This is a genomic window from Streptomyces sp. NPDC087215, from assembly GCF_044744885.1.
In the GTDB taxonomy this organism is placed as follows: Bacteria; Actinomycetota; Actinomycetes; order Streptomycetales; family Streptomycetaceae; genus Streptomyces.
On the sequence record NZ_JBIUZD010000003.1, the window covers coordinates 594847 to 652517 of the forward strand.

Consider the following 57671-nt stretch of genomic DNA (forward strand, 5'->3'; position numbering starts at 1 on the left):
ACCGTGGGCACGGGCCGGAGGACGGCGACAGCGGTCCGTAGGGGCCGAACGGAGGGCGTGGCGGCCGAGGCGGCCCGGAAGACGGGCACGGCGGAGGTCGCGCCGAAGACGACGGGCACGCCGAAGACGACGGGCACGGCGGAGGTCGCGCCGAAGACGACGGGCACGACGGAGGCGACGGGTGCGGCGGAGGTCGGTCCGGGTGGGGCGGGTCCGGTGGGCGCGGCGCGTCGGGCGGGGCCCGGTGGCTGGTGGCGGGCGCGGCTGGGGGCGGTGCGCGGGGACGCGGGGATGACCACGTCCGAGTACGCGGTGGGGACGATCGCCGCGGCAGGGTTCGCCGCGGTGCTCTACAAGATCGTGACGAGCGGGGCGGTCTCGGGGGCGCTGGAGTCGGTGATCGGGAAGGCCCTCGATGCGCCGTTCTGACCGGGGTTTCGTGACGGTGGAGGCGGCGCTGGTGCTGCCCCTCCTCGCGCTGTTCACGGTGACCCTGCTCTGGGCACTGGCGGCGGCCGCCGCGCAGATCCGCTGCGTGGACGCGGCGAGGGCGGGCGCCCGGTCGGCGGCCCGCTCCGAGCCGGTGGCGACGGCGGAGGCGGTCGCGCGGGCCGCCGCGCCCGAGGGCGCCCGGGTGGCGGTGACGCGGTCGGGGGAGCTGTGGCGGGTGACGGTGGAGGCGGCGGCCCCGGGCCCCGGCGGCATGGGGCTCACCCTGCGGGCGGACGCTGCGGCGCTCGCTGAGCACGGAGGCACACCGTGACGGCCGGGCCCCGGCACCGTGGAAGCGGCGGCGACCGGGGTGCGGCGACGGTGTGGGCGGCGTTCGCGGCCTGTGCGCTGTGCGTGGTGTTCGGGGCGGTGCTCGCGCTCGGGCAGGCGGTGGCAGCCCGGCACCGGGCCGGTGGGGCTGCCGATATGGCCGCGCTCGCCGCCGCCGACCGGGCGCTGTGGGGCGAGGCCGAGGCGTGTGCGACGGCCGCCCGGGTGGCTGCCGCGCAGGGTGCCGAAGTGGTCCGGTGCGGGCTGCGCGGCGAGATCGCCGAGGTCACGGTCCGGGCGGCCTTCGGCCCCTACCGCCCGGAGCTCAGGTCCCGCGCGGGGCCGCCGAGTCCGTCGGGTCCGTTCGGGATGCCAGGGATGCCGGGGACGTCGGGTCCACCGGGGAAGCCGGGTCCCGTGGACGCGGCGGGGGCGTCCGGGACACCAGCGATACCGGGGGGTCCGGGGCCGTCCGGGGAGGAGTCCGGGCCGGGGAAGGCGCCGGGATCTTCGGGTCCTGCCGGGTAGGAGCGGGAGTCTCCGGGCCTGCCTGAGGGGAGTCCGGAGAGTCCGGGGCCGTCCGGGGAGGTGTCCGGGTCTCCGGGGCCTCCTGAGGGGTCTCCGGTGTCTCCGGGGCCGGTCGAGGAGGTTCCGGGGCCTCCCGGAGGAGTTCCGTGAGGAGGCGTACCGCGCCTCGCTTGTGGAGCGGATCGTTGCCGTTGCCGCACTTGGGGGACTGGACGCAGGAGGGGCAGCCCGCCTCGCACTCGCAGGAGGCGATGGCCTCTCGGGTGGCGGTCAGCCAGGCACGGGCCGTGTGGAAGGCGCGCTCGGCGAAGCCCGCGCCGCCCGGGTGCCCGTCGTAGACGAAGACGGTGGGCAGCAGGGTGTCCGGGTGGAGCGGCACGGAGACGCCGCCGATGTCCCAGCGGTCGCAGGTGGCGAAGAGCGGCAGCATCCCGATGGAGGCGTGCTCGGCGGCGTGCAGGGCGCCCCCGAGGATCTCCGGGGTGATCCGGGCGGCGTCGAGCTGGTCCTCGGTGACCGTCCACCACACGGCGCGGGTCCGCAGGGTGCGGGGCGGCAGATCGAGCTTGGTCTCACCGAGGACCTCGCCCGTGATCAGCCTGCGGCGCAGGAAGGAGACGACCTGGTGGGTGACCTCGACGGAGCCGTAGCAGAGACGGCCGGTTCCCCAGGGGATCTCGGTCTCGGTGTCCAGGACGGTGAGGGAGGTGGTGTCGCGGGCGGTGGTCGAGTACGGCGGGACGGCTTCCTCGACGAGGGCCACGGAGTCCTCCAGGTCCAGCTTCCGCACCAGATAGGTGCGGCCCTGGTGGAGGTGGACGGCACCCTCGTGGACGGAGGTGTGGGAGGCGGCCTCGTCGACGGTGCCGAGGAGGCGGCCGGTGCCCTCCTCGACGATCCGGACGGGGCTGCCGCCGCCGCCCCGGATGTCGGCCAGGTCGGCGGCCCGTTCGCGGCGGGTCCAGTACCAGCCGGTGGAGCGGCGGCGCAGCAGTCCCGCGCCCTCCAACTGGGGCAGCAGTCCGGGGACGGCCGGGCCGAAGAGCGCCAGGTCCGGTTCGGTCAGCGGCAGCTCCGCGGCGGCGGCGCAGAGATGGGGGGCGAGGACATAGGGGTTGTCGGGGTCCAGGACGGTCGACTCGACGGGCTGGTCGAAGATCGCCTCGGGGTGGTGGACCAGGAAGGTGTCCAGCGGGTCGTCGCGGGCGACCATGACGGCGAGGGCGCCCTCGCCGGACCGGCCGGCGCGGCCCGCCTGCTGCCAGAGGGAGGCCCGGGTGCCGGGGTAGCCGGCGATCAGGACGGCGTCCAGGCCCGAGACGTCCACGCCCAGCTCCAGGGCGGTCGTGGCGGCCAGACCGAGGAGCTCGCCGGAGTGCAGGGCCCGCTCCAGGGCGCGGCGCTCCTCGGGCAGGTAGCCGCCCCGGTAGGCGGCGACCCGGCGGGCGAGGGCGCGGTCGGTCTCCGCGAGCCGCTCCTGCGCGATCACCGAGATCAGCTCGGCGCCGCGCCGGGAACGGACGAAGGCGACCGAGCGGACGCCCTGGCGGGTCAGGGCGGTCAGGAGGTCGGCGGTCTCGGCGGTGGCCGTGCGGCGCACGGGCGCGCCGTGCTCGCCGTGCAGCTCGGTCAGCGGCGGCTCCCACAGGGCGAAGACCAGTTCGCCGCGCGGTGAGGCGTCGTCGGAGACCTCGACGACCGGGAGACCGGTGAGGCGGCGGGCGGCGACGGAGGGCTCGGCGGAGGTGGCGGAGGCGAGGAGGAAGACCGGCTCGGAGCCGTACCGGGCGCAGATCCGGCGCAGTCGCCGCAGGACCTGGGCGACGTGGGAGCCGAAGACGCCCCGGTAGGTGTGGCACTCGTCGATCACGACGTACCGCAGGGAGCGGAGGAAGGAGGACCATCTGGGGTGGGACGGGAGGATGCCCCGGTGCAGCATGTCGGGATTGGTCAGCACGTAGTTCGCGTACTGGCGGACCCACTCGCGTTCCTCGACGGGGGTGTCGCCGTCGTAGACGGCGGGGCGGATCCGGGTGCCGAGCGGGGTGGTCAGCTCTCGCACGGCGCGCCGCTGGTCGGCGGCGAGGGCCTTGGTGGGGGAGAGGTACAGGGCGGTGGCCCCGCGACCGTTGGGGGCCTCGGAGCCGTCCAGGAGGGTGCTCAGGACGGGGGCGAGGTAGGCGAGCGACTTGCCCGAGGCGGTTCCTGTGGCGATCACCACGGACGTGCCGTCGAGGGCGTGCTCGGCGGCCTCCGCCTGGTGGGCCCAGGGGTGCTCGATCCCGGCGCCCTCGATCGCGGCGATCACCTCCGGGCGGATCCGGTGCGGCCAGACGGCATGACGGCCCTCCCGGGCGGGCATGTGCTCCGTATGGGTGATGCGCGCGGCTCGGCTCTCGCCCGAGGAGAGCAGGTCCAGGACCTCGCCGGGAGAGGGGCGGCTGCCCGTGTCCCCGGCCGGACGACGGGGGCGGTGATTCTTGGCCATCGGCATCGAGTGTGTCACTGCCATGACGGACAATGCTTCCAAGGCGTCGTGCATGGCTGCTGGTAAGTGATTGAATGCCATCGCGGCTGGCGATCGGTTCCCCGACTCCGTTCCGGAGATCCGAGGGGGCGATCGTTCCATAGCAAGGTGCTGGAGGATCCGTGGACCTGTCCCTGTCGACTCGCAATGTGTCCGGCGCTGGTGGTGACCGTACGGTCGTCGAGGTCGGTGGCGAGATTGATGTGTATACCGCGCCCAAGCTGCGCGAGCAGTTGGTCGAGTTGGTGAACGACGGCAGCTACCACCTGGTCGTCGACATGGAGGGCGTGGACTTCCTCGACTCCACCGGACTCGGCGTGCTGGTCGGTGGCCTGAAGCGTGTGCGTGCCCATGAGGGCTCGCTGCGTCTGGTCTGCAACCAGGAGCGCATTCTCAAGATTTTCCGGATCACGGGTCTCACCAAGGTGTTCCCGATCCACACCTCGGTCGACGAGGCCGTCAACGCCGTCGACTGAGCCCAGGGGGTTCGCATGGCCACCGTTGAACTCCGCTTCAGCGCTCAGCCCGAGCACGTCCGCACGGCCCGCCTGGTGGCTGCCGCGGTCGCCCGTCGGGCCGGGGTGGACGAGGCGGTCCTCGACGAGGTGCGTCTCGCCGTCGGCGAGGCGTGTTCCCGTGCCGTCGGGCTGCACCGCGGCAACGGCGTCACGACCCCCATCCGCGTCGTGCTGACCGAGGACGAGAAGACGTTCTCCATCGCGGTCGGCGACGAGGTGCCGGGCGCGGGGGTGGCGGCGGCCGATGCCGCCGGTGTCCCCGGCGCGCGTTCCTCGGCTCCGGCCGAGGAATTCGACGACGCCGACGGCGAGGACGAGATGGGGCTCGCGGTGATCCGCGGGCTCGTCGACGACGTCGAGGTGAGCGCCGGGGAGGCAGGCGGCACCATCCGCATGACCTGGCCGGTGAGCGCGGCGGACATCCTGTCCTGAGGACGTACGGGAAGAGGCCCTGCCCAGGCGGCGGGGCCTCTTCCCGTGTGCGCGGAAACTCCCTGTGGGGAAGGCGGTGCGCCTTCGGCACGGGTGTCCGGTGACCCGGACCCGTACATCGGCGGCCCCGGGCGCGTACGCCGGTGGGGGAGCAGCCCCGGCCGCTCGTGACGTCCGCGTCCCCGACCGCGTCCGTGAGCCCGTCCCGCGTCCCCTGGCCCCAGCCCGCGGTCCATCGCCCCGAGGCTGTCCGTCCGGGCCCCGGCGTACCCGTCGTCCCGCCCGGTCCCAGCTGTCTCGGGCTCGGCGGGTGGTTGGTGCATCCGCGCGGAGGTCCCTGCGGGGTCCCCGTCTGTCCGGTTATGGCTCCCTATGATCCGTCCCCATGTATCCCACTTCTCTCGCCGCGGCGGTGCTCACCAGCGGGAACCGGACGATCGTGGCCGTGGTCGGGGCCGTCGCCCTGCTCGCGCTCCTGGTCGCGCGGCTCCTCCTCCGGCAGGTGCTCGCGGCGGGTGAGGGCACCGAGCGGATGCGGGAGATCGCCGCCGCCGTGCAGGAGGGAGCCAACGCCTATCTCGCCCGGCAGCTGCGGACCGTCGCCATCTTCGCGGGAGTCGTGTTCCTGCTGCTGATGGCGTTGCCCGCGGACAGTTGGGCGCAGCGGGCGGGGCGCTCGCTGTTCTTCCTGGTCGGGGCGTTGTTCTCGGCGCTCACCGGCTACATCGGGATGCGGCTCGCCGTACGGGCGAACGTGCGGGTCGCGGCGGCGGCGCGGGACGCCACGCCGGGCCCCGGCGAACCGGCGAGGGACCCGGCCGAGGTCGCGCACCGGGCCATGCGGATCGCGTTCCGTACCGGCGGAGTGGTCGGCATGTGCACCGTGGGACTCGGCCTGCTCGGCACGGTCTGCGTCGTCCTGGTCTACGCCGCCGACGCGCCCAAGGTCCTGGAGGGCTTCGGCCTCGGTGCCGCGCTGATCGCCATGTTCATGCGGGTGGGCGGCGGCATCTTCACCAAGGCCGCCGACGTCGGCGCCGACCTGGTCGGCAAGGTCGAGCAGGGCATCCCCGAGGACGACCCGCGCAACGCGGCCACCATCGCCGACAACGTGGGTGACAACGTCGGCGACTGCGCGGGCATGGCGGCCGACCTCTTCGAGTCGTACGCCGTGACCCTCGTCGCCGCGCTCATCCTGGGCATGGCGGCCTTCGGCGACCACGGTCTGGCGTTTCCCCTGATGATCCCGGCGGTCGGTGTGGTCACCGCGGTCGTCGGGGTCCTCGCGGTCGTGCCGCGCCGCGCCGACCGGAGCGGGACGAGCGCGATCAACCGGGGATTCCTCGTCTCCGCCGTCCTCTCGCTCGCCGGGGTCGCCGCCGTCGCCTTCACCTATCTGCCGTCGTCCTACGCCGGACTCCGGGGCGTCACGGATCCCGGCATCCACGACCACGGCGGCGACCCCCGGGTCCTCGCGCTCGTCGCGGTCGCCCTCGGCATCGTCCTCGCCGCGCTGATCCAGCAGCTCACCGGCTACTTCACGGAGACGGACCGGCGTCCGGTCAGGGACATCGGCAGATCCTCGCTCACCGGCCCGGCGACGGTGGTCCTCGCGGGCGTGGCGCTCGGCATGGAGTCCGCCGTCTACACGGCGCTCCTCATCGGGCTCACCGTCTACGGGGCGTTCCTGCTGGGCGGTGCCTCGATCACGCTGGCGCTGTTCGCGGTCGCGCTGGCCGGTACGGGGCTGCTGACCACGGTCGGGGTGATCGTCGCCATGGACACCTTCGGTCCCGTCGCCGACAACGCCCAGGGCATCGCGGAGATGTCCGGGGACGTCACGGGCGCGGGCGCGCGGGTCCTCACCGAACTGGACGCCGTCGGCAACACCACGAAGGCCGTCACCAAGGGCATCGCCATCGCCACCGCCGTCCTGGCGGCCTCGGCGCTGTTCGGCTCCTACCGGGACGCCATCGCGACCTCCGTCGCCGATGTCGGCGCGAGGGCGGCCGGGCCGGGCCTCTCGATGGACGTGTCACGGCCCGACAACCTCTTCGGTCTGATCCTGGGCGCGGCCGTCGTCTTCCTCTTCTCCGGACTGGCGATCAACGCCGTCTCCCGGTCGGCGGGTTCGGTGGTGTACGAGGTGCGGAGGCAGTTCCGCGAGCATCCCGGGATCATGAGCGGCACCGAGCGGCCCGAGTACGGACGGGTCGTCGACATCTGCACCAGGGACGCGCTGCGCGAACTCGTCACACCGGGCCTGCTCGCGGTGACCGCCCCGATCGCTGTCGGTTTCGCGCTCGGGGTCGGGCCGCTCGGCGCGTACCTCGCCGGGGCGATCGGGACGGGCGCCCTGATGGCGGTCTTCCTCGCCAACTCCGGTGGCGCCTGGGACAACGCGAAGAAGCTGGTCGAGGACGGCCACTACGGCGGCAGGGGCAGCGCGGCGCACGAGGCGACCGTCATCGGGGACACGGTCGGAGACCCGTTCAAGGACACGGCGGGCCCCGCGATCAACCCGCTCCTGAAGGTCATGAACCTGGTCGCGCTGCTCATCGCCCCGGCGGTCGTCCACTTCGGATACGGGAAGGACGCCGACCCCCTCGTACGGGCGGTGGTCGCGGTGGTCGCCGCCCTCGTCCTCGTGGTCGCCGTAAGCGCTTCCAAGAGGCGCGCGGTGAGCGTCTCCTGACAGGGTGCCATCCGGGGCTTCCGCGCGTGTCGTGTGTCTCATTCCCGGGTGATTCCGGGGCGGGCACGAGGGTCTCCCTTGGTTCTAAAGGCTGCAATCCGGGGCGAATCACTCGGACGGAAGGTGGAACTCGCCCGTTCGGCGTGTATGTTCCGGGGCCGAGAGCCTTGGAAGGGACCGATCCGGTGAACAAGAAGCTTGCGGCCGCACTGTCCGGCGGCGCGGTACTGGTGCTCGCGCTGTCGGGTTGCAGCGATGACGAGGGCGACAAGGTGGGCGACTGGGCCAAGACGTTCTGCGACCAGGCGAAGCCCCAGATCCAGAAGCGCGCCGACGCCCATCAGATCATCATCTCGACGGCCGCCGACAGCAAGCCCGCCGAGATCCAGGCCGCCGACTCGAAGGCGTTCCAGGACATCGCCGACGCCGACCGGGCCCTGGCCAAGGCCGTGGAGAGCGCCGGTGCGCCGCCGGTCGAGAACGGCGAGAAGGTCAAGCAGGACGCCATCAAGGAGCTCAACGCCACCGCTGCGGCCTACGAGGGCCTGAAGAAGCAGGTCGACGCGCTGGACCCGTCGAACCAGCAGAAGTTCGCCGACGGCCTCCAGGGCGTCGCCGACGGTCTCACCAAGATCGAGAAGATGGACCAGGCCGCGCTGTCCAAGCTGGAGGAGGGCGAGCTGGGCCAGGCGATGGCGAAGCAGCCCGGCTGCCAGAAGCCCAAGGCGTCCGTCCCGAACGGTACGGGCTCCGCCCCCCCGAAGGCCGGTGGCACCGCCGAGGGTTCCGGCGACGCCGCCGCCAAGCCGTCGGCGAAGTCCGAGGACAAGTCGTCCGACGAGTCGTCGGAGAAGGCGCCGGAGAAGGCGCCGGAGAAGCCCGCCGCGACCAAGAGCCAGGAGTAGCGGGCCGGAGCCGGACCCGCGCCCCCTGGCTCCGCCCCGGTCCAGCGGCCTCCGGTCCAGCGGCCTCCGGTCCGCCTCCGATCCGTCCGCTTCCGGCCGGATCGGGGCCGTACCAAAGGCTGATCGGAGCCGGATCGGAGCCGGATCGGAGCTTGATCAGGGCCGGATCGGAGTCGGATCAGGGGCGGCCCGCCGGGTCGCCCGCCCGGATGTCGGTGGCGGCGGTCACAATGGGGTCCGTGAGTACGACCAGCCTGACCCCCAGCCTCCCGGTGCCCGCGCACGCCGCCCGTCTGCGCGAGGCCCTGCTCGCCGCCGACTTCACCGCCGACGGACTGCTCGACCTGCTCGGCGCCCCGGCCTACGCGGCGCTCGCCCGCAGCGAGACCGTGCCCGCCCTGCGCGCCACCCGTGGCGACTCGCCGCTGGAGACCCTCGTCCGGCTGTTCCTGCTCCAGGAGTCCGTGGGGCACGAGCGGGCCGCCGCCGCGCTGCCGTTCGCCGAAGCCCTCGCCGACGGCTGGCTGGTCCGCACGGACGACACCGTGGCCGCCACGGTCGACGTCCGGCCGTACGGCGGACCGGACGGCGAGGACTGGTTCATCGTCTCCGACCTGGGCTGCGCGGTCGGCGGCGCCGGAGGCATCGGGCAGAAGGACGAAGGGGTCGTCCTCGGCGTCGGCGGCGCCTCCACCACCCTCGCGGGCATCACCGTCCGCACACCGGTCTCCTCCGCGCTCGACCTGGGCACCGGCTCCGGCATCCAGGCACTGCACGCGGCGCAGCACGCGACCCGGGTCACCGCCACCGATCTCAACCCGCGCGCCCTCGACTTCACCCGGCTCACGCTCGCCCTCTCCGGCGCCCACGAGGCCGAACTGCTCACCGGCTCGCTGTTCGAGCCGGTCGACGGGGACACGTACGACCTGATCGTCTCCAACCCGCCGTTCGTGATCTCGCCCGGTGCCCGGCTCACCTACCGGGACGGCGGGATGGGCGGCGACGAGCTGTGCCGGACGCTCGTACAGCAGGCGGGCGAGCGGCTCAACGACGGCGGGTACGCCCAGTTCCTCGCCAACTGGCAGCACGTCGAGGGAGAGGAGTGGCAGGACCGGCTGCGGTCCTGGGTGCCCGCGGGCTGCGACGCCTGGATCGTGCAGCGCGAGGTGCAGGACGTCACCCAGTACGCCGAGCTGTGGCTGCGGGACAGCGGCGACCACCGGGGGGACCCGGAGGCGTACCGGCGGGCGTACGAGGGCTGGCTCGACGAGTTCGAGGCCCGGAAGACGCGCGCGGTGGGCTTCGGCTGGATCACCCTGCGCCGCAACGGGGCCGTGGCCTCAGGCGCCGTCGATCCGTCGATCCTCGTCGAGGAGTGGCCGCACCCCGTCGAGCAGCCCCTCGGGCCCACCGTCCGCGCCCACTTCGAGCGCCAGGACCATCTGCGCGCCCACGACGACGCGGCCCTGCTCGCCGCCCGGTTCACGCTCGCGCCCGAGGTGGTGCAGGAGCAGGTCGGACTGCCCGGCGCGGAGGACCCGGAGCACGTGGTGCTCCGGCAGAACCGGGGGATGCGCCGCGCGACCCGGGTCGACCACGTCGGCGCGGGCTTCGCCGGGGTCTGCGACGGCACGCTCAGCGCGGGCCGCATCCTCGACGCGATCGGCCGGCTGACCGGCGAGGACCCGGTGCTGCTGCGGGACCGTACCCCGCAGGCGATCCGGCTGCTCGTCGAGGAGGGCTTCCTGCTCCCCGTCGCGGACGGGGACGACACCCCCGTCTGACCCTCCCCGCGACGGCCGCCGTCCGCCCCTTCCCGGCCCTGCCCGCGGACAGGACCCGGGAGGTGGACGGCCGCCGTCCGCCCCTCCCCGGCCCTGCCCCTGACCGAGCCGACTGCCGTCCACCTCCCGGGTCCTGTCCGCGACGGACTCCTTCCGGCGCTCCCCGCGACGGCTTCCGTACGCCCTCGCCCGTGGCCGGGAAAGTCGCTCCCGAGGGGTTCCGGTCCTCGGGTGGGCGGCCGTCCGGGATGTTCCGCTTATCCGGCGACGAGTGGTTCGTCGCCGGTTCCGCGGTGCCCGGACACCAGGTCCTCCCCTCGGGATGGAGCCGCCCGAGCCATGACGGAACCCGCTGGTCGGACGCTCGGGACCCGGCCCGCCCGCCGTCCCCGCGGGCGGGCCGCCGGGCGTCGCCGACACCCGCTCCCGCCTTGGGGGAAACGTCCCGCCCACCCCTTCCGCCTGCCGCCCGCCGGGACCGGACGGGCCGGACGGAGCGGGTGACTACCGGCCATCCTCGTGAAACCGTGGGGACCGCTCCGCGTCGTTCACCCGGAATTCGCGCCCACGACGTCCGGAGGTGTCAGCCTCGGGCCCGGGGGACGACGTCCCACGGGAACGGAACGGGGTACGGGCATGGAGAGCGGGCCGGCGATCTTCGCGGGGGCTGCGTTCACGCTGTTCGGCGGGGCGCTGCTGCTGTGGACCACCGTGCGGACGCTGCACCGCGAGCCCGTCGCGTACGGGGTCGCCCCGCGCACCGCCGTCGCTCTGACCGGGCTCTCCGGCACGGTGTTCCTCCTCCTCGGCGTCTGGTGCTTCGGCCGCCTCTGACCTCTCCCCGGCACCCCCGCGCACACGCCCCGCCCCGCCCGACCGGGAGTCCGGGCGGCAGGAATGGCAGGACTCGGGTTACCGTTCGAGTGGCCGTTGCGGGCTTTCGCCGTTTGACACGGGGGCGGGTTGTACCGTCACACTCCGCAGCGACGGGAGCGTCACCGTCCGTGCCGCTGCCGTGCGTGCCAGTGCCGTACGTGCCCGAGAGTGTCGATCCGGAGAGAAGAGCGAAGTTGTCCCCGACCAGCGAGACCGCACACGGCGGCCGCCGACTCGTCATCGTCGAGTCGCCTGCCAAGGCGAAGACGATCAAGGGCTACCTCGGCCCCGGCTACGTGGTCGAGGCGAGCGTCGGGCACATCCGTGACCTCCCCAGCGGCGCCGCCGAGGTGCCCGAGAAGTACACGGGTGAGGTGCGCCGCCTCGGCGTCGACGTGGAGCATGACTTCCAGCCCATCTACGTCGTCAACGCCGACAAGAAGGCTCAGGTCAGGAAGCTCAAGGAGCTGCTCGCCGAGTCCGACGAGCTCTACCTCGCCACCGATGAGGACCGCGAGGGCGAGGCCATCGCGTGGCACCTCCAGGAAGTCCTGAAGCCCAAGGTCCCGGTCCACCGGATGGTCTTCCACGAGATCACCAAGGACGCGATCCGGGAGGCCGTCGCCAACCCGCGCGAGCTGAACCAGCGGATGGTCGACGCCCAGGAGACCCGCCGCATCCTCGACCGGCTGTACGGCTACGAGGTCTCGCCGGTCCTGTGGAAGAAGGTCATGCCCCGGCTGTCCGCCGGGCGCGTGCAGTCCGTCGCCACCCGGCTCGTCGTCGAGCGGGAGCGCGAGCGCATCGCCTTCCGTTCCGCCGAGTACTGGGACCTCACCGGCACCTTCGGCACCGGCCGCACCGGTGACGCCTCCGACCCGTCCCAGCTGGTCGCCCGGCTCGCGTCGGTCGACGGCAGGCGGGTCGCGCAGGGCCGTGACTTCGGTGCCGACGGGCGTCTGAAGAGCGCGAACGTCCTGCACCTCGACGAGTCGAACGCGCGTTCCCTGGCTGCCGCCCTCGCCGACACCGCCTTCTCGGTGCGCTCGGTCGAGTCGAAGCCGTACCGCCGCTCGCCGTACGCCCCCTTCCGCACCACCACCCTCCAGCAGGAGGCGAGCCGCAAGCTGGGCTTCGGCGCGAAGGCGACCATGCAGGTGGCGCAGAAGCTGTACGAGAACGGCTTCATCACCTACATGCGTACGGACTCCACGACCCTGTCCGACACCGCCGTCTCGGCGGCGCGGGCCCAGGTCACCCAGCTGTACGGCGCCGACTACCTGCCGGAGAAGCCGCGTGTCTACGCGGGCAAGGTCAAGAACGCCCAGGAGGCGCACGAGGCGATTCGCCCTTCGGGTGATCGTTTCCGCACTCCGGCGGAGACCGGTCTGACCGGCGACCAGTTCCGGCTGTACGAGCTGATCTGGAAGCGGACCGTCGCCTCCCAGATGAAGGACGCCACCGGCAACTCGGTCACCGTGAAGATCGGTGGCCGCGCGGCCGACGGCCGGGACGCCGAGTTCAGCGCCTCCGGCAAGACGATCACCTTCCACGGCTTCATGAAGGCGTACGTCGAAGGCGCCGACGACCCGAACGCGGAGCTGGACGACCGCGAGCGGCGGCTGCCGCAGGTCGCCGAGGGCGACGCGCTGACCGCCGACGGGATCACCGTCGACGGCCACGCGACCAAGCCCCCGGCCCGCTACACCGAGGCCTCGCTCGTCAAGGAGCTGGAGGAGCGCGAGATCGGCCGCCCGTCGACGTACGCGTCGATCATCGGCACGATCCTCGACCGCGGCTACGTCTTCAAGAAGGGCACGGCGCTCGTCCCGTCCTTCCTGAGCTTCGCCGTCGTCAACCTCCTGGAGAAGCACTTCGGGCGGCTCGTCGACTACGACTTCACCGCCCGGATGGAGGACGACCTCGACCGCATCGCACGCGGCGAGGCCCAGGCCGTGCCGTGGCTGAGGCGCTTCTACTTCGGTGAGGGCGCGAGCGGTACGGGCGCCTCCGGCGGCGCGGCGGACGCGGGCAACGGCGACGGCGACCACCTCGGCGGCCTCAAGGAACTGGTCACCGACCTCGGCGCGATCGACGCCCGCGAGATCTCCTCCTTCCCCGTCGGCGACGGCATCGTGCTCCGCGTCGGCCGCTACGGCCCGTACGTCGAGCGCGGCGAGAAGGACGCCGAGGGCCACCAGCGCGCCGACGTCCCCGAGGAGCTCGCGCCCGACGAGCTGACCGTCGAACTCGCCGAGGAGCTGCTCGCCAAGCCGAGCGGCGACTTCGAGCTGGGCACCGACCCGGTCAGCGGCCACCAGATCGTCGCCAAGGACGGCCGGTACGGCCCGTACGTCACCGAGATCCTGCCCGAGGGCACCCCGAAGACCGGCAAGAACGCGGTCAAGCCGCGCACCGCCTCGCTCTTCAAGTCGATGACCCTCGACACCGTCACCCTCGACGACGCGCTCCGGCTGATGTCCCTGCCCCGGGTCGTCGGTACGGACGCCGAGGGCGTCGAGATCACCGCGCAGAACGGCCGCTACGGCCCGTACCTGAAGAAGGGCACGGACTCGCGTTCGCTCACCGAGGAGGACCAGCTCTTCACGGTCACCCTCGAAGAGGCGCTCGCGATCTACGCCCAGCCGAAGCAGCGCGGCCGGGCCGCGGCCAAGCCGCCGCTGAAGGAGTTGGGCACCGACCCGGTCAGCGAGCGGCCCGTGGTCGTCAAGGACGGGCGCTTCGGCCCGTACGTGACGGACGGCGAGACCAACGCCACCCTGCGGACCGACGACAGCGTCGAGACGATCACGCCGGAGCGCGGCTACGAGCTGCTCGCCGAGAAGCGCGCCAAGGCACCGGCGAAGAAGACCGCCAAGAAGGCCCCGGCCAAGAAGGCGACCACGGCGAAGAAGACGGCCACGAAGACGGCGGCGAAGAAGACCACCACCGCCGCCAAGAAGACCGCCGCGAAGACGACGACGGCCAAGAAGACGACGGCCGCGAAGAAGACGGCGGCGGCGAAGCCGGAATAGGTACCGCTGGTATCCGTACGGAGTCGGGGTATCGGATACCGCGGGTATCTGTACGGAGGCCCGCTGTACGGATACGGGTATGGATACCGCCGGTCTCCATACGGCCCCGGGCGTTCAGATACCGCCGGTATCCACGCCGAGGTCTGGGCGTATGGGTACCGCCGGTATCTGCCCGGAGCGTCGGGCCGTGGATACCGGCGGTATCTGTACGGAGCCGAGGTGTCGGATACCGCCGGTATCCATACCTGGCCCGGGTGTCAGATACCGAACCTGGCCCCGGTGTCGTCAGATACCGCCGGTATCCATACCAATCCATACCAACGCCCCAGCATCAGACACCGCCGGTATCCATCCGACCACCGGCAGTGCCACTCTCCGCACCAGCGGCCGGACGCCCATCGGGCCGGTCCGCGACAACGCCCAGCGGGGGCGCGGACGGACCGTCCCCGCCCCCGCCGTGCCTTGTCACAGGCTCGTCCGGATGTTCGGTCGTGGGCCGCGGGGAGCAAGGCCGTCCGGATAGGGTGGACGGATGCGAGCAGAGCAGCCAGACCGCCTCGGTGATTCCGACGCCGCACTCGTCGCGGACTCCCGGGAGCGTGCCGTACGGGCGCTCCTGCGCCATCAGCCGCTGCGCCGGCTGTGGAGCGCCCATCTGGTCGGCAGCGTCGGTGACGCCCTCGCCCTCCTGGTCCTCGTCGTGCTCGGCCTCCAGGCCGCGGTCACCGAGGGCGCGCTCGGCGGGGGGTACCGGGGTGCCGCGTTCGCCGTGGCCGCCGTCGTCGGCGCCCGTCTGCTGGCCTCGGTCCTCTTCGGGGCCGTCCTGCTCGGTCCGCTGACCGCGCTCACCGGACCCGGCGGGTTCCTCGACCGGCGCTGGACCATGCTCGGCGCCGACGGCGTCCGGGTCGCCCTGCTCGTCGTCGCCCCCCTGTGGATCGACTGGACCCCCGGCGACGCCCTCTGGTACCTGCTCGGCACCGTCTTCGTCGCCGGTGCGGCCGAACGGCTCTGGACGATCAGCCGCGAGGGCGCCGCGCCCGCGCTGCTGCCCGCCCCGCCCATAGAGGGCCCGGCCGTGCGCCCGCTCCCCGACCACCTCGGAGCCCTGCGCCGCCTCACCCAGCGCACCGGTTTCCTCGCCGTGCCGATCGCCGCCGCGGTCCTGCTCGTCGCCACCCTGGCCGGTGAACTGCTCGGTCTCGGCATCGACTGGTTCGCCCAGCACCAGGCAGCTCTCGGCGCGTACGTCGCCGCGGGTCTCCTCGCCGCCTCCGCCGCCATCCTGTACGCGATGGCGCTGCCCGGCGACGCGACCCCCCGGCCCCGCTCGCCGCTGGAGGGCCTGCGCCGCCCGGCCGGTACGAAGGGCCGCACGGGAGCCCTCCAGATCCTGGTCCTGACCTGCGCCCTCGTCGCCGGGGCCATCGCGGCGGCGGCGTCGGTCGCCGTGCTGCACGCCCGTGACCTGGGCGGTGGCCCCGTCACGTACGCCCTGCTGATCCTGGCGCTCAGCGGCGCCACCGCCGTCGGCATCCGCACCGCGCGTTCCGTCCTGCCCGTGCTGTCCCGGCGCAGGCTGCTCGCCCTGGCCACCGCCGTCACCGGCGTCGCCCTGATCGCGACGGGCCTGGTCCCCGACACGGCGACCGTGCTCCTCCTCGCCGTCCTCGCCGGATACGCGGCCGGAGTCGCCGCCAACACCGGCCACGTCCTGATCGACCAGGAGAGCGAGGAGCCCCGCCGGGCCCGCGCCACCGAGCACCTCCAGGCCGCCGCCCGGGTCGGCATGGGCCTCGGCGCGCTCCTCGCGCCGCTGGTCGCCGGCGCGATCGGCCAGCGCCGTCTGGGCTCCGCCGACTCCGTCCTCGGGCACGGCGGCGCCGCCTTCACGCTCGCCCTCGTCGGCGCCCTGCTCCTTCCGGTCGCCGCCGTCGTCCTCGCCAGGACCGACGACCGCGCGGGCGTCCCGCTCCGCCGTGACCTGCGCGACGCGCTGCGCGGCTCCGACCCGGCCCAGGCGCCCTCCCCGACCGGCTTCTTCATCGCCCTGGAGGGCGGCGACGGAGCGGGCAAGTCCACCCAGGTCCAGGCGCTCGCCGAATGGATCCGGGCCAAGGGCCACGAGGTCGTGGTCACCCGCGAGCCCGGCGCCACCCCCATCGGCAAGCGGCTCCGCTCGATCCTGCTCGACGTGTCGTCGGCGGGCCTCTCGAACCGCGCCGAGGCCCTGCTGTACGCGGCCGACCGCGCCGAACACGTCGACTCCCTGGTCCGGCCCGCCCTGGAGCGGGGCGCGATCGTCCTCTCCGACCGTTACATCGACTCGTCCGTGGCCTACCAGGGCGCCGGACGCGATCTGTCGCCGACCGAGATCGCCCGTATCTCCCGCTGGGCCACCGACGGTCTCGTCCCGCACCTGACCGTCGTCCTGGACGTCTCCCCGGAGACCGCCCGGGAGCGCTTCACCGAGGCGCCCGACCGGCTGGAGTCCGAGCCGCCGGAGTTCCACGCGCGCGTACGGGCGGGATTCCTCGCCCTCGCCGCCGCCGACCCCGGCCGCTACCTCGTCGTCGACGCGGGTCAGGAGCCCGAGGCCGTCACCACCACCGTCCGCCACCGGCTCGACCGGATGCTCCCGCTCTCCCGGGCCGAGGTGAAGGCCGTCGAGGAGGCCCGCCGCAAGGCCGAGGAGGAGCGCAAGCGGCGCGAGGAGGAGGAAGCGGCCCGCAAGGCCGAGGAGGAGCGGCTGGAGCGCGAGCGGCAGGAGCAGCTCGCCCGGCTGCGCGCCGAGGAGGAGGAGCGCAAGCGCCGCGAGGAGGAGGAAGCCCGCCGCCTGGAGGCCGAACGGCAAGCGGAGGAGGCCCGCCGCAAGGCCGAGGAGGCCCGGCTCGCCGCCGAGGCCGCGGCCGAGGAGGAGCGCCGTCGCCTCGCTGCCGAGGAGAAGGCCCGCCAGGAGGAGCAGGAGCGGCTCCGCAAGGCCGCCGAGGAGGAGGCCCGGCTGCGGGCCGAGGCCGAGGAGCGACGCCTGGAGAAGCAGCGCAAGGCCGAGGAGGCGCTGCTGCGCGCCGAGGAGGCCCGCAGGATGGCCGAGGCCGCCGCCGCCGCGAAGGCGGCGGAGGAGGCAGCGGCGAAGGCAGCCGCCGCGAAGATCGCGGCCGAGGCCGCCGCCAAGGCCGCCGCCGAGCGCGCGGCGGCCGAACGGGCCGCCGCGGAGCTGGCCGCCGCCGAGCGGGCCGAGGCGGCGAAGGCGGCCCGGCGGAAGGCCGAGGCCGAGAAGCGGGCCGCCGAGAAGAGGGCGGCGGAGCGGACGGCCGCGGCCGAGCAGGCGGCCGCCGACCGCGAGGCGAAGAACGCCCGGAAGCCCGCCGGGAGGACCGCCCGGTCCGTCGAGGAGTCGGCGAACGAGATCACCGTCCCGACCCCGGTCGTGAAGCCGGGCGGGACCCCCGAGGAGTCCGCGAACGAGGTCACCGTCCCGAACCCCGTGGTGAAGCCGGGCGGGCCCACCGGCGCCGACCCGCGCACGGCCCTCAGCCGCGAGACCGGCTCCCGGGGCGGCTCCCGGTCCGGCCGGTCGCCCCGGGGACGCGGGGCCGACGGCCCGGCCGTCCCGCCCGAGGAGATCACCGTCGCCACCCCGGTCGTCCGGCTCGGGCAGCCGGACGACGAGACGGCCGTCCTGCCGCAGATCCGCGACCGGGAGGCCCGCGCTTCCGACGAGACCGCCGTGCTGCCCGTCGTACGGGACGTCGAGGAGACGGCCGTACTGCCGCCGGTACGGGACACCCGGGCGTCCGACCCGGCCGACCGGGTGCCGCCGGGCATCTTCCGGGACGAGCACGAGGCGCCGCACGGGGCGAACGACCGGACCCGTGAGCTGCCCCAGCTCGACGAGAACGGCCGCCCGCGCCGCCCCGACTGGGCCGAGGAGACTCCGCTCGACGACCTCCCGACCCTCGCCGACGAACTGTTCGGCCCGCACGACGAAGAGGGACCGCGCCGCCGCAGCTGATCCGCCGGTGGGGGGTGTAGCCAGCTCCACCCCCCACTGGGCAGCTCGCCCCATACCGGCCTGACCTGCGTTTTCCTAGCGTTGTCGGTATGACGACGACCGCAGTGACGCCGGGTGGACCCACCCCCGCTCCCGACTCCGCCGCCCTCTCCCTCGACGGGGTGTGCCGGGCCTACGGGCGCGGCGCCCCCGCACTCGACGGGGTGAGCCTCGTGGTGCCGCGCGGCCGGTTCACGGCCGTGATGGGCCCCTCGGGCTCCGGCAAGTCCACCCTGCTGCGGTGCGCGGCCGGACTCGAACGGCCGACGGCCGGGACGGTACGGATCGGGGGCACCGACCTCGCCGCCCTGAAGGCCGCCGCCCTCACCCGGCTCCGCCGCGACCGGGTCGGTTTCGTCTTCCAGTCCCTGAACCTCGTCTCCGCGCTGAACGTGCGCGAGAACGTCACCCTTCCGCTGCTCCTCGCCGGGGCCCGGGAGGGCCGGGCCCTCGACGCCCGTGCCCTGACCGGACTCGCCGCGGTCGGGCTCGCCGACCGCGCGGAGGACTCCCCCGAGCACCTCTCCGGGGGCCAGCGCCAGCGGGTCGCCATCGCCCGCGCCCTGGTCAACGAGCCCGAGGTGGTCTTCGCCGACGAGCCGACCGCCGCCCTCGACCCGGTCACGGCGGCCGGGGTCCTCGCGCTGCTGCGGCGCGCGGTGGACGAGCGGGGCACCACGGTCGTCCTCGTCACCCACGACCCGGTGGCCGCGGCCTGGACGGACGAGGCGGTGTTCCTCGACCGGGGCCGTCTGATCGCCCGCCTCGACCGGCCGGACGAGAAGGGGGTACGGGACGTGCTGGGGGCCCCGCGCGCGCGTACGGCGGTGTCCCGGTGAGCCCGCGCGGGAACGCCGCCGTCCGGCTGCTCGCGGCCCGGTCCCTGCGGACGCACCGGCGGGCCTGGGCCGCGGTCTTCGCGGCCGTCGCCGTCACCTCCGCGCTGCTCGGCGCCCTGGCCCTCGCCCTGGGGTCGACCGCCCTCGGCCACGCGCGCGTGGAGCGGTACGCGGCCACCGCCGTCGTCGTCGCCGGTGACCAGGAGGTCCGCTGGACGACGAAGCCGTGGGGGAGCGAACCCACCACGGAACGGGCGGACCTCACCGAACGGGTCCGGGTCCCCGAGGCGGCCGTCGCCGTGCTGCGCGCGGTGCCGGGCGTCCGGGCGGCGGTCCCGGACCACACCTTCGCCGTACGGGAGGGTTCCCCGGCGGACCGCGTCCACGAGGGGCGTTCCTGGGACGCGGCACGGCTGGCCCCGTACCGGCTGACCGAGGGCCGGGAACCCCGCACCGGCTCCGAGACGGTCCTCGGCGGCGGCGCGGAGGCCTGGCCGGGCTCCGGCCCGCGAACGGGCGCGGGAACGGGCCCCGGCACCGGGTCGTCCGCCACGCCCCGGATCGGTGACACCGTCGCCGGGCGGACGGTCGTCGGGATCGCCGACGGGCCTGCCGCGCTGTACGTCACGGCGGCGGAGGCCGGGAAGCGCGCCGGACACCCCGGCACCGTCGGCGCCGTCGGGGTCCTCGCCGAGCCCGGCGTCCCGGTGGACACCCTCCACGCGCGCGTACGGGCAGCCCTGGACGGGGCGGGACTCGAGGACACCGCCTCCGGCCAGCCGCTCCGGGCCCTCACCGGCGACGGCCGGGGCGGCGCCGAACACCTCGCCGCGCCGCCCGCCCGCACCGAACTCCTCATGGTCCTCGCCGCCGTCTCCGGCACCGTCGTCCTCGTCGCCCTCCTCGTCCTCGCCTCGCTCGTCGCACAGGCCCTCGGACAGCGCGCAGCCGAACGGGAACTGCTGCTCTCGATCGGCGCGACACCCCGCCAGACACGGGCCGCGGCGGGACGGGAGGTGATCCGGGTGGCCGGTCCCGCCGCGCTGCTCGGCGCCCTCCTGGGCGCACCGGCGTTCCTGGCCCTCTGGTCCGCGCTGCGCGGCCGTACCGGAGTCGTCCCCGAAGGGCTCGAACTGCCCTCCCCGCCCTGGCTGTTCGCCGCCGTCCTCGTGACCGCCGCCCTGGTGACGGGGCTCGCGAGGGCCGTCGTCCCGTTCGCCGCCCGACAGCCGGGCCGGGCCGGGAAGGGCACCGCCCGGCGGGTCGGCGGGATCGCACTGCTCCTCGCCGGCGTGATGTCCGCGGGGGCGGGCGCGGCCCAGGGCGGCGCCGCTGCCGCCGCCGCTGCCGGGGCTGCCACGGTGACGCTGGTCGCCGGGTGCGCCCTGCTCGGGCCGTGGCTCGCGCGGGCCGCCTCGGTGGTCCTCGACCGGCCGCTGCGGTGGTGCGGCGGCGCCCCCGGACGGCTCGTGGCCGCCGGGGCGAACACCCACTCGCGCCGCCTCGGGGCCGCCCTCGCCCCCGTGGTCCTGGTCACCGCCTTCGCGCTGGTGCAGCTGTCTGCGGGAGCCACCATGGGACGTGCGGCCGACGCGCAGGCTCGGGCGGCGACCACGGCGGACCTGGCGTTCACCGGGACGACGGCGGAACACGTCCGGGGGCTGCCCGGGATCGCCTCGGCGACGGACGTGCTGCGGTCGTCGGTGGTCCTGGCCCGTACGGAGCTCGGCACGCCCCGCCTGGAACGGCTCCCCGTCCTCGGCGTCGACGCGGCCGGTCTGACGGGCACGCTCGACCCCGGCGTCGTCGCCGGAGACCTCGCGGGACTCGCCCGTACGGGCACGGTCGCGGTCGGCTCCGACACGGCCGACTCCCTGGACGTGCGCCCCGGTTCGACGGTCGAGCTGCGGCTCGGCGACGGCACGCCCCGGCGGCTCCGGGTGGTCGCGGTCTACGAACGCTCCCTCGCGCTCGGCGAGTTCCTGCTCCCGAAGGCCGAACTCGCCCCGCACATGAGCGATCCGTATCCGTCGAGGGTGCTGGCGGCGCGGGAGGGGAGCGGTACGGATGCCACCGCCTGGGCCGATGCCACCGCCGGGGCCGGGCAGGCCGCCGTCGACGGAGCCGGTCCCGGTCCCGGTCCTGGCACCGGCACCGGGCCGGTCACCCGCCCCCTTCCCGGTCCCGTCGTGCCCGAGCGGGTCGCCCTGCCCGGGGCCGAGCTGAACGGGATCGTCTCGGCGGCGGTCGTCTCCGCGATCGGCGGCCTCACCCTCCTCTCCGTACTCAGCACCCTCACCCTGATCGGCGCCGGGCGGCGCGGTGAACTCCGGCTGCTCGGCCGGGTGGGCGCCTCGGCGGGCCAACTGCGCCGGACGCTGGGCCTGGAGGCGGGCTTCCTCGTCGTCACGGGCCTGCTCGTCGGCGCCGTGGTCGCCGCCCTGCCGCTGACCTCCTTCGCCTGGACGCTCACCGGCGGGCCGCCGTACCTCCCGCCGGTGCACCTGGGCCTGATCGCGGGGGCGGTGGTGGTCACGGTGGTGGCGGGCGTGTTCCTGCCGGGCACGGGACGGCGCCCGCGCGGGTGAGGTCCTGAGCGGGGAGGTCCTGAGCGGGTGAGGTTCTGAGCGGGTCCGGGGCGGTGCGCCCCGGGCCCGCTCAGGCGTTGAGGAAGGCGAGCACGGCGAGGACCCGGCGGTGGCCGCCGCTGTCGCTCGGCGGCAGGCCCAGCTTCAGGAAGACGTTGCCGATGTGCTTGTGCACGGCCCGCTCGGTCACCACCATCGAGCGGGCGATCGTCGCGTTGTCGTGGCCCTGCGCCATCAGTTCCAGGACCTCGCGCTCGCGGGGAGTGAGGGCGTCCAGCGGGTCGCTGCGGCGGGCGAGCAGCTCGGTGACGACCTCCGGGTCCAGGGCCGTACCCCCGGCGGCGACCCGTTCCAGGGCGTCGAGGAACTCGTCCACCCGGCCCACCCGGTCCTTCAGGAGGTAGCCGACACCCCGGGCGCCGCCGCCCAGGAGCTCGGCGGCGTACGTCTCCTCCACGTACTGCGAGAGGACGAGGACGGGCAGGTCCGGCAGCCGCTCACGGGCCGCGAGCGCCGCCCGCAGCCCCTCGTCGCGGAAGCCGGGCGGCATCCGCACATCGAGGACGGCCACGTCCGGGCGGTGCTCCAGGAGCAGCGGCAGGACTTCGGGACCGGTGGCCGCGACCCCGGCGACCTCATGGCCGGAGGAGGTCAGCAACAGCACCAGACCCTCCCGCAGGAGGGCGTTGTCCTCGGCTATCACCACACGCACGGCAGCTCCACTTCGATCATGGTCGGGCCCCCCGGGGGGCTGGTCAGGCGGACGGAGCCGTCGAGCGCGGCGACCCGGCGGCGCATCCCGGTGAGCCCGGAGCCGGTCCGCTCGCCCGCCTCCGCGCCGCCCCGGCCCTCGTCCGCCACGCGCACGTGGAGGGCGGCCGGTTCACGGGAGAGGGCGACGGAGGCGCGGTCGGCACCGCTGTGCTTGGCGGCGTTGGTGAGGGCCTCGGCTACGACGAAGTAGGCGGCGGCCTCGACGGCGGCGGGGGCGCGGGGGTGCGGGGCGGCCGGGGGGCCGTCCCCGTGCGCGGGCCGGTCGTGGCGGGCGGGCCGGTCGTCGTGCGCGGGCCCTGTTCCGGCCGGGGGCTCGTCGAGACCCGTCACCGAGACCCGCACCTCCAGGCCGCTGCTCGCCGCGAGCGCCCGTACCGCCCCCGTCAGGCCACGGTCGGTGAGGATCGGCGGATGGATGCCGCGCACCACGTGCCGCAGCTCGGCGAGCGCCTCCTCGGCCTGGGTCTGGGCGTCGTCGAGGAGCCTGCGCGCGGCCACGGGATTGGAGTCGTACGCGCGCTTGGCCAGGCCGATCCGCATGGACAGCGCCACCAGACGGGCCTGCGCGCCGTCGTGCAGATCGCGCTCGATCCGGCGCAGTTCGGCGCCGTGCGCGGCGATCGCGCCCGCCCGGGTCGCCGTCAGCTGTTCGATACGGGCGGCGAGCGCGGCGTCCCGGACGGCCGAGGGCGCGGGCGTGAGGAGCGTCCGGGACCAGTCGGCCGCGAGCCCGGCGAGCCTGCCGTGCAGCGGCAGGGCCACCGGTGGCCGCCCCGCGAGTCCGGTCACGACGCCGTCGACCAGCAGCGCGGGCGCCCACAGGACGAGGGAGGCGTACCAGAGGACCATGCCGTAGAGGAGCTGCGCACCGGCCCAGATCAGGTCACGGCCGGTGCCGGGATCGCTGACGGCGGTCCGCACGCGCGCGGGGAGCGGCCCTTCGAGCGGAAAGTACGCCTCCGGTACGGCCGTCCCGGTCCAGGCCGCGACCCGGCGCCGCTCCCAGCCGGCGAGACGGCGCAGCAGCAGCACGCTCTCGGGCAGGACGCCCGCGCCGATGACGGTGACGGTGAGGAAGGCGGTGAAGAGGGCGACCCCGATCATCAGATAACAGAGGATCGAGACCGCCGCCCCCACCAGGAGCTGGAGGGACGCCCGGCCCGCATCCCTGATCGCGTCGCGCATGACGACAGGCTATGCGGGATGCCGGGGGGTCCGCGGTGGTGCAGGCTCCACCACCGGTCCGGGGGCGGGCACCGCTGTGCCGGGAGCGGATCGGGAAGAAGATCGAACAGTGCCGGGCGGTCCGGCCTCTTCTCCTCCTCTCCCTTCCTGGAGTTCCCATGCGGTCCCTGTTCTGGTCGGCACTGGTCCTGAGCGTCCTCGCCAACGCCTACGTCAACACCTTCGCGGGCTGGAACGGCGCCACCCACATCGTCGCCAGCGCCTGCACGGGCACGGCGGTGCTCGGCTCCGCCGTCGCGCTGTGGCTGACGCGCCCCCGAGCCGGGAACTGACCGGGAGCCGCCCCGCCGCTCCCCCTCCGCCGGGCCGGGACTGTCGGAGGTCTGCCCCACAATGGGAGGCGTACCTGAGGAGGGGCAGACATGGCCGTATGGGACGACCTGGTCGGACAGTCGAAGGTGGAGGAGCAGCTCTCCGCCGCCGCGCGGGACGCCGACACGTTCGTGACCGCCCATGCCGCGGGGCAGCCCGTTCCCGAGGCCTCGAAGATGACCCACGCCTGGCTGTTCACCGGCCCGCCGGGGTCCGGGCGGGCGACGGCGGCGCGGGCGTTCGCCGCCGCGCTCCAGTGCGTGAGCCCCGACCGGGCCCTCGGCGGCGCCCCGGGCTGCGGTTTCTGCGACGGCTGCCACACGACTCTGATCGGCACCCACGCGGACGTCGAGATCATCCGCACCGACCTGCTGTCGATCGGCGTGAAGGAGACCCGCGCCCTGGTCCGGCGCGCCCAGCTCTCCCCGGCGGGCGGCCGTTGGCAGGTCATCGTCCTGGAGGACGCCGACCGGCTCACCGAAGGCGCGGGCAACGTCCTCCTGAAGGCCGTCGAGGAGCCCGCGCCCCGCACAGTCTGGCTGCTCTGCGCGCCCTCCCTGGAGGACGTGCTGCCCACGATCCGCTCCCGCTGCCGTCACCTGACCCTGCGCACCCCGCCCGTGGACGCCGTCGCCGACGTGCTCGTACGGCGCGACGGCATCGAGCCGGAGGCGGCGCACGCGGCCGCGCGCGCCACCCAGGGGCACATCGACCGGGCCCGCAGACTTGCCACCGACGAGCGGGCCCGCGCCCGCAGGTCCGTGGTCCTCAAGCTGCCGCTGCGGGTCGGTGACGTCGGCGGCTGTCTGAAGGCCGCGCAGGAACTGGTGGACGCGGCGGCCGAGGACGCGAAGCAGGCCGCCGAGGAGGTCGACGTCAAGGAGACCGAGGAACTGAAGGCGGCCCTCGGCGCGACGCAGGGCGGACGGATGCCGCGCGGCACGGCCGGGGCGATGAAGGAGCTCGAAGACCGGCAGAAGCGCCGCAGGACGCGCACGCAGCGCGACAGCCTGGACCTGGCGCTCACGGACCTGACCGGCTTCTACCGCGATGTGCTCGTGCTCCAGCTGCGTTCGACGACCCCCCTGGCCAACACGGACGTACGGGACGCGATCGAACGGATCGCGGCCGACACCACCCCGGAGCGCACCCTGCGCCGCATCGAGGCCGTCCTCGCCTGCCGCGAAGCCCTCGACCGCAACGTGGCACCGCTGCTGGCGGTGGAGGCGATGACGATGTCGCTGAGGGGCTGAGGGGCTGAGGGGCTGAGGGGGACTGTTGGGGTCGGCCGGGCGGCCAGGGGCTTCTGGTCGGGCACCCGGCCACGGACTCCCGGCATCCCCGGCCACCGGGCGGCGATTGGACACGTTCCGTACTGGTCCGGATACGCTCCGGGAATGGACTCCAGGCGTTTGCTCCGTACGTCCGCCACCGCCCTCGCGGCGGCCGGGCTGATCCTCTCCGGCTGCTCCGGCGGAAGCGACGCGGCGGCGTCCCGCAGCACGTCGGCGGCGGCGCCCCCCGGGTCCGCGACGCCCGACGCGCTGAAGAAGCACTACGCGCAGAAGCTGAAGTGGCGCGACTGCGGCGTCGCCGGCTTCCAGTGCGCGACCCTGCGGGTCCCGCTGGACTACGCGAAGCCGGAGGCGGGCGACATCGACCTCGCGGTGTCCCGGGCGCGGGCCACCGGCCCGGGGAAGCGGCTCGGTTCGCTCCTGGTCAACCCGGGCGGCCCCGGCGGCTCGGCCGTCGGCTACCTCCAGGGGTACGCGGGCATCGGCTACCCGGCACCGGTCCGCGCCCGGTACGACATGGTGGCGGTCGACCCGCGCGGGGTCGCCCGCAGCGAGCCGGTCGAATGCCTCACGGGCCCGCGGATGGACGCGTACACGCAGACCGACCAGACACCGGACGACGCGGCGGAGGTCACCGCGCTGACGACGGCGTTCAAGGAGTTCGCGGCGGGCTGCGAGCAGAAGTCGGGGAAGATCCTGCCGCATGTCTCCACGGTGGAGACGGCCCGGGACATGGACGTCCTGCGGGCGGCGCTGGGGGACCCGAAGCTCAGCTATGTGGGGGCGTCGTACGGCACGTTCCTGGGCGCGACCTACGCCGAGCTGTTCCCCGCGCGGGTGGGCAGGCTGGTCCTGGACGGGGCGATGGACCCGTCGCTCCCGTCGCTGGACCTCAACCGCGACCAGACGGCCGGCTTCGAGACGGCCTTCCGCGCCTTCGCCGCCGACTGCGTCAAGAAGAAGGACTGCCCGCTCGGCACGGGGTCGGTGGACGCGGCGGGCGAGGCGCTGAAGAAGTTCTTCCGCGACGTGGACGCGAAGCCGGTGCCGACGGGCGAGGACCGTGCGCTCGGCGAGTCCCTCGCGACGACCGGGGTGATCGCGGCGATGTACGACGAGGGGGCGTGGCCGCAGCTGCGGGAGGCGCTGACCCGGGCGATCGGCGGCGAGGGCTCGGGGCTGCTCGCACTGGCCGACGGCTACTACGAGCGGGAGGCGGACGGCACGTACGCGAACCTCATGTTCGCCAACGCGGCCGTGAACTGCCTCGACCAGCCGCCGTCCTACACGGGCCCGGCGGACGTCGACAAGGCCGTCGCGTCCTTCGAGAAGGCGTCGCCGGTCTTCGGCAAGGCCCTGGCCTGGTCGGCGCTCAACTGTACGTACTGGCCGACCCCGGCCACCGGCCGCCCGCACCGCATCACCGCCGAGGGCGCCGCCCCGATCCTCGTCGTCGGCACCACCCGAGACCCGGCCACCCCGTACCGCTGGGCCCGCTCCCTGTCCGACCAGCTCTCCTCGGGCACCCTCCTCACCTACGAGGGCGACGGCCACACGGCGTACGGCCGGGGCAGCGACTGCATCGACTCGGCGATCAACGCGTACCTCCTGGAAGGCACCCCGCCGACCGACGGAAAGCGCTGCTCATAGGCCCTGCCCGGGGGCGGTCGGAGCACCCCCGGAAACTGTGTAGACTTGGCGACGCTGCTGCACCCACCATGGGTTCAGAAAGTGTGCCGCCTTAGCTCAGCTGGCCAGAGCAACGCACTCGTAATGCGTAGGTCTCGGGTTCGAATCCCGAAGGCGGCTCGGAATTACCCCAGGACTCACTCGCCGTGACCTGGGGTTTTTTCATGCCCTTCAGGTGATGTACGCCGGTTGATCGGCGGTCCGTGGGCCCGGTCAGTGGCCCGTGGCGACGAAGCGGAGGTAGCGCAGCAGGCCGAAAGCGCGGCGATGGTCCGTGCCGGCTGTGGCGAGCTGGGCGGCCAGTCGCTCGTGTGTGGTGCGCGCGTCGGCCAGTTGGGCGTGGCGCTGGAGCAGGGCCGCGCGCTGCTGCTGCTCCAGCGCGAGGTGCTGCTGCTTTTCTCTGCTGACCTGCTGCTGACGGGCGGCGATGCGCTGCTGGACCTGCTCACGCTTCTGTCGGGCCGTGCTCTCGGCCTTCGCGATCTCTGCTTCGAGCTGTTTCTTCCTCGCGGCGAACTGCTGCCGGATCGCCGTCCGCTCCTGGGCACTCAAGCTGGTCGGTGCCGACTTCAGAGCCTCCTTCTCCCGCGACGTCCGCCAGCCTTCGAGGGCGGTTGCCCGGACCTCGCCGACTCCCGAGATCTTGACCTGTTGGCCGCCGGGCCGGATGAGGTACGCGTCGCGGTTCGCGTACCGGCCGCTCTGCACGTAACGAACTCCGGTGAAGTCGGCGGCCGTGTGGATGCCGGCGGCGACCAGGGCCGCGACCGTCCCGGCGCCCATGTTGGAGAGCCTCTTGACGTCGTGGATGGCGACGCGGCGGAGTCTGTCCTGAACGTGTGCCCTGGCTGCCTTGGCCAGCGCGGTTTCGCGTTGCTTCCGTTCCTGGTCGCCCAGTGCGTTCAGCGTGCCACTGAGGCTGTTGGTCGTCTTGTTGAGCGCGGTGGTGATCCGCGCCTGTTCGTCGCGCAGTTCGACCTGGAGGCTCTTTATCTGCTGGTTGAGCTGGGTGCCCCGGTTCGCGCCGGACAGGGCCAGGGCTTCGATCTCCTGCTGGATCTTCGCCGCCGCCGCCTCGGGGTTCTCCAGGGCGCGCACCTGCTGCCGGAGCGTCTGCAGCCGGGCCTTCGATGCCTTGGCCTCGGGGCGGGAGCGGCAGATGACGTGAAGGGCGCCGCCGGAGACGAGCAGGGCGCTCGCCTGCGCGGTCGAGTAGCCGACCGGCAACGCGCTGACGGCGCTCAGTACGCCGGGTGCGGCCGTCCCGGCCAGGGCGAGGATCCCGGTGAGGACGTCCACGGCGCGTCGGCGGGCGAAGCCCCCGCCGGGGGCTGCGGAGGACGACGCGGGGGCGCTCCCACTGCTTCCCCCGGGGGTGCTCCGGGGCGGCGGGATGTGGCCCGCGAGCCAGGAGGGGGTGCCGCCCACCGGAGCCGCGGCCGGGGCCTGCCGCTGGACAGGGATCGCCCCGGCCGTGGACAGCGCGGGCACGGCATGGGGAGCGGTGGAGAGCAGCCCGTGGGTCTGAGCGGCCAGCGCCTGGAGGGTGGGATCGGGATGGGTCAGCAGCAGACTCCAGGCCAGTGAGGACTGCGGCTCCTTGAAGTCGTCCTCCTTCAGAATCAGGAACTCTCCCTCGTCATCGTGCAGCTGGTCCCAGATGCCGGGATCGGTGGCGATCGCGACCAGGGCCAGATGGATGATCCAGGAGGAGAACCGGTCCATGCCGGGGCCGAAGTCCGCGCTCGTGCGCGCGGGGGACTGGTAGTTGCGATGGCCGTTCTCGGTGGCGCCCTGCCCCTTGAGCGCGGGTACGTACATGCCGTCGTAGTCGACGAGGCGGAGCGTGCCGTCGGCCGCGACCAGGAGGTTGCCGTGCTGGAGGTCGCCGTGGCCGATGCCGAGCTTCTCCATGTCGGCGATCAGCGCCGTGAAACGCTCGGCGGTCCGCAGGACCGCGGCCGTGTTCCGGACGTTCCGCTCGATCCACGAGATCAGGTTGGTGCCCTCGGCCCAGGCCATTTTCAGTGCCGGGTACCACTGACCGGCGACGAGGACGCCACGCGCCAGGTAATCGAAGCTGACCGGCCACGGCTGGGACAGCGACGCGGATCCGAGGCCGGTGAGCTGTGTGCTGATGGCTCGGTAGCGTGTTTCCAAGGTGCTGCTGTCGCGCGTGAAGCACTTCAGCGCGTACCGCTGTCCGCCGGGGGCGGTGACGGAGAAGACGCTGGCGAAGTTCCCGGAGATCGCCTTCGGGCCGAGTACGGGGCTCTGCTGCACCGAACCGTGCTTGAGGTCCGGGTCCTCGAAACAGAGCGCGGGGTTCTGGAGGACTTCCACGTAGTTCGCGCCGGTCGGGAACTTGCGTCCGGTGGCGGGTCCACCCGCGCGGGAGGCCGCCATCACCTCTCCGCCCTCACCCGCAGGCGAAGGAGAGCCACGTCGTCGTTGCGCATCCGGGACTTGTCGCGTTCGCTCTCGACCCAGTCGGCGAAGTCCTCGTCGCCCAGGTCGGCGAGGCTGCCGAGCTGCCGTCCCGCTCCGCCCGAATCGACGTCGGGGTGGGACAGCAGCCATGCGGCCAGTGCGTCGGTTGCCAACAGCAGCTCGTCACCGGCGTGGAGTTCACCGCTCGCGGTCGACGCCCGGTCGGCGATCAGCGTGGCATCGCGGTTGCGGCTGCCGAGGAGCTGTGGGGTGATGCCGAAGCCGTCGCCGTCCGTGAGGGGGAACGAGGTGACGAGCCCGCCGTCGCGGAGGTGGAAGAGGCACGTGTCGCCGAGCGCGAAGGCCCGCCAGGTCCAGTGCCGTATGTCCTTGCGGGCTGCCGGTTCGGCGGAATCCGCCGTTAGGTGGACGGCCATCAGCGTGGCAAAGGCCCCCTTGTCGAGGCCGGGTTGCTCGTACCAGGCGATGGGACGGCCGCGGGCCGCCCGCTCCGCCTGGTACTCCGCGACGTAGCCATCCCACTGGTCGACGGTGTGGGAGAGGAGGTTCTCGACGAAGGAGCCGGAGGGGCGGCCCCGGCCGTCCTGTCCGTCTCCTCGTTCGTCGGTGGCAACAGCCATCGACGCGACGGCACCGCGTACCAGCCGCCGGGCCCAGGCTCCGGCGAGCAGGCTCTCGGACGCCCCGTCGGCCACCGCGGCGAAGAGCGAACTCGCGTCGGGTGACGGAGAGACGGCGATCGCGTCCTCGCACTCCTCGGTCGTGCTGCCCGTCTTGGGGACGAGGAAGCGCTGGACGTCGAGAGGCGTCGAAGGCGCGCCCACGCCGCTCAGCGAAGTTCCGTGGCGCGCGTACCGATGTCGAGGAACTCGACGATGGATGTGATGTCGGCGTTGTAGACGAAGCCCCGTGTGGCGTCGCTGACCCGGTGGCCCTGCGAAGCGGCGTAGGAGCGCATGTGGGTGGGCAGCACGCTCGACATGTGGAAGAGCAGCCGGGAGTAGGTGTCGGGGAGGTCGCTCTCGCTGTCCGGGAACGTGACGGGGGTGCCACTCGCCCCCGACACGTGCAGGTTGAAGAGGAGCACCGACCCGTCGGCGGTGGCGTGCGAGGCCAGCCCGATGGCCGCGCTCGTCGGATCGCCGTCGGTTGACTCGCCGTCGGTCAGGTTGAGGACGATGGGCGGGAATCCGCCCGGGTGCTCGTCGACCCAGCGTGCGACGAGCGAGTCGGCGTAGCCAAGGGCACGGGTCATCGGGGTGCCGCCGTTGGTGACCGGGTCCATCCAGACGGGGAACTGCACGGTCGTCTCGACCAGGCCGCCGGCGCCATCCGGAACCTTCTTCGTACGGCTCTCCAGGCGGGCGGGGTTGTTCGCGATCTCGCTCAGCGGTACGAGGTCCCGCCCGGCGAGCACGCCGTTGAAGGCGGAGCCGACCTGGTTGTGGCCATAGCCGATCACTGCGACGTGAAAGTAGTCGCGGACGCCCTCTTCCTTCGCGCACTTGACCGACAGCTCGGTCAGCAGTCGGTTGATGGCGTCCGATACGACCTGGGCGCGCTGCTGGACCATTTCGCCGCTGCCGATGGGATCGCTCATGGAGGCGGACTGGTCCACGAGGAAGATGAAGCAACCGGGGTTGGTCCGGCTGATTTCGGCGGTGTACGGCATCTGGCGACCCGGCTCCTCTTGCTCGGCGGGGGACCGAACGGCACGGCATGGGACGCGCACGGACCTGACCCCCCAGGGAGATTGATGGTAGCGGCACTGAGCTGCTCAGTGAGGCGGAATCGGAGGGGAGGGCCCGGGGCCGCCGTCTCCTGCTGGACGGCCCGCTGGACGCGCGTCGGCCGTTCTCGCGTTCAGTGGGCCGACGGAGCTGAGACAGTACGCTGAACGCAGCGGGGTCGGGCCCGCTCACATGGTGTCCGGGAGGTGCGTCATGACTGCCGAGACGGCAGCCCCTGCGTGGATGCACGAGCAGATCACGGCGGAGCAGTACGACTCCTGGTCGGAGGAGCAGTGTGCGGGGATCGAGATCGTGGACGGGATGATCGTCGTGAGTCCCAGTGCGTCCAAGCGCCACAATCGGCTCGCTCGGATCCTGGCGAATCTCCTGGAGGCGGCTGCGGGGCCTGGCTGGAACGCCGATACCGACTTCGATGTGCGTCTCCAGGACGTCCCGCTCACGAATCGGCGCCCGGATGTCGTTGTGTACCGCGCGGACACGATCGACATCACGCCCACCCGTCCTGAGCACGTGCTGCTGGTCGTGGAGGTTGTCTCACCGGGATCGGAGACCACCGACCGGATCGTGAAGACGGACCAGTACGCGAAGTCCGGTATCGCGTTCTACTGGAGGGTCGAGCAGGCCGCGACAGGTGCCCCCTTGGTGTACACCTATGTTCTCGATCCAGCGACCAGGGCCTACAGGGATGGGGACGTGTTCACTGGCGTCGTCAAGGTTTCGGCTCCCTTCCAGGTGGAGTTCGATCTCGGCCAGATCTGACTCCACGCGGGGCATCCCTGGCGCCACGGTGATCACGGTCGGACGCCTCTGACCAGTGGAAACAGGATTCGGTGGCACCGCCCGGAACCACTCGGGATGATCTTGCAGATCCTCATAATGCGTAGGTCTCGGGTTCGAATCCCGAAGGCGGCTCGGAATTACCCCAGGACCTCACTCGCCGTGACCTGGGGTTTTTTCATGCCCGGGTGGCACGCGTCGAGTCCTGGGAAGGGTCTGTGCGAGCGGAGGGGGCGACGACCTTCTGGTGGCCCCGGCTGCTCAAGTGCGCCTTGTCGCAGGTGTCGGGTCGTCGCCCCAGGGGGTGTCAGTCTCCGTGCCCCGTGCCTCCGCTGCCGAAGCCGCCGCTGGAGATTCCGCCCCACTTGCGCTTCTCTTCGGTCGGGGGGTCCGGGGAGGTCTCCCCGGTGTCGTGGAGCTGGTAGGGCATGAGTCGGTGCTCGCCGTCCGTCCGGGGGACCTCGGTGCGGCGGCGGTACTCCGACACCTCGCCCGGCAGTTCGCCCGTGTCCGGGCGGTGCGGCTGTTCGTCGGGCTTGGGGGCCCGGGATTCGCGGTCGCGGACGCGGAAGCCCAGCCAGACCGCAGCGATCAGGACGGCGACGAGGACGAGACCGCCGATCAGCTGCCCTAGGCCCGACTGCCAGACTCCCGCAGCCAGCGTCTGTGCTGCGCTGAGAGTGTTCATACTCCAGGATTACCCCTTTTCAGCCCTTTTGGACGCGATCGGTCCTGGCAGCTCGAAGAATCTTGAAACATTCCTCCGTCCTCGTCGCGTCAATGAGATGTAAGGCGACCACGGCCCGTGACCGAAGCGAGAGGAGAGGCATGAGACAGTCCCGCGCGGATGAGTTCCTGGAGTTCGCCTCCGCGCGATCGGGGCACCTCTTCCGGTCCGCATGTCTGCTGACCAGCGGAGACACCCATCTCGCCGAGGACCTCACCCAGGAGACACTCGGCCGGATGTACGTCCTCTGGGGCCGGACGGCGCGGATCGGCAACCCCGCCGCGTACGCCCAGACCGTCCTCGTCCGCACCTTCCTCAGCCACCGGAGGCGCCGCTCCGCCACCGAACGCCCGCTCGGCGAACTCCCCGACCGCGCCCCCGACGACGGCCAGGACCCGGCGCTGCGGATCGCACTGCTCGACGCCCTCGCCGGGCTCGCCCCCAAGGACCGGGCCGTCGTCGTCCTCCGCTACTGGGAGGACCGCAGCGTCGAGGAGACCGCCGACGCCCTGCACGTCAGCTCCGCCGCCGTCCGCACCCGTTCCTCCCGGGCGCTCGCCAAGCTGCGGCAGCGCCTCGGCGGCACCGTCGGGGAACTCGCCGCCCGCTGAGCCGCCCGCTGAGCCGCCTGCCGAGCCGCCCGCGGGGCCACACGCATAGGGCCCTGCCGAGCAGCCCGTAGCCACCCTCAGAGCCATCTCCCCTTCTTCTTCCCTCCCCATCGGAAAGGGCGAATTCGACATGCCCCAGCACGAAGACCAGCCGCACGGATTCGAGGAACGGCTCAGCGCCGTCCTGCGCGGCACCGGCGACACCTTCACCACCGACGACCGGCGCGAACTCGTCGAGGGCGGCCTCCGGCGCGGGCGCCGCCGCCTCGTCCGCCGCCGCCTCACCGTGTCCGGAGGGGTCCTCGCGCTCGCCGCCGTGGGCCTCGGCGGCGTCTACGGCGGTTCGCTGCTCGGCCCCGCAGGAACGGCCGCCACCTCGTCCGTCGCCGCGCCCCCCGTCTCGAACACCGCCGCCACCGCCACCGCCGAGAAGCGGCCCGGGGGCCCGGTCCGCGTCGACGAGATCGCCGCCGTCCTCAAGGCCCACACCCCCCGGGGGAAGTGGACCTTCGACGGCCTCGGCAGCACCGGCGAGGCCGTCGGGGGCGTCTTCGACGACGGGAAGGGCAAGGCCGCCGTCGGCGTCTCCCTCTCCCGCGCCTCCGGTGCCTCCGCCCGGTCCATGGTCACCTGCCCCGACAAGGTCGTCGTCCCCTACGACGCCTGCACCGCCCAGAAGCTGCCGAACGGCGCCCGGCTCATGATCTTCCAGGGGTACGAGTACCCCGACAAGCGCGAGGAGACCAAGACCTGGCGCGCGGTCCTCCTCACCAAGGACGGCTTCCTCGTCGACACGAGCGAGTACAACGCCGCCGCCCAGAAGGGCGCCCCCGTCAGCCGTACCGATCCGCCCTTCACCCCCGCCCAGCTGAAGATCCTGGTCACCGCCGACGCCTGGCGTCCGCTGCTCGCCCGCCTCCCCGGGGCCCCGGGCGGCGGACAGGACACACCGCCGCCCGCCGAGCCCTCCGGTACCGCCGTCCGCGACACCCTGCGCGGCCTGATCCCCCGGGGCCTCGACGTGCGGACCAAGGGAGGCGGCGGCGAATACGGCTACGTCGTCGTCGACGACGGCAAGGGCGCGAGCCTCGTCGGCGTCAACGTCCAGCCCTCCTCCAAGGACTTGATCGCCGAGCTCTTCAGCGGCTCGGACGTCGTCACCCTGCCCGACGGCCGCAAGGTCCGGGCCGTCAAGCGGGCCGGTGAGAAGGGCGGCGCCGGAGTCGTGTGGTGGAACGTCGACACCATCACTCCCGACGGCTTCCGCGTCGTCGTCTCCGCCTTCAACTCCGGCGCGCAGCACGAGGCCGCCACCCGCGCCGAGCCCGCCCTCACCATCGAGCAGCTCAAGTCCCTCGCCCTCAGCCCGAAGTGGCGGAAGGTGTCCCTGGGGTAGGCGGTCGGTCAGCCGCTCCGGAACGGGGGGGAGAGGAGGGGAGGGCCGGGCTGTCGGCTCCGGCAGCCCGCCCCTCCCCTTTCCCGTGCTCCCGTACGGGGTCCGGCCCCGCCTCCGTACGGGGTCCGGCCCCCGCTTCCGTACGGCCCGGTCCGGGTGCCCGCTACTTCGCGTCCGCGTATCTCTCCACCGTCGCCGTCGTGAACGGGAACCGCACCGGCGTCTCCCCGAACGTGATCCGGCCCGCCTCGTCCCCGGCCGCCCCGATCGCCGCCGTGACGGCCTCCGCCTCTTCCACCGGACAGTGCACGATCACCTCGTCGTGCTGGAAGAACACCAGCTCCGCCCGCATCCCGGCGAGCGACCGCCGCAGCGCCGCCAGCATCAGCAGCGCCCAGTCGGCCGCGCTGCCCTGCACCACGAAGTTACGGGTGAAGCGGCCCCTCGCCCGCGCGTTCCCCGAGGCGTATCCCGGGGTGAACCCGCTCTCCTCCGGCGCCGCCCGCTCGGCCTCCTCCTGCGGCAGACCCGCCTCCTCGTCCTCGCCCGAGCCCACCGCGCGCGGACTGGTCCGGCCCAGCCAGGTCCGTACGAGCCGCCCCTCCTCGCCCGCCTTCGCCGCCTCGTCGACGTACGCCACCGCGCGCGGGAAGCGGCGGCGCAGCGCCGCCAGGTTCTTCAGGCCGTCCCCGCTGGTCTGCCCGTAGACCGCGCCCAGCAGCGCCAGCTTCGCGTGCTCCCGGTCGCCGGAGAACGCCCGGTCCGACAGGCGCGTGTACAGGTCGTCGGGGTGCCCGGCCACGTCCATCAGGCCCGGGTCCCGGGAGATCGCGGCCAGCACCCTCGGCTCCATCTGGTCGGCGTCCGCGACCACGAGCCGCCAGCCCGGGTCCGCCACCACCGCACGCCGGATCACCTTCGGGATCTGCAGGGCCCCGCCGCCGTTGGTCGTCCAGCGTCCGCTGACCGTGCCCCCCGGCAGGTACTCCGGCCGGAAGCGTCCGTCCCGCACCCAGGACTGGAGCCAGGACCAGCCGTGCGCCGTCCAGATCCGGTACAGCTTCTTGTACGCGATCAGCGGCTCCACCGCCGGATGGTCCAGCTCGGCCAGCTCCCAGCGGCGGGTGGACCTCAGCCGTACGCCCGCGCCCGCGAAGGCCTTCACCACGTCCGCCGGGAGGTCCGGCCTGACCCGGCGCCCGAAGGCAGCCGACACCTCGTCCGTGAGCTCGGCCAGCCTGCGCGGCTCGCCCCCGCCCGCGTACCGCTCGCCGAGCAGCTCGTCCAGCAGGTCCCGGTGCACGTCCGCCCGCCACGGCAGACCCGCCCGGTGCATCTCGGCCGCCACCAGCATCCCCGCCGACTCGGCCGCCGTCAGCAGCCGCATCCTGCCGGGATGCTCCGCCCTGTCGTGCCGCCGGACCTGCTCCGCGTACACCGCGAGGAGGCCCTCGAACGGCACGGACACCGTCGGGCGCGGTTCGAAGAGGGAGTCCTGCGAGCCGGGCTCGGCGCCGCGCTGCGGCGGGTCCGGCGGCACCGCCCCGTTCCGCAGGCGCGCCCAGGCCGCCGCCGCCGAACGGGGCTCGCCGAGCCGCCCCTCGTGCCCGAGGAGCAACTGCTCGGCGGCCTCCACGTCGTAACAGCGCTCGATCCGCACCCCGGCGGCGAGCAGCCGGGGGTACACCTCGGCCGTCGACCGCCACACCCAGCGCGAGACCTCCGGCCGGGACCGTACGGCCGTGACGAGGTCCGGCTCGCGCCGCACATCCCCGGCGGGCAGCCCGTCCGGGCCGAGCGGGACGAGCAGTGCTCCGTCCCCCTCCGCCTCGGCCGCCAGCGCCCACCTCTCGTTCATGGGTGCGAGTCTGGCACCCGCCACTGACATCGGCCCGGAGGCGCTTCCGCACGGAGCGCGCACGGGGACGCCTATCGGAGCGCGTACCCGGAGCGCGTACGGGAACGGGCGGGTGGGGAGCGGGAGGCGTCCGGCCGCCCGTGCTCTCACGCCGCCGCGTGGAACAGGGCCGCCGCCTCTCCCCGTGAGTCGACGCCGAGCTTGTTCAGGATGTTCGCCACGTGGAACTTCACCGTCGACTCGCTGATGTGCAGCTCCTCCCCGATCCGGCGGTTGCGGTGGCCGAGCGCCAGGTGCCGCAGGACCTCCAGCTCCCGGCCGCCGAGCCCGGTCAGCGGATGCGCCGCCTCGACCGGCGCGGCCGGTGCGGCCAGCGGGAGGACCGCCGTGATCGTGGTGCCCCAGCCCGGCAGCGCGTCGACGCCGAGCCGCCCGCCCAGCACCTCGATCCGGTCACGGACCGTGCCCGCGCCCAGGTCGCAGGGGGCGAGCGCGCCCGCTCCGTCGTCCCGCACCGAGGCCCGCAGCTCGTGCTCGGTCAGCTGCCAGCCGACGTGGACGCGGCGCACCGAGTCCTGTTCGAGCACGATCAGGAGCAGCGCCCGGACGATGGCCCGCGCGCTGTGCGCCACGTCCGCCGCGAGCGACCGCGCCGAGTCGGGGGCGCCCAGGTCGAGGCGTACCCGGGTGTGCCGCAGCATCGGCCGCAGCTCGGCCGCCAGCCGTTCGAAGGCCTCCCGGGCCGGTTCCTCGGCGAGCGCCCGGTCCCGGTGCTGCGCCGCCCGCATCTCGATCAGCGCCGACGCGGCCAGGTCGGTCGCGGTCGTCCGGGCCGTCGTGTCGTCCAGGGCCCGGCTGCGCAGCACCCCCAGGACCCCGGACAGCGCGGTCGCGTGGGAGGCGGTCAGCTCGGCGATCACCCGGGCCCGGGTGTCGGCCGCCGCCCGCGAACGGGCCAGCGTCCCCGGCATCGCCTCCGACGCGAACCGGTCGAAGTGCCCGGACACCAGGTCCCACAGGGCTTGCGCCACGGCGAGTGCGGCCTCGTCCGCCGGGGCGGCGGAGTCCTCCCGTACGAGGACCAGGACCGCCCCGCGCCGGGTCGCGTGGCTGGTGACGGCGACGGCCTCGCGCGGGCGTCCGCCGATCACGCTACGGCCCTGCCACGGCTTCCCGGGGATCCCGGAGGCGAGCAGCGGCGCGAGTTCGGCACCGGTCAGGAGCGCGGTGCCGCCGAGCGCCTTGAAGGGGGAGTGGGCGCAGTGCGTGGAGAGTTCGGCCGCGTCGACGTGGGGGATCAGCGGGGCGAGTGCGGCCGAGACCTTGGGGAGGATCTCGCCGAGCGGCTGCCGGATGATCTCGTACGCGGCGGTCAGGGTGAGCGCGTCCATGGGCCGAGCGTAGTGCGCGGGTACAGGGCGGAGGCCGTTCTTTCGGACAGGTGTGACTGGCCGTCGGAAGGGCGGGGAGCGGGGTGCCCGGGGAGCAGGCTGAGGACGTCGAAGGGACCGGGCAGTACGGCCGGTTCCCTTCGGCACCCGGTCGGGACGGCGGCGAGAGGCCGTGCCGGAGGAACCGGGGCCACGACACCGGGCCGAGGGGCCGGGTTCGACGGACCTGGCCGAAAGAGCTGGGTGCGACAGGCCCGGACGGAACCGGGTGTGACAGACCTGGCCGAAAGAGCCGGGTGGGACGGAACCCGGACGGAAGAGCCGGGTGTGACGGAACGGGTCCGAGTGATCCGATGGGCGGCAGTGGAGGCCGGGATGGAAGCGACAGTGTACGAGGAGTTCGGCGGGCCCGAGGTGCTGCGCCACGAGACCGGTGTCGCCGTGCCGGTGCCCGGACCCGGTGAGGTCCGTGTCAAGGTGGCCGCCGCCGGGGTCAATCCGGTGGACTGGAAGCGCCGCCGCGGCTGGGTCGAGGCGTTCTACCCGACGACCTTCCCCGCCGTCCCCGGTCTGGAGTTCGCCGGGACGGTCGACGCGGTCGGTGCGGGCGTGACGCATGTGGCGGTCGGTGACGAGGTCCTCGGCTGGACGGAGACCGGCGCCTACGCCCAGTACGCCCTGGCCGGGATCGTCGTCCCCAAGCCCGGGGGGCTGTCCTGGGAGACGGCCGCGAGCCTGCCGGTGGCCGGTGAGACCGCGCAGCGGGTGCTCGGTCTGCTCGGGGTGGAGGCGGGCGGGACGCTGTTCCTGCACGGCGCGGCGGGGGTCGTCGGTTCGGTCGCCACGCAGCTCGCCGTCGCCGCCGGGATCAGGGTCGTCGGCAGCGCCTCCGAGTCGAACCACGCGTATCTGCGGGAGCTGGGCGCGGTCCCCGTCGCGTACGGGGAGGGGCTTGCCGACCGGGTGAGGGCCGCCGCGCCCGAGGGCGTCGACGCGGTCTTCGACGCGGCCGGGCACGGGGTGCTGCCGGTCGCGATCGAACTCCTCGGCGGGGACGCGGCGCCGAAGGAACGGATCGTGACGATCGCGGACACCGAGGCGGAGCGGTACGGGATCGTCTTCTCGGGGCTGCTCGGCGATCCGGACGCGGTACGGGCCGGGCTGGTGGCCCAGGCGGCGCTCGCGGCCGAGGGCCGCCTCACGGTCCGGCTCGCGGAAGTGCTGCCGCTCAAGGAAGCCTCCCGCGCACAGGAGTCGAGCGAGTCGGGGCATGTGCGGGGGAAGCTCGTCCTGATCCCGTGAACGGGGGATTGGGGGACGGGGGATTGGGGGACGGGGGCCGTGTGGGCGGCTCGTCGGCGGAGGGATGGCGCGGGGCGATGGCGGCCGGGCGGGGCCGGGCGCGGGCGTGGACGGGGCGGTGACCCGGCTCCGACTCCGGTCGCCGCCCCGTCCGTCCCACCATCGCCGCTCAGCGCGCCGCCCGCCAGGCGGGAAGGGCCGACGCGGCGACCGCGACCGTCGCGCAGACGCCCGCCGCCGCGCCGACCGCGCCCCACGGCAGGACCAGGGCGACCGGGGCGGAGAGCGCGGCGAGCCCCGCCGCCAGGGTGCCGAGCACGAGCCCCGCCACCAGCAGGCCGAGCAGCGCCCCGATCGCCACGGAGAGCACCGCCTCGCCCGTCACCACCCGCAGGACCTGGCCGCGGGTCGCCCCCGTGAGCCGCAGCGCGGTCAGTTCCGGACCGCGTACGGAGGTCGCCATCAGCAGGGTGTTGGCGAGGCCGATCACCGTGTACACGAGGGCGATGCCCAGGAGCAGGAGCATCCCGAGCCGGTTCCGGGGGTTCCCGCCCGCCGGGCCGCCGCCCGCCCACGCCTCGGCGCTCGCCACGGTGCCGCCGCTCGCCGCGAGGGCCCGCACCGTGGCCGTACCGCCGCCCCGGGCCTCGATCAGGTCGGATACGGAGCCGGGCGCGTTCGCCCGGGTGACGTACGGCCCGTTGTCGCCGGTCCCCCGGGCGAGGACGGCCACCACCCGGAGCCGTACCGGACCCGTCCCGTCCGCCCGCCAGACCTCGACGGTCCCGCCCACCCGGCGCCGCTCGAACTCCTCGTTCACGACGATCGAGCGGTCGTCCAGGTCGCGCGGGTCCCCGGCGACCACCGGCAGCCGGGCCAGCGCGGCGAACGCCACCGGGTCGGAGACCGCCCGCGCCCCGTACTTCACCACCGCCTCCGCCCCGTCCCGCACGAACACCGACGTGCGGCCGGTGGCCGACACGACCGCCCCCGGCGGCGCGGTGACCGGCCGCAGGTCCTCCCCGGTCACGACGTACTCCGCCGTCGTCCGCCCCCGCGCCTCGGCGTCCTTCGCGCGCGTGACGCTCTCCGCCGAGCCGAGGAGGGTCCCGGCGAGCGCGACGGTCACCAGGACGGGCGCGGCGACGGCGGCGGTCCTGCGGACCGAGGCCGCACTGTTCTCCCGTACCAGCGTCCCCACCGCTCCCCGCAGTCGCAGCAGTCGCGCGACGGGCCGGACCAGGAGCGGCGAGAGCAGTGCGACTCCGGTGATCAGAAGCATCGGAAGGGTCGTGTACGTCTTCCGCTTGAGCAGCGCCGACGGGTCCGTGGCGCAGGTCCAGACGAGCAGCCCCAGACCGGTCAGGAGCAGGCCCGCGCCCATCACGAGCCGACCGAGCGGCAGGGCGTCGGCGTCGACGTCCGCCGTGCGGAGCGCCGCCGCGGGGCCGGTCCGCCCGGCCCTGCGGGACGCGGCCGCCGCCCCGGCGAACGCGACCGTCACCCCCGTCCAGAAGGCCGTGTGGAAGGGCCAGGCGGCCCCGCCCGCCGTGAACCACTCCGGGGCCAGCCCGGCGCCGACGAGGGTCCGCGCCAGCAGGGGCGCGGCGACGGCGCCGAGCGCGCACCCGGTGGCGGAGGCGAGCACGCCGAGCACCGCCGCCTCGGCGAGGAGCAGCCGGCGGAGCTGCCCCGGGGTCGCCCCGGCGGTCCTCAGGAGGCCGAACTCGCGGCGCCGCAGCGCCACCGCGAAGGCGAAGGTGGAGGCGACGACGAAGACCGCGACGAAGGCGGTGACGCCGCCGGAGGTGCCGAGGAGGGTGCCGAGCGCGATCAGCGCCTCGGCGTCCCGCGCGGAGCCGGGGTCGGCGCGCCCGCGTCCGTCGCCGGTGAGGACCTGCGCACGATCACCGACGAGGGCGCGGACGGCGGGGGCGGGGGCGTCCACGCCGACGGCGTCGGGGCCGCCGGAGACGGTGACGGTCCAGCGGGCCCGGAGTTCGCGGAGCACTTCCCTGTCCACAGGCTGTGGATGGTCGAGCGGTGTGGCCAGGGGCGTGGTCACGGGTCCGCGCCGCACGTCGAGGACCAGGTGGGACCGCCCCTGTACGACGACGGGTGCGGAGGCGAACCGTTCCGTCGGGCGTTCGGGCGCCCGGAAGGTGGCGGCGAGGCCGAGCCCCGTGGCCGTCAGGAGTCCCACGCCGAGGGCGAGCGCGACGAACCCGCCGAGGAGGGAGGCCCAGCGGAGCCGGAGCCCGGAGAGCACGACGGTCAGCATCCCGGACCCGCCTGTGTGCGGGTGTCCGCGGGGGTGCCTGTTCCTGTGCCCGTTTCCGCTCCCCTTCCCCTTCCCCTTCCTGTCAGTGTTTCCTTGCTCGCTTCCGTGCCTGTTCCTGTGCCCGTTTCCGTGCGCGTGCTTGTCGCCGGTTCTCCTCCGGGGCCCGTGCCCGTCTCCAGGGACGCCGTCCGGGCCACCACCGACTCGGCCGTCGGGGAGGAGAGTTCGCCCGCGACGCGGCCGTCGACCAGGAAGACCACGCGGTCCGCGCGGGCCGCCGCCACCGGGTCGTGGGTCACCATGACGATCGTCTGGCCCTCGCGGTCGACCAGTTCCCGCAGCATGTCCAGGACTTCGCGGCTCGTCGTCGAGTCCAGCGCGCCGGTCGGCTCGTCGCCGAAGAGGACGGCCGGACGGGTGATCAGGGCGCGGGCGAGCGCGACCCGTTGCTGCTGGCCGCCGGAGAGCTCCCCGGGCCGGTGCCGTTCCCGGCCCGCGAGCCCGACGCGCGCGAGCGCCTCCCGGACCCGCGCGCGGGACGGGCGGCGGCCCGCGAGCCGCAGGGGGAGCGCCACGTTCTGCGCCGCTGTCAGGGAGGGAAGCAGGTTGAAGGACTGGAAGACGAAGCCGATCAGCTCCCGGCGGAGCAGGGTCAGCCGCCGCTCGCCGAGTCCTTCGAGGGAGACGCCGCCGACCTCCACCCGTCCGGCGGTGGGCCGGTCGAGCCCGGCGGCACACTGGAGCAGCGTGGACTTGCCGGAGCCGGAGGGGCCCATGACGGCGGTGAACGTCCCGGCGGCGAAGTCGAGGTCCACACCGTCGAGGGCGCGGACGGTGCCGTGGTGCCGGGTCAGCCCCCGGAGCCGTACGGCGACGGGCGCGGGTCCGGTACCAGTACCGGGATCGGGTGCGGGGCCGGTTGCCGTGCCCGCTTCGGGCCGGGTGGCGGGGGAGGGGCGGCGGACTGTCGAGGTCATGCCTTCAGCGAACCGTTTCTCTCGCCGTCGATCACGACCACTGGCGGGCGTCCGGAAGGTGGGCCTGGCCCTACCCTCCCGCGCCCCGGCGCCGGGGGAGGGCTGAGACCATCGGGAGTCGACCGGACGCATCGGCGGCATCGGCGGCATCGGGCGGATACGCGTGGGGTCGGGCGGATACGCGTGGGGTCGGGTGCGGCGGTGGGACCGGTGAGACTGGCAGGACCATTGAGGTCTGTGGGGCCCACAGGGTCAGCGGGACCAGTGACAACAGCGGGATCAGCAGGACCAGCGGGGCAGGATCAGCGGCGCCGACGGCACCAGCAGGGCCCGGCGCGACGGCGGGCCCCGCGCGGACCCGCGCGAGGAAACGGAACGGACGCGAGGACGGCGTGAGCACCACCATCGACAAGGCCTTCGAGGCGCTGTACGCGAGCGACGACGCGACGCTCGACACGGCCGCGTCCCTGCTGGCGGCCGACCCGGCCGCCGACGCGGAACTCGCCCGGCGCGGCGAGGCGTTCGTCCGCACCCTGTGGGAGCGCGGCTGGCAGCCCGCGGACGTCGTCCGTCCGGTCCGGCGGGACCTCGCGGACGAGCACCTGCGGGTCCTCGCCGCCCTCGTACGGTCCGAGACCGCCCGTTACCCGACGCTCCCGCACCGCTGGCGGGCGCAGCTCGACGAGCTGGACCAGGCCGCCGGGCGCCCGGCGGACCGTTTCTCGTACGCGACGACCGTCCTGGAGCTGTACCGCCTGCTGGTCCGGCTGCCGCGCCTCGACGTGGTCGGCCCGGTGCCGGGCGAGAAGCTGCCGCCCGCCGCCGCGGGGGAGCCCCGGATGCTCACCCGCATCCGGGCGCTGCTCGCCAAGGCGGAGGCCACGGGGTACCCGGAGGAGGCGGAGGCGCTCACGGCCAAGGCGCAGGAGCTGATGGCGCGGCACAGCCTCGACGAGGCGACCCTCGCGGCGGGCGCGCCGTCCCCGGAGACGCCGGGCGCGCTGCGGATCGGGGTGGAACCGCCGTACGAGCAGGCGAAGGCGATCCTGCTGGACGCGGTGGCGACGGCGAACCACTGCCGGGCGGTGTGGAACGAGGCGTACGGCTTCTCGACCGTAATCGGCTTCGAGGCGGACCTCGACCCGGTGGAACTGCTCTACACCTCGCTGCTCGTGCAGGGCACGTCCGCGATGACCCGGGCGGAGGCCGAGCAGCGGGCCGGGGGACGCAAGCGCACGAAGTCGTTCCGGCAGTCGTTCCTCCTGGCGTACGCGAACCGGCTCGGCACCCGGCTCTCGGCGACGTCCCGCCGGGTCGCCGCCGAGGCCCCGACGCTCCTCCCTGCCCTCGCCTCCCGGGACCTGGCGGTCACCACCCGCACGGACGAACTGTTCCCGGAGACGCGCTCGACGCGGGTGCGGGCGGCCTGGGACGAGGAGGGCTGGAACCACGGCGCCTCGGCGGCGGACCGCGCGGGCCTCGCCCCGGGCCGGAAGCGGGTACGGGGGGCGGAGTAGGCGGCACGACCTGGCGGGTCCCGCACTTGGTGGGGCTCCCGCATCGGGCCGGGGCTCCCGCACCGGGCGGGGCTCCCGCACCGAGTCGGTCCCGCGCCGGGCGGGCGGGGCCTGGTGCGGGCCGGGTGTGGGGCCGGGCCGGGTGTGGGACCGCCGGGCTTGGCCGGGCTCGGCTCGGCCCGCCCACGCCCAGCTCGGGGCCTCGCCCGGCCCCGCCCAGGCCCGTCCCCCGTATCGCCTGGATCAGGGCGCCCCCTTCTGCCCGGCCCGGGTCCGTTCCCCCTACCGCCCCGGTCGGGAGCACGTCCCCTCTTGCCCGGCCCGGGTCCGTTCCCCCTACTGCCTCGCTCAGAGCGACCCCTCCTGCCCGGCCCAGGCCCGTCCCCCGTACCGCCCGGATCGAGGCACGTCCCCTCCGCTCTGGATACCGCCCCGACCGGGGCGCGCCGCCCCGCCCCGGTCAGCCTTCCCCGGGGTCCCTATCCGCCCCACCTCCCATCGAAATGCCTGGTTCGCGCTGGATGCCCGATACGCTCGGGCCATGAGCTGGCTCCGGGCGTTGAAGGAGACCGCCCGCTCCGGACTCACCGTCGAGCGGCGGCGGCTCGATCCCGTCGTCGCGGGCCGGGCCGCCCTCGGGCTCGCCCTGGTCGTCGGCTTCTCGCTCGCCCTCTTCGGGCCCGCCGTCGCCGCGGCCTCCGCCTTCGGTGCCTTCCAGGCGGCCATCGCCACCTTCCAGCGGTCCTGGCGGCCCCGCCCCACCCTCGCCCTCGCCTCCGGCGCCAGCCTCGCCGTCTCCACCTTCCTCGGCTACCTCACCGGCGCCCACGAGGGCTTCTTCCTCGCCCTGCTGCTGCTCTGGACCTTCCTCTCGGGCCTCGCCTGGGCCGCCGGGCCCACCGCGGGCATCATCGCCTCCTCCAACGTGGCGATCATGCTGGTCACGGTCACCCTCCCCACCTCGGTCGCGGCGGCCGCGGGCCACGCCGTGATGATCTTCACGGGCGGTGTCGTGCAGGCGGCCTTGGTCGTCCTCCTGCCCGTGCGCCCCTGGGGCGCCCAGCGGGACGCCCTCGCGGACGCGCTGGCCGCCGAGGCGGACTACGCCCGTCGGCTGCGGCACGACCCGGTCGCGCCGTTCGACCCCCTGCCGCTCATGACGGCCCGCAGCGCGGCGGCGGTCACACCGGGCCAGGCCCGCCGCCGCCCGGCGGAGCTGCACGGCGCGCGGGGCCTCGCGGAACGCATCCGTCCGGTCCTCGCCTCCCTCGCCGACCCGGCGGTCGGGGTGCCGGAGGAGGGCCCGGAACGCGCGCGCGTGCGGGAGCTGCTCGCGGCGGCGGGCACCGTACTGGACGCCGCCGCGCGCGCGATCCGGCACGGCGAACCGGTCGATCTGCCCCCGTCCGCCGTCGAAGCGCTGCGCGCCCGGGACAGCGGCGCGGTCCTCACCGGCCCCTCCCGCCGCGCGGCCGTCCGCCTGATGGCCCTCCTCGGCGACGTCGTGGAGACCGCCGAGCCCAGGACGGAGACCTCCGGCCCGCGAGGGGAGACGGCGGGACCGGGGAAGAAGGCGCCCGGAGACGGGTCCGTCCCAGGAACGGGCAGGTCCGGCCCGTCGTCGACGACCTCCACCCCGCAGAAGGAACCCCCCACCAAGGAACCCCCCACCAAGGAACCTCTCGCCCCCGTCGTCCGCGCCCGCCCCACCCTCCTGCGCCTCGCGCCGATCGTCCTGGCCAAGGTCCGTGCCGAACTGCGCCGTGACTCGCCCGTCCTGCGGCACGCGGTCCGGGTCTCGGCGGTGACGGCCGCCGGGTACCTGCTGGGCGCGGCGCTGCCGCTCGGGCACGGCTACTGGGCGCCGATGGCCTCGGTGATGGTGATGCGCCCGGACTTCTCGCAGACGTACGCCCGCTCGGTGGCGCGCTTCGGCGGCACCCTGATCGGGGTCGGTCTGGCGACGGCGGTGGTGCAGACGGCGCACCCGGACGTCTATCTGTCGGCCGGACTCGCGGTGCTGTGCGCCTTCTCGATGTACCTGCTGATGCGCACGGGGTACGCGGCGGGCCAGGTCTTCGTCGCCGCGTACGTCGTGTTCCTGCTGGGCATGGAGGGCGCGGGACTGACCCAGACGGTACGGGACCGGGTGACGCTGACGCTGCTCGGCGGGCTCCTCGCGATGCTGGCGTACGCCGTCTACCCCGCCTGGGAGACCCCCCGGCTGCGCGGCAGGCTCGCGGACTGGCTGGCCTCGGTCGGGCGGTACGCGTCGGTCGTCGTCGCGCGGTACGCCGAACCGGCGGCGGGCGCGGACGGGCCCGATGTGCGCCAGGCGCTCCTGGACACCCGCGCGGCCCGGGTCGCCTGGCAGGAGGCGGTGGAGCGGGCGACCCACGAGCCGGTGCGGCACCGGGGGCTCTCGCACGCGGCGACGGAGCAGGCCGACCACGCGCTCGCGGAGCTGGGGAGGGTCGCGATGCTCCTGGAGGCGCACGTTCCGGAGCGCGGCGCACCGCCCGTACCGGGTGCGGCGGTCCTCGCGGAGGCCCTGCACCGGGCGACGGAGCGGGGCGCGAAGGAGGTGCGGGAGCGCCGGGCACCGCAGTGGGAGGAACTGCGGGAGACCGTGGACGCCTGGTCGGCCGAGCCCCCGGACCACTTCCTGCTGCACAAGGGGGCGGTACTGCTCCTGGAGGTGCTGGACGAGCTGACGACGGCCCTGATGGAATCCCGCCGCCGCTGACGCCCCGCGCCCCACCGGCCCACCGGTGCGCCCCGCGCCCCACCGCCCCACCGGTGCGCCCCACGGCCCACCGGCCCACCGGGCCCGCCGACTCCCCTGCCGGGCCCCCGCGTCCGGCGCCGTAGGGTGAGTCCGGTGGTAGGCCCGGTGATGGCGGGCGCACGGCGGCTTACCGGGGGGTAGCACGCTGAGTCGCGTAGCCGCTACGCCACCCCTCGTGCACGTGCATCTGCTCATGCAGCCGCATGTGAACACAGCTATGATCCGGGGAAGTTGACACGTGCACCAAGCAATTCGGGGAGCTACCAGTGCATCATGCGCATCACGCGTACAACGGCATGGCGGCCACGGAGCTGCGAGGTGTCGTGTGGCAGAAGAGCAGACACAGCAACTCCCAGGGTTCCTGCGTGGAGTTCGCCAAACTTCCCGGGGGGAACGTCGCCGTCCGCAACTCGCGGCACCCCGAGGGCCCCGCGCTCGTCTACACGCCCGCGGAGATCGAGGCGCTCCTGCTGGGTGTCAAGGACGGGGAGTTCGACCACCTGGTGTGAGCCCGACACGTGCATACGGGCATATGGGCATATGGGCATACGGGCATAGGGATACATGGATACGGGGAAGGGCCCCGCGCATCCCGCGCGGGGCCCTTCCCCGTATCCATGTATCCGCGTACCGGTTGGTCTCCACCCGGCGGCGGCGCTCCCGCTACTCCGGACCGATCCGGAACAGCGCCCACACCACCTTGCCCCGCAGCGTCCCGGCGAGCGGATGCCAGCCCCAGCTGTCGCTGAACGAGTCGACCAGGAACAGTCCGCGCCCCGACTCCGCCGCGAAGTCCTCCTCGCCCCGGCGCGCCTCGGGGCTCTCCCGGCTCGGGTCGCGCACGGCGCACACGAGGCGTGAGGACCAGCGCATCAGATGCAGTCTGACGGGTGGGTTCTGGCCGTCCTCGGGACAGCCCTCGCCGGGCACCGCGTGGCGCAGCGCGTTGGTGACGAGTTCGGAGACGACCAGGGCGACGTCGTCGAAGCGCTCCGACAGCTCCCAGCGGTCCAGGGTCGCGCTGGTGAACTTCCGTGCCCCGCGCACGGCTTCGTACCGTGGGGGCAGGGCGCATGAGGCGGAGGTGGAGACGGCTCCGGGATCGATCGGCGGAAGGCCCTGCCGTAGCGGCTCGAGCACGGTCGATCCATTCGTCCCCATGCGAGGCACTCCCGGGAATCGCGACTGTGGTGCGACAACACGACAACACGAACGAGTACGCGGCTGCGCGGGCTCCATGGTTCCGAATGCGCCCACTGGATGCAAGGGCAGATGCACGTGCACGCGCCTGACCTGTCCATCCACGTGCCTAATCTGTGCATAAGTCGTCCCCTGTCGGAGGGGAACTTTCCGGGATCCGCGCCCGCCGCACGCGCGGATGCCCGGAACTCGCCGTCTTTCCGTAATCGAATGTGTACGCGCTGAAGCGTTTGGTGGCAGAATCCGGGGCTCGACGGGGGCTCGACACCGTAAGGGGAGGCTGGGAGCCGTGACCGCAGGCGAATCGGGCGGAGCGAGCGGGAGTGTGGTGCGCCGCATCCTGCTGGGCTCCCAGCTGAGGCGGCTGCGCGAGTCGCGCGGGATCACCCGCGAGGCGGCCGGCTACTCGATCCGCGCATCCGAATCCAAGATCAGCCGGATGGAGTTGGGACGGGTGAGCTTCAAGGCACGGGACGTCGAAGACCTCCTCACGCTCTACGGCGTCGGGGACGAGACCGAGCGCGGTTCGCTCCTCGGGCTCGCCCGCGAGGCCAATGTGGCGGGCTGGTGGCACAGCTTCGGCGACGTCCTGCCGGGCTGGTTCCAGACGTACATCGGCCTCGAGGGGGCCGCCTCCCTCATCAGCGTCTACGAAGTGCAGTTCGTGCACGGCCTGTTGCAGACCGAGGCCTACGCGCAGGCGGTCGTCACCCGGGGAATGCCGGGCGCCCCCGCCGCCGAGATCGACCGCCGGGTCGCCCTCCGCGTCGAACGCCAGAAGGTCCTGGTCTCCGAGCGCGCCCCGCAGTTCCACGCCGTGCTCGACGAGGCCGCGCTCCGCCGCCCGTACGGCGACCGGGCCGTCATGCAGGGCCAGTTGAGGCATCTGATCGAGATCTCCGAGCATCCCGGCGTCACTCTCCAGGTCATGCCCTTCAGCTTCGGCGGGCACGCGGGCGAGAGCGGCGCCTTCACCATGCTGAGCTTCCCGGAGTCCGACCTCTCCGACATCGTCTATCTGGAGCAGCTCACCAGCGCCCTCTACCTCGACAAGCGCGAGGAGGTCGCCCAGTACCGGCGTGTCATGGAGCGGCTCAGGGAGGACGGGCCTGATCCGGCCGAAAGCCGTGACATCCTGCGGGGCCTTCTTCAACTCTCCTGACACATCAGTACGATGACGTGACATCAGTCAAGGCGTCACCTCTGTCGGCGCGCAGAGGTAGAGCGGGTAGAGGGGTCTCGATCCATGTCGCACTTCACCGACCTGGCCCACCAGTACATCGACGGCGAGTGGAAGCCCGGCAGCGGCTCGTGGGACATCATCGACTTCAACCCCTACACGGGGGAGAAGCTCGCGTCGATCACCATCGCGACCGCCGGTGAGGTGGACCTCGCCTACCGCGCCGCCGAGCGCGCCCAGGCGGAGTGGGCGGAGACCAACCCGTACGCCCGCAGGCTGGTCTTCGAGCGGGCCCTGCGGATCGTCGAGGACCGCGAGGCGGAGATCTCCGAGACGATCGTCGCCGAGCTCGGCGGCACCCGTCTCAAGGCGGCCTTCGAACTGCACCTCGCCAAGGAGTTCCTCCGCGAGGCCGTCCAGCTCGCGCTGCGCCCCGAGGGCCGCATCCTGCCCTCCCCGGTGGACGGCAAGGAGAACCGCGTCTACCGCGTCCCGGTCGGCGTCGTCGGTGTCATCTCGCCCTTCAACTTCCCCTTCCTCCTCTCGATCAAGTCGGTCGCGCCCGCGCTCGCCCTCGGCAACGCGGTCGTCCTCAAGCCGCACCAGAACACCCCGATCTGCGGCGGCACCCTCGTCGCCAAGGTCCTGGAGGAGGCCGGTCTGCCGACCGGGCTCCTGAACGTCGTCGTCACCGACATCGCCGAGATCGGCGACGCGCTCCTGACCCACCCGGTCCCGAAGGTCATCTCCTTCACCGGCTCCGACCGGGTCGGCCGGCACGTCGCCACGGTCTGCGCGCAGAACTTCAAGCAGGCCGTCCTCGAACTCGGCGGCAACAGCGCCCTGATCGTCCTCGACGACGCCGACGTCGACTACGCCGTGGACGCGGCCGTCTTCAGCCGCTTCGTCCACCAGGGCCAGGTCTGCATGGCCGCGAACCGCATCCTGGTCGACCGGAGCGTGGAGACGGAGTTCACCGAGAAGTTCGTCGCCAAGGTGAGGACCCTGAGCGTCGGCGACCCGGCTGACCCGGCCACCCACATCGGCCCGCTCATCAACTCCCAGCAGGCGGAGGCGGTCTCCTCGCTGGTCGACCAGGCGGTGGCCGCCGGGGCGACCGCGCTGCTGCACGGCGCGGTGGACGGCAACCTCGTCTCCCCCTCCGTCCTCACCGGCTTCGCCCCCGACTCCCCCCTCCTCGGCCAGGAGATCTTCGGTCCGGTGGCCCTGATCGTCCCGTTCGACGGCGAGGAGGAGGCGGTGCGGATCGCCAACGACACGCCGTACGGGCTCAGCGGCGCCGTCCACACCGGGGACGTCGAGCGGGGGGTGCGGATCGCCAAGCGCATCCACACCGGCATGATCCACATCAACGACGGGACCGTCCACGACGAGCCGATCGTGCCCTTCGGCGGCGAGAAGCGCTCCGGCATCGGGCGGCTCAACGGCGAGTCGATGGTGGAGGCCTTCACCACCCAGAAGTGGATCTCCATCCAGCACGGCCGCAGCCGCTTCCCCTTCTGACCCGCGCACTCGCGCCGACCTGCGCCGACCCGTGTCGTCACGCGCGCGCCGACGTCCCCCGAGGCGCACCGACGTCCGCTGACACGCGGAAGGAACCCGTCCCGCCTTGCGGACCGTAGCTGTCCGCAAGGCTCCGTAGCGTGAGCGGTGTCGAAAAGGTTCACGGACGGAAGGCGGACATCATGGTGGCACTCGTTCCCACGGAGGCCCACGGCGACGAGCGGGGCGCGCTCCTCAACTTCGTCGAGGCCCAGCGCGCCGCGGTCCGGCGCGCCGCGCATGGCCTCACCGAGGAGCAGGCGGCGAGCCGCCCCAGCGCGAGCGAGCTGAGCCTCTCCGGACTGGTCAAGCACGTCGCCGAGGTCGAACTGAACTGGCTCCGGCTGGCCCAGGAGCGGCCCAACGAGCGGCAGCGCACCCAGGAGACCTGGGGCGACGCCTTCCGGCTCGTCGAGGGCGAGACGATCCCCGCCGTCCTCGACTTCTGGGCGGGCGTGGCGAAGGAGACCGAGGAGTTCGTACGGTCCGTGCCCAGCCTCGACGACACCTTCCCGCTGCCCAAGGCCCCCTGGTTCCCCGAGGACGGCCGGGTGTCGGTCCGCTGGATGCTGCTGCACCTGGTCCAGGAGGGCGCCCGGCACGCCGGGCACGCGGACATCGTCCGCGAGTCCCTGGACGGCCGGACCTCCTTCGAGCTGATCGCGGCGGAACAGGGGCGCTGACCACGTCCGCGCACCCCCTCCGCGTAACCTGGTCGGATCGGAATCGACGGGGAGGTACGCGGGGATGTCGGCGATCCGGCTGCTCGTCCTGGGCGCGGTCAGACAGCACGGCCGGGCCCATGGCTACCAGGTGCGCAACGACCTGGAGTACTGGGGCGCGCACGAGTGGTCCCACGCCAAGCCGGGCTCGATCTACCACGCGCTGAAGCAGATGGCGAAGCAGGAGCTGCTGCACGCGCACGAGGTGGCGCCGAGCGCGGTCGGCGGGCCGCCGCGCGTCGAGTACGAGCTGACGGAGTCCGGCGAGCGGGAGTACTTCGCGCTGCTGCGCGAGGCGCTGACCACGTACGACCAGAAGATGGACGTCATGTCGGCGGCCATCGGCTTCATGGTGGACCTGCCCCGCGAGGAGGCCGTGGAACTGCTGCGCCGCCGGGTGCGGGCGCTCGACGAGTGGCGGACGGCGGTCACGGAGTACTACACGCCGGAGGGCGGCCCCGGGCAGCTCGGGCACATCGGCGAGATCATGCACATGTGGGTCCACTCGGCCGACGCGGGCAAGGAGTGGACGCTCGGGCTGATCGAACGGGTCGAGGCCGGGGCGTACGTCTTCGCCGGTGAGGGTGACCCGTTCGTGGGCGTCCTCGCCGAGGGCGAGGAGAACCCTTACGCGGACGGGAACCCGGCCGCGTAAGGGGCGACCTGTAGGGGGTCCGACCCGTGAGGTCCCTCGGCCCGCAGGGGGTGACCCGGCCCGTAAGGGTGACCCGGCCTGCAGGGGGTGACCCGGCCCGTAGGACAGGGACGGCCGGGGCGACACCGTGACAGCCGAGACCGGCGGCGACAGGCAACCCCCTCCGGCCAAGCCCTGGCCAAGACCCTGGCCAAGCCCTGGCCAAGACCCTGATCCAAAAAACATCTAATCAAGTTTGACCAATTCCTCCGGAGGGCATACCTTGCTCCGTCGGTGAGAGGTGGTCAAGTTTGACTACCCATATTCGGAGGAGCCATATGACGGCGGACGCGATCCTCGTGGAGGGCGCGCGCAAGCGGTACGGAGACAAGGACGCCCTGGCCGGGCTCGACCTGAGGGTCGGACGCGGCACCGTCCACGGTCTGCTCGGCCCCAACGGAGCGGGCAAGACCACGACGGTCCGCGTCCTGGCCACCCTGCTCCGGCACGACGAGGGCCTGGTGCGGGTCGCGGGCCACGACGTACGGACCGGGGCCCGGGAGGTGCGGCGGCGGATCGGCCTCCTCGGCCAGCACGCGGCCCTCGACGAGGAACTGGGCGGCCGGCAGAACCTGGAGATGTTCGGCAGGCTCCACCACCTCGGCGCCCGCCGCGCCGGAGCCAGGGCCGACGAACTCCTCGACCGCTTCGGTCTCGCCGACACCGGCCGCAAACCGGTCCGGCAGTACAGCGGCGGTATGCGGCGACGGCTCGACCTCGCCGCCTCGCTGATCACCGACCCCGAGATCCTCTTCCTCGACGAGCCGACCACCGGCCTCGACCCGCGCGGACGCGCCGAGGTCTGGGACTCCGTCCGCTCCCTCGTCGGCGCGGGCACCACCGTGCTGCTCACCACCCAGTACCTGGAGGAGGCCGACCGGCTCGCGGACCGGATCTCCGTCGTGGACCGGGGCCGGGTCGTCGCCGACGGCACGCCCGACGCCCTGAAGGCACGGGCGGGCGCGGACCGCGTCGACGTGGTCGTACGGGACGCGGCACGGCTCGACGAGGCCGCCGGGCTGCTGCCCGCGCCGCGCGCCGAGGTGACGGTGGACGCCGACCGGCGGCTGCTCAGCGTGCCCGTGACCGACCGGATGGCCTCGCTCGCCGAGACCGTGCGGGCGCTGGGGGCCGCCGGGATCGAGGCGGAGGACATCGCCCTGCGGCGCCCGACGCTCGACGAGGTCTTCCTGAAGCTGACGGACCGGGGCGTCCCGGAGGAGCGGGAGGTGGCGGCATGAGCGCCGCGTACGTGGTCGGGGACTGCTGGACGATGACCCGCCGGGAGCTGGCGCACTGGGCGCGCCAGCCGGTGCAGGTCCTCGTGGGGCTGGTGTTCCCGGTGATGATGCTGCTGATGTTCGGCTTCCTGGTCGGCGGCGGGCGGGGCGTCGACGGCGACTACGTCGACTTCCTGGTGCCGGGGATGCTGACCCTGACCATGGTGTTCGGGCTCGAAGGCACCATGACGGCGGTGGTGCGGGACCTGGACAAGGGGGTCGTCGACCGGTTCCGGTCGCTGCCGATGGCCGACGGCGCGGTCCTGGTGGGCCGGGCGGCGGCCGACATGCTCCAGTCGACGGTGGGGCTGCTGGTCCTGGTGGGGGTCGGTCACGCGATCGGCTGGCGGACCGGAGGCGGGCTCGGGAGCACCCTGGGGGCGCTGGGGCTGCTGCTCCTGCTGCGGTTCGCGATGCTGTGGGCGGGGATCTTCCTGGCCCTGGTCGCGGGGCGGGCGGAGCTGGTGCAGGCGGTGCAGATCCTGGTGTGGCCGGTGGGGTTCCTCTCCAACGCGTTCGCGGCGCCGGAGTCGATGCCGGGCTGGCTCGGCACGTTCGTGGAGTGGAACCCGATGTCGGCGACGGCGACGGCGGTCCGCGACCTCTTCGGGAACCCGGGCGGCGAGCCGGGGCACGTCATGGCGGCGGTGCTGTGGCCACTGGCGCTGTTCCTGGTCTTCTTCCCGCTGGCGGTGCGGAAGTTCGGCGGGCTCGGGAGGTAGCGCCCGGCAGGGTGGTGGCGGCGGGTCCTTCCGGGGCCCGCCGCCGGGTCCGTGAGGACGGGCTCAGTGGTGGAAGGAGGTCGCGGCCGCCCTGTCGTGGGTGAAGGGGCGCTCCTGGGCGCGGAGTTCGGGCAGGATGCGCCCGAGGTCCTCGATGAGCAGCCCGGCCAGGTCGGCGGAGAAACCGTTGCGGCAGACCACCCGGAGGACGGACAGGTCCTCGCGGTGGGCGGGGAAGGTGTACGCCGGGACGAGCCAGCCCCGTTCGCGCAGCCGCCGCGACACGTCGAAGACGTCGAAGGCCGTGACGTCCGGCGCGGTGGTGAAGGCGAAGACGGGCAGCTGGTCGCCCCGGGTGAGGAGCCGGAAGTCGCCCATCGCCTCGATGCGTTCGGCGAGACCCCGGGCGATGTCCCGGGAGGTCTGCTGGACCGCCCGGTAGCCCTCCCGGCCGAGCCGCAGGAAGTTGTAGTACTGCGCGACGACCTGGGCGCCCGGCCGGGAGAAGTTGAGCGCGAAGGTGGGCATGTCCCCGCCGAGGTAGTTGACGCGGAAGACGAGTTCCTCGGGGAGTTCGGCGGGGGAGCGCCACAGGGCCCAGCCGACGCCCGGGTAGACCAGGCCGTACTTGTGGCCGGAGGTGTTGATCGAGGCGACCCGGGGGAGCCGGAAGTCCCAGACGAGTTCCTCGTCGAGGAAGGGGGCGATCATGGCACCGGAGGCGCCGTCGACGTGCACGGGGACGTCGACGCCGGTACGGTCGCGCAGCTCGTCGAGGGCGGCGCAGATCTCGGCGACGGGTTCGTAGGAGCCGTCGAAGGTGGAGCCGAGGACGGCGACGACGCCGATGGTGTTCTCGTCGCAGAGCGCGGCGGCGGAGGCGGCGTCGAGGTGGTAGCGGTCGCCCTCCATGGGGACGAGCCGGGGCTCGACCTCCCAGAAGTTGCAGAACTTCTCCCAGCAGACCTGGACGTTGACGCCCATCACCAGGTTGGGGCGGGCGCTGCCCGGATAGCGGTCGGCGTTCCGCCGGGCCCAGCGGCGCTTGAGGGCCATCCCGGCGAGCATGCAGGCCTCGCTGGAGCCGGTGGTGGAGCAGCCGACGACGGTGGCCGGGTCCGGCGCGTTCCACAGGTGGGCGAGCATGGCGACACAGCGGCGCTCCAGTTCGGCGGTGCGCGGGTACTCGTCCTTGTCGATCATGTTCTTGTCCCGGCACTCGCCCATCAGGACCCCGGCCTGGGGCTCCATCCAGGTGGTGACGAAGGTGGCGAGGTTGAGCCGGGCGTTGCCGTCGAGCATCAGCTCGTCGTGGACGAGCTGGTAGGCGCTCATCGGGGGCAGCGGGCCGTCGGGCATCCGGTGGCGCGGTGGGGCCTGGTCCATGCCGCCGACCGGGTTGGCCTCGCCGAAGAAGGGGTTGAGCGCGAGCCGGCGTTCGGGCTCGGACGGGGAGGCGGTGGGACCCTGGTGGAGCGGCACGGTGGGACTCCTTCGGTACGGGACGGGTGCGGGGTCAGTGCAGGGACTTGCCCTGGGTGTCGAGTTCCAGCTGGGGGCGGCCGGTGACCAGCAGCCAGGCGGGGAGCGAGGCCAGGCAGAGCAGGGTGAGCGTGGCGGGGGAGGCGGCGAGCACGGCGGCGGTGAAGAGGCTGATCCAGCCCTGCCGGGTGGTGGCCAGGAGGATGCCGAGGACGCCGGAGGAGACGGCGACCGCCGGGTGCACCTCGGGGACGAGGGCCTGGCAGAACAGGCCGAAGGCGGCGCCGATGAAGACGGCGGGGAAGATCCGGCCGCCCCGGAAGCCGCAGGAGGAGGCGACGAGCAGGGCGAGCAGTTTGACGGCGGCCAGCTTGGCCAGCTCGCCGGAGGACCAGCCGCCGATGGAGGAGGTCAGTTCCTTGACCTCGGCCAGGCCCTTGAAGAGCGTCAGATGGCCGCCGAGGGCACCCAGGAGGCCCAGGACGAGGCCACCGGCGGGGAGCATCAGCATCGGGTGCCGCAGCCGGGTGAAGGCGCTGTGGACGCGGGGGAAGAGGGAGCAGGCCGCGAGGCCGAAGAGGGCGGCGGCGGAGGCGATGACCAGGGAGCCGAGGAGGTCGGTCCAGCCGGGGTCGGTGAGCGGCGGGAGCCCCAGGTCGAAGCTGGGCTCGGCGAGCAGCTGGGTGGTCATCGCGCCCGCGCCCGCGGCGAGCAGCGGGGCGAACAGCCGGTCCCAGAGCGAGCCGGGTCCCGGCTGGCCGGTGAGGGCCTCGGAGATGACGAGGGCGGCGGCGACCGGGGTGCCGAAGAGGGCGCCGATGGTGGCGGCGGAGGCGAGGGCGACCCAGGCGGCGCCGGGCACGGCGGGCGCGGCCCTGCGGCCGAGCCAGTAGGCGAGGGCGATGTTGGTGGCGATGATCGGGTTCTCGGGGCCGAGGCTGACGCCCCCGGCGAGGGCGAGGGTGCTCGCGAGCAGCAGCCCGGGGACGACGGCGGGGGAGAGCGGCGGCCCGCCGAGGCCCGTGGCGGCGGGATCGGGGCCCGCGTGTCCGGGCACCTTCCAGACGACGAGACCCACGGCGACGCCGGTGGCGGTGAGCATGGCGATGATCCAGAGGGAGGAGTAGCCGCCGATGCCGAGGGCGTCGGGCAGGTCGTTCCAGAGGACGTGCTGGAGCTTCTCGGAGAGGAAGCTGATCGCCAGGAACAGCAGGCCGGCGCCGATGCCGACCACGAGCGCGGGCAGGACCTGCGGGAGCAGGGTCCGCAGCGGGGTGACGCCGTCCGAGCCCGCCGGACCGGAAGCACCGGCGGACGCGGGCGAAACATGATCAGAAGCCACGGGCTCACCATAAAGGCGCATACCTGACTCAACACCCCGAAACGGTGCCGATGGCGGCGGCTCGGCAACCCGAAAGCCAGACCACCGGGCAGCGGCTCGGCACCCCCGAAGACCAGCCCACAGACACCTGGCGCCGGACGCCAGACGTCGGACATACGGGCAACGGGCCCCACCGCCCCCGGCATCCCCACGCCCCCCAGCACCCGCCCAAGGTCCGCTCACCCCCTGAAACGCCCCCACCCACAGCCCGGCAGGCACAACGCCGGGGCCCGGAGCGCGCAGGCCCGGTTCTCGGCAGGCGGGCGGGCGGCTGGTTCTCGGCGGGCTTCCCCCGGAGGGCTTCGGGCCGACTCCCGGTGGACGGGACGGCCCTTCCGGCCGTACCCCGCGAGATCGCCGTACCCCCGCGAGGCCGCCGTACGAGCGCGGGGCCGCCGTACGGAGCGCGGCCGGGTCGGCCGTACGGGTGCGCACCCCGCCCGACCGCTCCGGCCGAGGCCGAGGGGTCCGGCGGCCCGCCCGGCTCCGACGGGTCCGGCCCACCCGGCCCCGCCCCGCCCCGCCCCGGAACCGGAAACGGAACCGATTCAAGCCGCCCCGACCGGCACCGTCCACGCCCCGGCGGCGCGCCTTCCGCCGGAGGGGAACCCGGGCCCCGGAGCGTCGGCCGGCCCGTGATCCCGGACCGGCCGGACGGCCGAGGCCCAGGCCTCGGGCCCGTAAAATCCCAGGCCGGAGCAGTGACGGGCCTCGTCGGAGCACCCGCCCAGCCCCGTCGGGGCCCCGCGCGGGAGCCCTCAG

At 73.7% G+C, this 57671-nt stretch carries 43 protein-coding genes, 1 tRNA gene and 1 pseudogene (1 of these 45 running past the window's edge); 30 read left to right on the forward strand and 15 right to left on the reverse strand.

Annotated features, from left to right (window positions below):
* The first annotated feature begins 216 nt into the window (after nucleotides 1-216).
* From ACIO92_RS12210 to ACIO92_RS12220, 3 genes and pseudogenes are all read left to right on the forward strand, one after another.
* Nucleotides 217-429, forward strand: coding sequence for a DUF4244 domain-containing protein (locus ACIO92_RS12210; protein WP_366442133.1), 213 nt, complete (start codon nucleotides 217-219; stop codon nucleotides 427-429).
* Complete coding sequence (locus tag ACIO92_RS12215; protein WP_366442030.1) at nucleotides 416-763, forward strand: TadE family type IV pilus minor pilin; 348 nt, start codon at nucleotides 416-418, stop codon at nucleotides 761-763. Before ACIO92_RS12210 ends, ACIO92_RS12215 begins: the two co-directional genes overlap by 14 nt.
* 86 nt (nucleotides 764-849) lie before the next feature.
* A pseudogene (locus tag ACIO92_RS12220) lies at nucleotides 850-1047 on the forward strand (Rv3654c family TadE-like protein); the annotation flags it as partial.
* Between the two features lie 40 nt (nucleotides 1048-1087).
* On the opposite strand, the gene ACIO92_RS12225 reads toward ACIO92_RS12220, so the two are convergent.
* Nucleotides 1088-3859: a DEAD/DEAH box helicase gene (locus tag ACIO92_RS12225; protein WP_402279913.1), complete on the reverse strand. Its 2772-nt coding sequence runs from the start codon at nucleotides 3857-3859 to the stop codon at nucleotides 1088-1090.
* Nucleotides 3860-3939: 80 nt separating this feature from the next.
* Here ACIO92_RS12225 and ACIO92_RS12230 point away from each other — a divergent pair, with 80 nt between their 5' ends.
* From ACIO92_RS12230 to ACIO92_RS12275, 10 genes are all read left to right on the forward strand, one after another.
* Nucleotides 3940-4293 carry an STAS domain-containing protein gene (locus tag ACIO92_RS12230; RefSeq protein ID WP_015034520.1) on the forward strand — a complete coding sequence of 118 codons (354 nt, stop codon included), beginning with the start codon at nucleotides 3940-3942 and terminating at the stop codon, nucleotides 4291-4293.
* Nucleotides 4294-4308: 15 nt separating this feature from the next.
* Nucleotides 4309-4767, forward strand: a complete 459-nt coding sequence (locus ACIO92_RS12235) for an ATP-binding protein (protein WP_366442032.1) — start codon at nucleotides 4309-4311, stop codon at nucleotides 4765-4767.
* Between the two features lie 385 nt (nucleotides 4768-5152).
* A complete protein-coding gene (locus tag ACIO92_RS12240) occupies nucleotides 5153-7462 on the forward strand; it encodes a sodium-translocating pyrophosphatase (RefSeq protein WP_402279910.1) in 2310 nt (769 codons plus the stop codon).
* Between the two features lie 185 nt (nucleotides 7463-7647).
* Nucleotides 7648-8367, forward strand: a complete 720-nt coding sequence (locus tag ACIO92_RS12245) for a small secreted protein (RefSeq protein ID WP_402279908.1) — start codon at nucleotides 7648-7650, stop codon at nucleotides 8365-8367.
* Between the two features lie 230 nt (nucleotides 8368-8597).
* Nucleotides 8598-10151 carry a class I SAM-dependent methyltransferase gene (locus tag ACIO92_RS12250; protein WP_366442035.1) on the forward strand — a complete coding sequence of 518 codons (1554 nt, stop codon included), beginning with the start codon at nucleotides 8598-8600 and terminating at the stop codon, nucleotides 10149-10151.
* A gap of 636 nt (nucleotides 10152-10787) precedes the next feature.
* Entirely contained in the window at nucleotides 10788-10985 is a 198-nt protein-coding gene (locus ACIO92_RS12255; protein ID WP_366442036.1) for a hypothetical protein, read from the forward strand.
* Nucleotides 10986-11221: 236 nt separating this feature from the next.
* Complete coding sequence (gene topA / locus ACIO92_RS12260) at nucleotides 11222-14062, forward strand: type I DNA topoisomerase (protein ID WP_366442037.1); 2841 nt, start codon at nucleotides 11222-11224, stop codon at nucleotides 14060-14062.
* A gap of 532 nt (nucleotides 14063-14594) precedes the next feature.
* On the forward strand, nucleotides 14595-18077 hold the full coding sequence (gene tmk, locus ACIO92_RS12265) for a dTMP kinase (RefSeq protein ID WP_402279905.1): 3483 nt from the start codon (nucleotides 14595-14597) through the stop codon (nucleotides 18075-18077).
* 89 nt (nucleotides 18078-18166) lie between these two features.
* Complete coding sequence (locus ACIO92_RS12270) at nucleotides 18167-18955, forward strand: ABC transporter ATP-binding protein (RefSeq protein ID WP_402279903.1); 789 nt, start codon at nucleotides 18167-18169, stop codon at nucleotides 18953-18955.
* Nucleotides 18952-21543: an FtsX-like permease family protein gene (locus tag ACIO92_RS12275; RefSeq protein ID WP_402279900.1), complete on the forward strand. Its 2592-nt coding sequence runs from the start codon at nucleotides 18952-18954 to the stop codon at nucleotides 21541-21543. The genes ACIO92_RS12270 and ACIO92_RS12275 overlap by 4 nt, the downstream gene beginning before the upstream one ends.
* 70 nt (nucleotides 21544-21613) lie before the next feature.
* Here the strand turns inward: ACIO92_RS12275 and ACIO92_RS12280 are convergent, their stop codons facing one another.
* Nucleotides 21614-22255 (reverse strand): response regulator transcription factor, encoded by a 642-nt coding sequence (locus tag ACIO92_RS12280; protein ID WP_366442041.1) that lies wholly within the window; start codon nucleotides 22253-22255, stop codon nucleotides 21614-21616.
* A complete protein-coding gene (locus tag ACIO92_RS12285) occupies nucleotides 22243-23502 on the reverse strand; it encodes a sensor histidine kinase (protein WP_402279898.1) in 1260 nt (419 codons plus the stop codon). Before ACIO92_RS12285 ends, ACIO92_RS12280 begins: the two co-directional genes overlap by 13 nt.
* Nucleotides 23503-23660: 158 nt before the next feature.
* On the opposite strand from ACIO92_RS12285, the gene ACIO92_RS12290 reads away from it, so the two are divergent.
* The 4 genes from ACIO92_RS12290 (at nucleotide 23661) to ACIO92_RS12305 (ending at nucleotide 26978) form a co-directional block, all read left to right on the forward strand.
* A complete protein-coding gene (locus ACIO92_RS12290; protein ID WP_366442043.1) occupies nucleotides 23661-23834 on the forward strand; it encodes a hypothetical protein in 174 nt (57 codons plus the stop codon).
* Between the two features lie 90 nt (nucleotides 23835-23924).
* Entirely contained in the window at nucleotides 23925-25127 is a 1203-nt protein-coding gene (locus ACIO92_RS12295; protein ID WP_401235020.1) for a DNA polymerase III subunit delta', read from the forward strand.
* A 144-nt stretch (nucleotides 25128-25271) separates the two neighbouring features.
* Complete coding sequence (locus tag ACIO92_RS12300) at nucleotides 25272-26819, forward strand: alpha/beta hydrolase (RefSeq protein ID WP_366442045.1); 1548 nt, start codon at nucleotides 25272-25274, stop codon at nucleotides 26817-26819.
* Nucleotides 26820-26904: 85 nt separating this feature from the next.
* Nucleotides 26905-26978 (forward strand) — tRNA-Thr (locus tag ACIO92_RS12305).
* Nucleotides 26979-27071: 93 nt separating this feature from the next.
* Here ACIO92_RS12305 and ACIO92_RS12310 read toward each other — a convergent pair.
* Genes ACIO92_RS12310 through ACIO92_RS12320 form a run of 3 tightly spaced genes read right to left on the reverse strand, consistent with a single transcriptional unit; the run spans nucleotide 27072 to nucleotide 30981 of the window.
* Complete coding sequence (locus tag ACIO92_RS12310) at nucleotides 27072-29264, reverse strand: hypothetical protein (protein WP_402279895.1); 2193 nt, start codon at nucleotides 29262-29264, stop codon at nucleotides 27072-27074.
* The gene (locus ACIO92_RS12315) at nucleotides 29264-30133 is read right to left on the reverse strand and encodes a hypothetical protein (protein WP_402279893.1); all 870 of its coding nucleotides are present in this window, start codon (nucleotides 30131-30133) and stop codon (nucleotides 29264-29266) included. The genes ACIO92_RS12310 and ACIO92_RS12315 overlap by 1 nt, the downstream gene beginning before the upstream one ends.
* Before the next feature lie 5 nt (nucleotides 30134-30138).
* On the reverse strand, nucleotides 30139-30981 hold the full coding sequence (locus ACIO92_RS12320; RefSeq protein WP_402279891.1) for a vWA domain-containing protein: 843 nt from the start codon (nucleotides 30979-30981) through the stop codon (nucleotides 30139-30141).
* 271 nt (nucleotides 30982-31252) lie between these two features.
* Between ACIO92_RS12320 and ACIO92_RS12325 the strand changes: the two genes are divergently transcribed.
* A complete protein-coding gene (locus tag ACIO92_RS12325; RefSeq protein ID WP_402054572.1) occupies nucleotides 31253-31819 on the forward strand; it encodes a Uma2 family endonuclease in 567 nt (188 codons plus the stop codon).
* A 325-nt stretch (nucleotides 31820-32144) separates the two neighbouring features.
* On the opposite strand, the gene ACIO92_RS12330 is transcribed toward ACIO92_RS12325, so the two are convergent.
* Entirely contained in the window at nucleotides 32145-32525 is a 381-nt protein-coding gene (locus ACIO92_RS12330; protein ID WP_366442048.1) for a DUF6479 family protein, read from the reverse strand.
* A 140-nt stretch (nucleotides 32526-32665) separates the two neighbouring features.
* Here ACIO92_RS12330 and ACIO92_RS12335 point away from each other — a divergent pair, with 140 nt between their 5' ends.
* The gene (locus ACIO92_RS12335) at nucleotides 32666-33175 is read left to right on the forward strand and encodes a SigE family RNA polymerase sigma factor (protein ID WP_366442049.1); all 510 of its coding nucleotides are present in this window, start codon (nucleotides 32666-32668) and stop codon (nucleotides 33173-33175) included.
* A gap of 130 nt (nucleotides 33176-33305) precedes the next feature.
* Nucleotides 33306-34571 (forward strand): hypothetical protein, encoded by a 1266-nt coding sequence (locus ACIO92_RS12340; protein WP_402279888.1) that lies wholly within the window; start codon nucleotides 33306-33308, stop codon nucleotides 34569-34571.
* A 163-nt stretch (nucleotides 34572-34734) separates the two neighbouring features.
* Here the strand turns inward: ACIO92_RS12340 and ACIO92_RS12345 are convergent, their stop codons facing one another.
* Both ACIO92_RS12345 and ACIO92_RS12350 read right to left on the reverse strand, forming a co-directional pair.
* On the reverse strand, nucleotides 34735-36429 hold the full coding sequence (locus tag ACIO92_RS12345) for a bifunctional 3'-5' exonuclease/DNA polymerase (RefSeq protein WP_402279886.1): 1695 nt from the start codon (nucleotides 36427-36429) through the stop codon (nucleotides 34735-34737).
* Between the two features lie 146 nt (nucleotides 36430-36575).
* The gene (locus ACIO92_RS12350) at nucleotides 36576-37820 is read right to left on the reverse strand and encodes a LuxR C-terminal-related transcriptional regulator (RefSeq protein WP_401235002.1); all 1245 of its coding nucleotides are present in this window, start codon (nucleotides 37818-37820) and stop codon (nucleotides 36576-36578) included.
* Between the two features lie 375 nt (nucleotides 37821-38195).
* Between ACIO92_RS12350 and ACIO92_RS12355 the strand changes: the two genes are divergently transcribed.
* Nucleotides 38196-39122, forward strand: coding sequence for an NADP-dependent oxidoreductase (locus ACIO92_RS12355; protein ID WP_401234999.1), 927 nt, complete (start codon nucleotides 38196-38198; stop codon nucleotides 39120-39122).
* Nucleotides 39123-39291: 169 nt separating this feature from the next.
* Here the strand turns inward: ACIO92_RS12355 and ACIO92_RS12360 are convergent, their stop codons facing one another.
* Nucleotides 39292-41403: an FtsX-like permease family protein gene (locus tag ACIO92_RS12360; protein WP_402054561.1), complete on the reverse strand. Its 2112-nt coding sequence runs from the start codon at nucleotides 41401-41403 to the stop codon at nucleotides 39292-39294.
* The gene (locus ACIO92_RS12365; protein WP_402279883.1) at nucleotides 41397-42380 is read right to left on the reverse strand and encodes an ABC transporter ATP-binding protein; all 984 of its coding nucleotides are present in this window, start codon (nucleotides 42378-42380) and stop codon (nucleotides 41397-41399) included. The genes ACIO92_RS12360 and ACIO92_RS12365 overlap by 7 nt, the downstream gene beginning before the upstream one ends.
* Nucleotides 42381-42772: 392 nt before the next feature.
* On the opposite strand from ACIO92_RS12365, the gene ACIO92_RS12370 reads away from it, so the two are divergent.
* The 3 genes from ACIO92_RS12370 to ACIO92_RS12380 all read left to right on the forward strand — a co-directional run bounded on the left by ACIO92_RS12370 (nucleotide 42773) and on the right by ACIO92_RS12380 (nucleotide 47194).
* Nucleotides 42773-43897: a DUF2786 domain-containing protein gene (locus tag ACIO92_RS12370; protein ID WP_402054556.1), complete on the forward strand. Its 1125-nt coding sequence runs from the start codon at nucleotides 42773-42775 to the stop codon at nucleotides 43895-43897.
* Nucleotides 43898-44438: 541 nt separating this feature from the next.
* Entirely contained in the window at nucleotides 44439-46643 is a 2205-nt protein-coding gene (locus ACIO92_RS12375; protein WP_402279881.1) for an FUSC family protein, read from the forward strand.
* Nucleotides 46644-46981: 338 nt separating this feature from the next.
* Entirely contained in the window at nucleotides 46982-47194 is a 213-nt protein-coding gene (locus ACIO92_RS12380) for a DUF397 domain-containing protein (RefSeq protein WP_173861569.1), read from the forward strand.
* 154 nt (nucleotides 47195-47348) lie between these two features.
* Here ACIO92_RS12380 and ACIO92_RS12385 read toward each other — a convergent pair whose 3' ends face one another.
* Nucleotides 47349-47846 carry an ATP-binding protein gene (locus ACIO92_RS12385; protein ID WP_366442058.1) on the reverse strand — a complete coding sequence of 166 codons (498 nt, stop codon included), beginning with the start codon at nucleotides 47844-47846 and terminating at the stop codon, nucleotides 47349-47351.
* 328 nt (nucleotides 47847-48174) lie between these two features.
* Here ACIO92_RS12385 and ACIO92_RS12390 point away from each other — a divergent pair, with 328 nt between their 5' ends.
* The 6 genes from ACIO92_RS12390 (at nucleotide 48175) to ACIO92_RS12415 (ending at nucleotide 54046) form a co-directional block, all read left to right on the forward strand.
* Nucleotides 48175-49047: a helix-turn-helix transcriptional regulator gene (locus ACIO92_RS12390; protein ID WP_366442059.1), complete on the forward strand. Its 873-nt coding sequence runs from the start codon at nucleotides 48175-48177 to the stop codon at nucleotides 49045-49047.
* Nucleotides 49048-49131: 84 nt separating this feature from the next.
* Nucleotides 49132-50589 (forward strand): aldehyde dehydrogenase family protein, encoded by a 1458-nt coding sequence (locus ACIO92_RS12395; RefSeq protein WP_402279878.1) that lies wholly within the window; start codon nucleotides 49132-49134, stop codon nucleotides 50587-50589.
* 182 nt (nucleotides 50590-50771) lie between these two features.
* The gene (locus tag ACIO92_RS12400) at nucleotides 50772-51311 is read left to right on the forward strand and encodes a DinB family protein (protein ID WP_402279877.1); all 540 of its coding nucleotides are present in this window, start codon (nucleotides 50772-50774) and stop codon (nucleotides 51309-51311) included.
* 64 nt (nucleotides 51312-51375) lie between these two features.
* Nucleotides 51376-52005, forward strand: coding sequence for a PadR family transcriptional regulator (locus ACIO92_RS12405; RefSeq protein ID WP_366442062.1), 630 nt, complete (start codon nucleotides 51376-51378; stop codon nucleotides 52003-52005).
* A gap of 317 nt (nucleotides 52006-52322) precedes the next feature.
* The gene (locus ACIO92_RS12410; RefSeq protein WP_401234980.1) at nucleotides 52323-53285 is read left to right on the forward strand and encodes an ATP-binding cassette domain-containing protein; all 963 of its coding nucleotides are present in this window, start codon (nucleotides 52323-52325) and stop codon (nucleotides 53283-53285) included.
* Complete coding sequence (locus ACIO92_RS12415) at nucleotides 53282-54046, forward strand: ABC transporter permease (protein WP_366442064.1); 765 nt, start codon at nucleotides 53282-53284, stop codon at nucleotides 54044-54046. The genes ACIO92_RS12410 and ACIO92_RS12415 overlap by 4 nt, the downstream gene beginning before the upstream one ends.
* A 63-nt stretch (nucleotides 54047-54109) precedes the next feature.
* On the opposite strand, the gene ACIO92_RS12420 is transcribed toward ACIO92_RS12415, so the two are convergent.
* From ACIO92_RS12420 to ACIO92_RS12430, 3 genes are all read right to left on the reverse strand, one after another.
* Nucleotides 54110-55528, reverse strand: a complete 1419-nt coding sequence (locus ACIO92_RS12420; RefSeq protein ID WP_402279874.1) for a glutamate decarboxylase — start codon at nucleotides 55526-55528, stop codon at nucleotides 54110-54112.
* A 34-nt stretch (nucleotides 55529-55562) separates the two neighbouring features.
* Nucleotides 55563-56870 carry an ion channel protein gene (locus tag ACIO92_RS12425; protein WP_402054542.1) on the reverse strand — a complete coding sequence of 436 codons (1308 nt, stop codon included), beginning with the start codon at nucleotides 56868-56870 and terminating at the stop codon, nucleotides 55563-55565.
* A gap of 797 nt (nucleotides 56871-57667) precedes the next feature.
* Nucleotides 57668-57671: the 3' portion of a YbjQ family protein gene (locus tag ACIO92_RS12430; RefSeq protein WP_366442066.1), read on the reverse strand. 365 nt of this gene lie beyond the right edge of the window; 4 of the gene's 369 nt are visible here — the last part of the coding sequence; its start codon lies off the right edge, out of view; the stop codon is at nucleotides 57668-57670.

What these genes read in the sequence shown, in the direction of transcription:
- ACIO92_RS12385 (WP_366442058.1), bottom strand. Translation starts at nt 47,846, where the DNA reads ATGGGGACGAATGGATCGACCGTGCTCGAGCCGCTACGGCAGGGCCTT.
- ACIO92_RS12290 (WP_366442043.1), top strand. Translation starts at nt 23,661, where the DNA reads ATGCGGTCCCTGTTCTGGTCGGCACTGGTCCTGAGCGTCCTCGCCAAC.
- ACIO92_RS12380 (WP_173861569.1), top strand. Translation starts at nt 46,982, where the DNA reads ATGGCGGCCACGGAGCTGCGAGGTGTCGTGTGGCAGAAGAGCAGACAC.
- ACIO92_RS12350 (WP_401235002.1), bottom strand. Translation starts at nt 37,820, where the DNA reads ATGGACGCGCTCACCCTGACCGCCGCGTACGAGATCATCCGGCAGCCG.
- ACIO92_RS12240 (WP_402279910.1), top strand. Translation starts at nt 5,153, where the DNA reads ATGTATCCCACTTCTCTCGCCGCGGCGGTGCTCACCAGCGGGAACCGG.
- tmk (WP_402279905.1), top strand. Translation starts at nt 14,595, where the DNA reads ATGCGAGCAGAGCAGCCAGACCGCCTCGGTGATTCCGACGCCGCACTC.
- ACIO92_RS12330 (WP_366442048.1), bottom strand. Translation starts at nt 32,525, where the DNA reads ATGAACACTCTCAGCGCAGCACAGACGCTGGCTGCGGGAGTCTGGCAG.
- ACIO92_RS12225 (WP_402279913.1), bottom strand. Translation starts at nt 3,859, where the DNA reads ATGGCATTCAATCACTTACCAGCAGCCATGCACGACGCCTTGGAAGCA.
- ACIO92_RS12235 (WP_366442032.1), top strand. Translation starts at nt 4,309, where the DNA reads ATGGCCACCGTTGAACTCCGCTTCAGCGCTCAGCCCGAGCACGTCCGC.
- ACIO92_RS12295 (WP_401235020.1), top strand. Translation starts at nt 23,925, where the DNA reads ATGGCCGTATGGGACGACCTGGTCGGACAGTCGAAGGTGGAGGAGCAG.
- ACIO92_RS12255 (WP_366442036.1), top strand. Translation starts at nt 10,788, where the DNA reads ATGGAGAGCGGGCCGGCGATCTTCGCGGGGGCTGCGTTCACGCTGTTC.
- ACIO92_RS12405 (WP_366442062.1), top strand. Translation starts at nt 51,376, where the DNA reads ATGTCGGCGATCCGGCTGCTCGTCCTGGGCGCGGTCAGACAGCACGGC.
- ACIO92_RS12285 (WP_402279898.1), bottom strand. Translation starts at nt 23,502, where the DNA reads ATGCGCGACGCGATCAGGGATGCGGGCCGGGCGTCCCTCCAGCTCCTG.
- ACIO92_RS12415 (WP_366442064.1), top strand. Translation starts at nt 53,282, where the DNA reads ATGAGCGCCGCGTACGTGGTCGGGGACTGCTGGACGATGACCCGCCGG.
- ACIO92_RS12340 (WP_402279888.1), top strand. Translation starts at nt 33,306, where the DNA reads ATGCCCCAGCACGAAGACCAGCCGCACGGATTCGAGGAACGGCTCAGC.
- ACIO92_RS12345 (WP_402279886.1), bottom strand. Translation starts at nt 36,429, where the DNA reads ATGAACGAGAGGTGGGCGCTGGCGGCCGAGGCGGAGGGGGACGGAGCA.
- ACIO92_RS12375 (WP_402279881.1), top strand. Translation starts at nt 44,439, where the DNA reads ATGAGCTGGCTCCGGGCGTTGAAGGAGACCGCCCGCTCCGGACTCACC.
- ACIO92_RS12215 (WP_366442030.1), top strand. Translation starts at nt 416, where the DNA reads ATGCGCCGTTCTGACCGGGGTTTCGTGACGGTGGAGGCGGCGCTGGTG.
- ACIO92_RS12300 (WP_366442045.1), top strand. Translation starts at nt 25,272, where the DNA reads ATGGACTCCAGGCGTTTGCTCCGTACGTCCGCCACCGCCCTCGCGGCG.
- ACIO92_RS12325 (WP_402054572.1), top strand. Translation starts at nt 31,253, where the DNA reads ATGACTGCCGAGACGGCAGCCCCTGCGTGGATGCACGAGCAGATCACG.
- ACIO92_RS12335 (WP_366442049.1), top strand. Translation starts at nt 32,666, where the DNA reads ATGAGACAGTCCCGCGCGGATGAGTTCCTGGAGTTCGCCTCCGCGCGA.
- ACIO92_RS12320 (WP_402279891.1), bottom strand. Translation starts at nt 30,981, where the DNA reads ATGCCGTACACCGCCGAAATCAGCCGGACCAACCCCGGTTGCTTCATC.
- ACIO92_RS12400 (WP_402279877.1), top strand. Translation starts at nt 50,772, where the DNA reads ATGGTGGCACTCGTTCCCACGGAGGCCCACGGCGACGAGCGGGGCGCG.
- ACIO92_RS12360 (WP_402054561.1), bottom strand. Translation starts at nt 41,403, where the DNA reads ATGCTGACCGTCGTGCTCTCCGGGCTCCGGCTCCGCTGGGCCTCCCTC.
- ACIO92_RS12410 (WP_401234980.1), top strand. Translation starts at nt 52,323, where the DNA reads ATGACGGCGGACGCGATCCTCGTGGAGGGCGCGCGCAAGCGGTACGGA.
- ACIO92_RS12395 (WP_402279878.1), top strand. Translation starts at nt 49,132, where the DNA reads ATGTCGCACTTCACCGACCTGGCCCACCAGTACATCGACGGCGAGTGG.
- ACIO92_RS12365 (WP_402279883.1), bottom strand. Translation starts at nt 42,380, where the DNA reads ATGACCTCGACAGTCCGCCGCCCCTCCCCCGCCACCCGGCCCGAAGCG.
- ACIO92_RS12250 (WP_366442035.1), top strand. Translation starts at nt 8,598, where the DNA reads ATGGGGTCCGTGAGTACGACCAGCCTGACCCCCAGCCTCCCGGTGCCC.
- ACIO92_RS12355 (WP_401234999.1), top strand. Translation starts at nt 38,196, where the DNA reads ATGGAAGCGACAGTGTACGAGGAGTTCGGCGGGCCCGAGGTGCTGCGC.
- ACIO92_RS12310 (WP_402279895.1), bottom strand. Translation starts at nt 29,264, where the DNA reads ATGGCGGCCTCCCGCGCGGGTGGACCCGCCACCGGACGCAAGTTCCCG.
- ACIO92_RS12270 (WP_402279903.1), top strand. Translation starts at nt 18,167, where the DNA reads ATGACGACGACCGCAGTGACGCCGGGTGGACCCACCCCCGCTCCCGAC.